This is a genomic window from Acinetobacter baretiae (genome assembly GCF_015627105.1).
Lineage (GTDB): Bacteria > Pseudomonadota > Gammaproteobacteria > Pseudomonadales > Moraxellaceae > Acinetobacter > Acinetobacter baretiae.
Genome location: NZ_VTDM01000007.1, coordinates 1 through 57671 on the forward strand (window position 1 = coordinate 1; position 57671 = coordinate 57671).

A 57671-nucleotide genomic window follows, 5' to 3' on the forward strand; every position below is an offset into this window, starting at 1 on the left:
GTAATGTCAGATGCAGCGGTAGTTCAGTTGGTTAGAATATCGGCCTGTCACGCCGAGGGTCGCGGGTTCGAGTCCCGTCCGCTGCGCCATTTTAGACTTACACTTTAAATCTTGTGATTTAAAGGGCGCTTAGCTCAGTTGGTAGAGCGTCTGCCTTACAAGCAGAATGTCGGCGGTTCGATCCCGTCAGCGCCCACCATATCTATTATAAAAACCAACTCTTGATCAGATCTATTTTTCCTCAAAATTAATCTTACTGATATTATCAAATCTAAATAATGACTCATTCTTCCTCCTAACAATATCACTGTTAATCTATTTTCGCTTATTTTGCTTAAAAAAATCTAAACATAATGCTGTGCAATACCCTGATTGTTTTTTCATTAAAATATTAGACATGTGTTGGGTGATATAAAAGCAAGTAATTCGATTGATCTATTTATTATTTTATAAAACGATTTAATTTGAATCTTATTTTATTTTTGAACCAATCTGTTTGCCATATCAGACAGTAAAGAAGAATACATTTTTGATAGACATATAAAAAATATGAGTTGATTTAAACTTTTTAAATAAAATTAGGGGGGGAAGTCAACCATAAGAACCGCTTTGTTTGGATCAGGAGTCTATAACAATGTGATTTTTTCTAATTAATATTTTTAATCAATAGTGGTTTAAATGCTGAATAAATGACAAGAAATGAGTGCTTATAAGATATTGTTACATAAAAACAAATGACATTATAAGTCAATGATTAATAGATTTTTTGAAATCAAAAAATAAAATAAAAAGAATTGTGTGATTATAAGATATTGTTTTTGTTTGTTATTATTTTAATTTATGCTTTTGTACAGTGATATGATTAAACCATGACTGGATTTTTATCGTGTTTGTTTTGTAGTTTTTTAGCGTCATACTATTGTTAAATTTAATTTTGCCTATAAAGTTAAATAGTTATCTTTAATCATTTTACATTGATGTAGGTGTGTTGAAGATGTTGTCTAATAAATACATGAGGAAGATCGTCACTAATATTTCGTATAGATTATAAAAGGATCATCGAGAGATGGTTATTTAATTCTACATTTTGTAGCTATTCAAGAATTTTTTTAATGAAATATGACTTGTAATAGTATTAATAAATTAATTACCTTTGGTGCAAGAGATGGATGTCAAGACAATCGTACGACAATTAGTCCCACTTATGGGAGGCAAGGATAATATTCATTCGGCAATCCATTGTGCAACCCGACTAAGAGTAGTACTTGAAGATGATACTCTATTAGATTTGAATGCGATTGATGAAATTAAAGGGGTTAAGGCAAGTTTTCGTAAATCGGGGCAGGTACAAGTTGCCTTTAGTAGCAGTATAATTAATGATGTATATGATGAATTTATTAACTATACGCAAATCAACGAAGTTTCCAATAAGCAATCAGCGTCAAGAGAATCAACAAAAAATTTGGGCTATTTTAAACGCATAGCCAATACCTTATCTAAAATATTTATTCCACTCATTCCAGCAATTATCGCATCTGGCCTGTTAATGGGGCTTTTGAGCTTGATAAAAAATTATGGTTGGCTAAGTACAAGCCATCCAATTTATATCTTGCTAGGAATGTTTAGTTCTGCTGCATTTATTATTTTACCTGTTTTAATTGGTTTTAATGCTGCGAAAGTATTTGGTGGTAATCCATATATTGGTGCAACTCTTGGTGGGATTTTAGTTCATCCAAGTTTAGCAAATATTTGGGGAGGGGTTGGCCACCATTATCAGACACTCGACTTATATGGCTTTCAAGTGGCCATGATTGGCTATCAAGGAACCGTTTTTCCAATTCTTCTGACTGTATGGTTCATGAGTTATTTGGAAAAATTTTTAAAGCGCATTGTACCAGAAATGGTAGAAGTCATTTTTGTACCTGTTATTACATTAATTATATCTGGTTTTGTTTCTATACTTTTAATTGGCCCTGCAGGTCGAATGTTAGGTGATGGAATTGCCTTTTCTTTAACTACCTTAATTGACCACACAGGTTGGTTTGCCGGAATGTTATTTGGCGGACTGTATTCAGTGATTGCAATGACTGGTATCCAAAATAGTTTCCATGCTATTGAAGCTGGGCTGTTAAGTAATCCACATATTGGTGTGAATTATTTACTGCCAATTTGGTCAATGGCAAATGTAGCACAAGGTGGTGCATGTTTAGCTGTTTGGTTTAGAACACGTAATCATAAAATAAGAAAAATCGCAATTCCTGCGACATTTTCAGCAATGATCGGCTCTGTAGAAGCTGCTGTATTTGGTGTGAATTTACGCTTTGTTAAACCTTTTGTTGCTGGTATGGCAGGTGGTGCAGCAGGTGGTGCATGGGTTGTATACAACAAAGTATATGCTACAGGGGTTGGCCTAACAGGAATACCCGGTCTAGCAATTATACAGGCTTCTTCTTTGGTGAATCAGTTGATTGGCTTAGCGATTTCATTCGGTATCGCATTTTTTATTTCTTTAGCATTTAAATACGATAAAGAGAGTTAATGATGAAAGAGACACAGCTTCTTAAGCAAACATTACATGCAGTAATGAATAATTACTCAAGTCATTCAAACGATAAATATCGCCCAACGTGGCATTTATCTCCTGTTGCAGGTTTGCTCAATGATCCTAATGGCTTTATTCAGTTTAAAGGTCAGTATCACTTATTTTATCAGTGGAACCCATTAGCTTGTGATCATAGTAATAAATTTTGGGGGCATTGGAGCTCAAAGGATTTGGTGAATTGGCAGCATGAACCTGTTGCTCTTTTGCCAACAGAAGAGTTTGATAAAGATGGCTGTTTTTCAGGGTCGGCTGTAAATGATGATGGACAACTGGTTTTAATTTATACAGGCAATGTCATGCTCGGTGAAACTGAAGCAGACAGAACAGCATGGCAATGTATTGCTAGACAAGACAGCCATGGAGAGTTTAAAAAGCAACCTGTTATTGGTCAGTTAGAGGGATACACAGGACATATTCGTGACCCGAAAGTGTGGAAAGAAAATGATTTGTGGTACATGGTGCTTGCTGCACAAGATTTGAAATTACAAGGGAAAGTTTTGCTTTTAGAGTCCCCAGATTTAGAAAACTGGACATTAAAAGGTGAAATAGCTGGCAGTGAGTTTAAGAAAACAGGACCATTTGGCTACATGTGGGAGTGTCCTGATTTATTTAGATTAGATGGTCATGATGTTTTAATCAGTTGCCCACAAGGTGTAACCGCGCAAGAGCGACGTTATTTAAACATGTATCAATGTGGATATTTACTTGGGCAACTTGACTATACCACTGGCGACTATCCACATAGTGCATTTTTAGAGCTTGATCATGGACATGAGTTTTATGCACCACAAACGACTTTGGCCGAAGATGGTCGTAGATTACTTGTAGGATGGATGGGGGTTCCAGATCAAGATGAGTTTTCGCAACCAACTCTAGCATCGGGGTGGATTCACATGATGAGTTGTCCACGTGAGTTGAGTATAAAAGAAGGAAAACTATATCAATTACCTGTGGCCGAGTTACAAGAGCTGAGATCTGAACATCAACATGTTAAAGGAGAGGCGAGTACGCTTCCGACATTTGATGTATCAAGTGCTGAGCTGATTGTTTCGACTCAGGGAAGTTTTGAGCTGAATATTTCAAATACACTTTGGTTAAACTGTGATGAACAAGGAATTACACTTACACGTAAGTCTTTGAGCGGTGAAGCGGATGAGGTGCGTTATTGGGATCAAACAGTAGAAAAACTACAAATTTTATTAGACCGATCAAGTGTTGAAATTTTTGTGAATGATGGTCTAGGGACGCTCACATCGCGTTATTTCCCGACAAGTGATCCTGTGTTGACATTTAGTGGTAATGCAAGTTTAGAGGTTGACTATTGGAAGCTCGAGCCAGCACCTGTCACTAAAATTTAAGTGAAATAAGACCTTTTTATTCAATGATAAAGCCTGTTCGTTTTCTTTTTTAAAGAAAGTGAACGGGCTTTTTTTATTCAGTATTAACTATTTGAACCGAATAGACTTAAGTATTGCTCTTTGTGATTTGTATAAGTGAATTTCACTGAGATGTCACTAAAGATTAAAAAATTTACTTCTGAGTACGGTTCAAGACAGTCACCATGACTCATTTTTATCTATGATTTAACACAGGTGTAAGCGGATTGCAGGTGATTGTAAACGTAGAATAAAGCCGAATAAGTGCTCGGCTTTATTCGATGCTAATTTAGTACACGTCTCTACGGTATCGGCCGTGTTCTCTTAATTCATCAAGAAGTGTCTCACCTAAAATCTCTTTGAGTGCTTGATCGACGCCTGTCGCCATGCCATGTACACTACCGCAAACGTAAATGACTGCACCTTGTTCAACCCATTTTTGTACAAGATCTGCTGAATGTATGAGCTGATCTTGCACATATTTACAGTCTGCCTGATCTCTTGAAAAAACTAAGTCTAGATGTGTAAGTAAACCTGATTTTTGCCAATTTTCAAGCTGTTGTTGGTAAAAGTGGTCACAAGTTTTTTGACGTTCACCCCAAATTAACCAATTTTCGGTGTAGCCTAAATCTTGGCGTTGCTGTAATAAACTCAGAAGTCCAGCAATCCCTGTACCATTACCAATCATTAAGACTGGACGGTTATCATCGATGAGATGAAAGGCTTCATTCGTGCGTATGCGTAATTCAATATGTTCATGTAGTTGAGCATATTGGCATAGCCATCCTGAGCCTAAGCCGTATTCGCCATTTTGAGCTTGAGCGAGTCGCACGACTAATTGTAAATGCTGCTGTTTAGGTATACTGGCAATAGAGTATTCTCTAGATGGTAAGGGTTTGAGTGCTGTAATTAACTGCTCAAAATCATTGTTCACTGGAGTGTTTGTGAGGTCTTTATTTTTTAAAGCCAATCTTTGTTCGGTGTTTAACGTACCTAGTTTATGTTGGTCTATAAACGCGGAAATGCGATGATCGCTATTCATGGGTTGAATTACAGCAATATCACCCGCTTGCCATGTAATGTCTGCCTGTGTTGTTAATTCTAGGTGATAGGCAGGCTGACCTAAACTCTTTGGATTTAATAACTTTCGTTGATTTAAGGTCCATAGGTCAAACGTTTTTTCTGTTAACTGAATACTTTGTAAATCAAATTGGGTTATTTTTGCCAATTGTTGATTCCACTTTTCGATATCTTCAAGACAACCATCATCGACTTCGATGGTCGAAAAAAGCTGTGTGGCTCCTGAGTGGTTGAGCCAATCAGCGATCTGATGGCCAAAACTACAATAAGTTTCAAAGTATTCTTTTGAACCTAAAGCAAGTATGGCAGATTTGACATGTGATAAATCGAGTGTTTGGCTCATGATTTTTTTACTAAATGAGACAGCAACATCCGGCGCATCTCCTGTACCGTAAGTACTGACAACATATAAAATTTGGTTATGATTTTTTAAATCATCAAGAGTGACATGTTGTATAGATTTGACATTTGTAGTCTGTTTCGCTTCTTGTAGGCTTGTTGCCGTACGCCATGCTAATTGTTCAGAAACGCCAGTTTGCGATGCGTAAATGATCAGCCATGCAGGAGTATTGTCTTGATTTGAAGGTATCATTGTTGAAGTATGTGTTTTTGCAAGTTGGGTCAATTTTTTTTGCTTTCTTCGTTTAAGATATAGCATTATCCCTGTAATGAAAAATAATGGCATCGCAAGGGAGGCAAGCATGGCAATAAATTGCCAAACAGGGCCAAAAAAGCTACCTCTGTGTACAGGTAACATGCTCGACATAATTTTGTCGTTCAGCTTTTTATCACTGTATAGCTTTAAATTGTCTATGCGATCGGTCGTATAATTGTAACTGGCACTATTTCGTGCTCTTTCATGCGGTATATCTGCATCTACAAAACTAAACTCTATTTTTCCATTATTGATTTTTGGCACATTGAAAGTAATGCTTGAGTAACCATTTTTATATTGTTGGTTAAATCCTTGCCATGTTTGTGAGAGTGCAGATTCAATTTGAGGAGCAGTCATAACTGCTTTATTCGCTGTTTGTTCAGGTTTTTCACCACGAGGTGTACGATTTTGGCCTTGTGTTTCATTGGCTTTTTCACCATTAAATGTGCGATTTTGGCCTTGTGCATTTTCAGGTTTTAAGCCAACTGCTGGTGCTTGCATTTGCTGTGGTCTTTCTACACCAAGTACTTTGAACATTCCATCACGCCACCAATCATAAGACCAATATAAGCCAGTCACAGCAAATACGAGATAAAATAAAACCACCCAAGTACCGACGACAGCGTGTAAGTCCCAAATAAAATTTCTTCCTTTTAATTTGGGTTTAATAGCAAACCATTGCTTTAACGAATGCTTTTTAGGCCATCTGAGATATAAGCCACTAAGTACAAAGTAAATGAGCATGAGGGTACATGCTGCTGTAATTTGTTTCCCGATTGGACCAAAGGTTAAGTTTCGGTGGAGTTGCTGTATAAATTGTAAAAACTCTCGACCTTTAATGCTCGGTAAAATGCTGGCATCGTAAGGATTGACCATTAAGTTTAGACCACGACGTTCTCCTTCTTTTTTTATATTGATAATCGAAGATGCATCTGCCTCATTTACTACAGTAATACTGTTAATTTCAAGTGAGGGGTCTTTACTGACTAATGTTTGATATAACTGACTTGGGGTAAGTTTTACTTGTTGTGCAGGTACTTGTACGGTATAGCTATCTTGATTGATCCATTTTAAAATTTGTTGATCATAAGAATAAATGGCACCTGTAACGCCCATTAAAGATAAAATGAGTCCAGCTGTGATTCCAAGAAACCAGTGGAGTTGGAAGAGAGTCTTTTTAAGCATGGTGATAAAACTAACAAAGGAACCAAAAAGTTAGCCGATTATATCTAATAATTGTTTTTAAATGTTATTATTTTACAAGTAATATTTATTATCATTTAGAATGGATATTGCTGTTTTGAAAGAGAACCCCTATTAAAGGGGCTCATAAAAGGACTATATTTTTTTTGCATCACCCACAGAAAGTTTGAGGTGTTTACGAATGGTTGCAAATGGGAAGTTTTTGCTGTCCATACGTTTTGGTAAAATATATGCCCCTTGTTGTCCTTTAACTTTAAAACTTAACAGTAAAAATTCAGCAGTATCGTACCATTCATACACGTCTTTCCATGCAATCGATGCAACACCTTCTTGTGCGCCTACTTTTTGGCGCATAACAAGCCCTGTCGGTTGAACTCCTAGACGAATGCCTTGAATATTTTCAGCAGGAACTTCATTCATTTTACGTTTAACGTACCATTCTAAGGCAAACTTGCGAATCAGTACATAGATTGCTACACAGGCTAAAGCCACCCAACAAAATATAGTTGAGTAATTTTTAATTAACACAATCCCTAAAATGGCAAGAAGCACGACTGCTCCCATAATAGCCCATGCTTTGGTACCGATGTTATTGGTACTACGCCAAATGGTGAGTTGTGCGTGGCGTTGTTCTGCTTCAGATACTTCATAACTTACAGGCTGTAAAGTATATGCATATACGTTTTTCGTGTTCATAGTTCAATAGTTATAAAGAGTTAATTTTCAAAAAGTGTATCATTAAACGGTGTGGTCGTGAGTATATTACAGCAATTTATTGATGTTTAGACAGGCTCAAAATGGTTACTTTCATCTTGTTGGTAACTCAAATTTTGTTTTAGTGTCCGAAGTTGATCTAAAAGACCAAACATGAGTGATAACTGCTGTAAAATAATGAGCGTTAAATCATCGTCATTTTGTTGTTTAAGCAAGCGATCTCGAATGTTTTGCAACATATTGTGTGCATTTAAGTCAGGTGCTTCATCATGTATTAGCACACCTTGTACATCATCTAAAGCACGATTGAGTAGCGCTAAAATATCTGGGTCTGTAATTTGAGCACGATGTGCCCCAAGTGCTGCAATATAGCTTAAAAAAGTATGATTTAAACACAGTAAATCAAAAGCAAGTTCTTTTTTTTGTGGATCGTAATCAGGTTCAGTGGCCAATGTTGAAATAACCGAGGCCAACTCTGCGTCATTATTGTGTGCGGCACGTCGAATGACTCTATAATCTAGATGGTCATTTTTACCTTCATGATACTGAGTGATAATTTCTGCTAAGTATTGGCACTGTGTGGTGAATGCTTTTTGAATATTTTGCGGAAGGTGTCTGAATTTCCAGTCGGGAAAAATAAATGACACGCCAAGCCAAGCAAAGAAACAACCAATGAGTGTGTCAAGTATGCGAGGCCAAGCAGCTTGGTATCCGAGGCCACTGTCTAAGTTAAAATTGATTAATGCCAAAATAGTAATAAAAGCTGTTGCCTGAGCGTATTGTTGGCTACGAAGTTCAAAAAATAAAATACCACTGATGACTAAAATAAGGAGTTGCCCTTCTGTACTCGGTACAAAGTATAAGATGGCTGAACCAACAATAACCCCAAATATTGTACCGCTAATGCGTAATCTCAACCTTCTTTTTGTTGCGTTAAAATTAGGTTGGCTGACAAATAAGGCGGTAAGGAGCACCCAAAACCCATAATGGATATTGGTGGCTTGAATAAATAGATAAGAGCAAAACAACACGAGCGATACACGTATGGCATGACGAAATAAAACAGACTCAGGAGTAAAATTTTGCTTCACTCTCGATAAAATATCAGACCATCCTTTTAGGTCGTCATCTTTTAATAGACTTTCTTTTTGCATTTCTTGAGTCGTGATTGATTGTTCTGTTTCTAAATTTCGAAGTTGACTATCAATCGATTTTAAATTTTTGTAAAGCGATTTAAAAGCATTAATCCAAATGGGGTCGTTGGGATAGTCGAGATGTAAGCGGTGCAAAGATGTATAAAGGTTTTCAAAAATAATTTTAAAACGAGTATCGTGTATGTATTGCGTATTTTTATGCAAATTTTGACTTAATTGATGACATGCAGTGGCTTGTAGGGCGAGTAAACGCTGAAAGCGAAAGACAATATCGCTGTGTTTAAAGTGTGTGGCGAGTAGCTGGTAATCGATATGGGCAGAGTCTGCACGTTCGTGAATATCTTGAGCAACAAAATAATATTGTAAACTACGCCGTGTACTTTTTCGTCCTCGATCACCTTTTAAACGGGTCAGTAAAGCCACTTTCATTTCATTAAATAATTGTATGAGTTGGCTATTTTTTTTAGATAAGATAATCCAGCTTTGTCTGTAGCTTTGAGCGGTCATATCTACATCAAATAGATTTGCTTTGGCTGACAAAAACTCACTGAGCGCGGTGTAGCACGAGGCCAAAGTATCTTGTACAGGCCGTATTGGAAAGAGTAAATAGATAATGGTGGAAATGAGTCCATACCACGCAGCACCTGCAACCAATAAAAGAGGCTGTATGTACCATGCATCAAACAAATGTACACCGAGCATACTGTATACAGATACCACCAAACAACCATAGGCAATGGTTGCATATCTACGGCCGAGTGAACCGAGTAGAATCCAGCCAATACATGCAAAGAGTAAGCTAATTGCGAAAATTACAGGGTAAGGAAATAACAGTTGTATGGCACTTGCAGCAATAAAAAAACCTAAATAAGTATAGAGTTGATTCATTAAGCGCACAGTAAAACGGTCATCGATATCACTTAGACCTGCGGCCACAACGCCTAAAGTTAGTGGAATAGTGGCCAGTTGAAAATGAAGAAAATACGGAATAAATGCTGTACCTAAAAAAGCAATCGCCATTCGAAAATTATAAATTAATGACGAATTGTAAGTAATTTGATGAATACGTCGTAATCCAAAATTCAACTGATAACTTCCTTTACCATGGCTTTAAGGTACATCCCCAAATCACATTTAGTTTAATCTAAAAATTGGCTAAATGTCGTGAGATTTTCACGTGGGGTTTGCAGTTGGTTCACAACAGCATCGGGGTCGGCATAGCCTAACGCCATTGCACAGACTAAGACTTCATTTTTAGGGGCATTGATCTCGTCTAAAACAAGAGTATGGAAGTGGTTCCATGCTGCTTGAGGGCAAGTATCTAAACCTCGTGCTTTACTTGCTAACATAATATTTTGCATCATCATGGCAATATCCATTTTTGCCCCAATGCCCATCACTTGATCTACAGTAAAAAATAGTCCAACAGGCGCATCAAAAAATTTAAAGTTGCGTAATTGTTGTGCTGCCATTTTTTCTTTTTCACCTTGTTGAATGTTTAGTGCACCATAAAGTGCCCAACCATTTTGTCTACGTCGATCTATGTATGGTGAAATCCATTGCTCTGGATAGTATTTAAAATTTTCTTGATAGGTTGAGGCATCGATATCGCCTTTATTTATGGCATGCTGTGCTTCACATACACGTTGTACAATACGTTCGCGAGCGTGTCCCGATACAACATATACTTTCCAAGGTTGTGTATTGGTACCTGATGGAGCACGACATGCAACAGATAAAATATCTTCAATGATGCAACGAGGAACATCACGATGTTTTAAAAATGCGCGTACAGAGTGTCTTGTAGTGATGGTGTGGTCAACAGCATGAACTAATGCGTCAGTGCCTAGATGGTCAGATGGTGTATTCATATAGTGCTCATAAGATGCTCATCAAGAAAGGTTAGCATACTGAGTTTATGATGAATATGTGAAGAGATTTATGTTGGAGCGGGTCAACTCTTTGGCATATTTGCCGAATTTTTAGGGTTGGTGATGGCTGTGGCCAAATAAAACTTGGTTTAAAGGTTTGAATGCGTATAATTGCCTGTTTTAAAATTTAAGCTATTTTTCAGTGCACAATGTAAAATGTATGGTTTTAAAATAGAGCACACAGGCTTTTATGCTACGTGCTGTAGTGCAATTGAGTATTTGAGATTCGCAGTATGTCTCATTATGGCGCAATAAAGGGATGTTTAAAAAGATTTCAGCTGTCGTTGGTATCGCCTTTGCGCACTTCGCATCACTTTTATACAAGGATAAATATCTGAATGAATCAGGAACTGAATAACTTGCTCATGGGGTGGATTACTCATTTAAATGATCCTTTATGGGACTTTTTAGTCATTTTTCTATTGGCTGTAGGAATTATTTATACACTGGTTACAGGTGGTGTACAGTTACGTATGTTTTTTGAAAGCATTCGTGTCATGAAAAGCTCTCGTCAACCACAGCAAGAGCATGGCCTGACTGCATTTCAAGCATTTGTAACAGGTTTAGCGAGTCGTGTAGGTGTGGGAAATATTGGTGGTGTGGCCATCGCAATTGCGATAGGGGGGCCAGGAGCAGTATTTTGGATGTGGGTTACAGCAATTGTTGGTATGAGTTCAGCATTTGTTGAATCTTCTTTAGCACAGCTATTTAAAATCCGTGATGCAAATAATCAGCGTTTTCGTGGTGGGCCTGCTTACTATATTACTTTGGGTTTAAAAAGTAAGACCTTTGGAGTGGTATTTGCACTGTCTTTAATTTTGGCTTACGGATTTGTATTTAACTCTGTACAAGCCAATGCGATGGCAAGTGCGTCATCACATGCATGGGGCTGGGATCAATATCAACTTCATGTACCTGTGATTGGGGTGAGTTTATCTTGGGTTGGATTGGCATTGGTCGCTTTAACAGGACTGGCTATTTTTGGTGGTATTCACCGTATTGCAAAGCTGGCTGAGGTTTTTGTTCCTGTAAAAGCAGGTTTATATTTAGCGGTTACACTGTATATTATTGTTATGAATTTAGATCAAGTACCCCATATTTTTGGTCTTATTTTTACAAAAGCATTTCAGTTTGATGCAGCGGCTGGGGGCTTCTTTGGCTCTATGGTTTCTATGGCACTCATGCAGGGTGTAAAACGTGGTTTATTTTCAAATGAAGCAGGCATGGGCTCTGCACCTAACGCAGCCGCCGCTTCAGATGTTAGCCATCCTGTAAACCAAGGTTTAGTTCAAATGCTGGGTGTATTTGTTGATACCTTTGTAATTTGTACGTGTACAGCGATGATTATATTAATTTCAGGTGCATATACAGAAACAGGGTATGTGGGTGTTGAATTAACTCAACGTGCACTTGAGCGTCAAATTGGCCCTTGGGGTGGTGATTTACTGGCCATATTACTATTTTTATTCTGTTATTCGTCTATTTTAGGTAATTATGCCTATGCTGAAAGTAATGTACAGTTTATTAAAAACAGTCCAAAAGTCATGTTTGTTTTTAGAATATTAGTGATGTTTATGGTCTATTTTGGCACTGTGACCAGTGTACCATTGGTGTGGAACATGGCTGATTTATCGATGGGAATTATGGCGACTTTAAATCTTGCTGCAATTTTATTACTCATGCCATTTTTACTAATTATTCTTAAAGATTATCGCAAACAGCAAAAAGCAGGCATTAAAGACCCAGTCTTTAAGCTAGATGATCATCCTGAATTAAAGAAAAAGATTAATACAGATATTTGGTAATGGTCTAAGTGTATGACGTGTACTATGCACGAATAAATAGTCGGTCAAATATATGAGGCAACAGTACATACTGTTGCCTTTTTTACTGTGCTATTAATGATGAGTATGGATGAATTTAAATCATAGCAAAGCGAACCACAGTAGCTAAACAGAAATTCTTGTTGTGGGTTATGAGTATAGGTATGTAATGATGAGTGAGTATACTGCCAGCACATGGTAGTTATGGGTAATATGTAACTTTGCGTACAAAGGTTTAAAAGGTCAGGTGTTTTGGGCTATTTTGTGAAAAAATGGCATGCCCCTTTGCCTTCAGAAACACTATACAATTTTTCAATCCTGTATTGTGTGGTAAAGGATCTTGTGCTCGCACAGTATACTCAATCAAGTTAAGCAGATGCTTAAGCTTCTTTTATATCATTAATGAGCTCAATGTTCCAATTGGTTGCTTGAATATGTATATTGAGATCTCTAATTTTGCTTGCAATGTCATCGCCTTGTTTTTGAAGATTTGAAACAATAACGGTTTTATTCCATTTAATTTCTCTTGAGCTGTAGCGATCAGGTTCTCTGTGAGCATGTTCTATTGTTGACATTAATACTTTATGGCGTTCAACAGCCGCATCTCGTTGCATAATCAATTCAAGCAGTGATGTGTTGTGTTCGACCATGGTATTGGCATTGGTGAGATTAATCTTATAAATTAATTTTTGTTGCTCTGAAATGAGGTTGAATAGTTCAATCAGTAATTGATGAGGATCTTCTGAAGGCTCGTTGCCTTCTTGTACCAATACATTATTATTGATTCGTTGTTTGAGTGAGGAAATCTTTTTTTGTTGATCGCTTCGAATTAATAATGCTTCTGCAAGTTTCATTGTGGTCTCTAAGGCTAACTTAAGTTGCCTTTCAAATTATCGTGCATGCGATATTTTGTCTCTTATTTTTTTGTATAAAAGGGTTACCTCTTTTTTGTATAAATATTCTTTTGGTTGATTGATTTTGGTTAACTGTATTTTTGACATACACAACATGGGTTTGACGACCTGTAACATATAACAAATCTTGATCGATATAAAATCAAAGATGATTTTATCGTAAGATTTACAGGCGCTATATTTTTCAACACTTCATGGGATAAAGATTAGAAAAATTGCCATGACATGACTATAATCATGCTCGAATTGGGGAAGGAAACAGACATGTCATCAGCAAGTCAACTGAACGAGAAACAGTTTGAAGCCATGAAGTATACGCAAGGGCCGTTATTGGTTTTGGCGGGTGCGGGCTCAGGCAAAACGTCAGTAATTACCCGAAAAATTGCACATTTAGTACAACAGTGTGGTATTCCTGCATATCGTATTACTGCCATGACTTTTACGAATAAAGCTGCACGAGAAATGAAAGAGCGTGTAGGCAAGTTATTGTCTAAAGAAGAGGCGAAAGGATTGTCGGTATCGACCTTTCATACGTTTGGATTGAATTTACTGCGTTTGGAAATAAAACACTTACCTCTGAAAAATAACTTTTCAATTTTAGATGCAGATGATTGTAAGCGTATTTTAATGGACTTGATGCATCAAGATAATTTATCGGGTGCTGAAAGCAAGGAGCTGATTGCTAAAGTCATCAAAAAAATCTCTGATTGGAAAAATGATCTGATTATTCCTGAACAAGCACATCAAACGTGTGAAACAGAAGAAGATGTTCGTTTTGCATACTTGTATCAACTTTATGAACGAAACTTACGTGCTTATAATGCAGTTGATTTTGATGATTTAATTGTATTGCCTACACGTTTATTACAAGAAAATGCTGAAGTGAGAGACAAGTGGCAAAATCGTGTACGCTACTTGTTGGTCGATGAATACCAAGACACCAATACAGCACAGTATATTTTGGTTAAATTATTGGTTGGCGTGATGGGGCAATTTACCGCCGTAGGCGATGATGACCAATCAATTTATGCGTGGCGTGGGGCAAAACCTGAAAATATGGGACTGCTCAAGCAAGATTTTCCCAACTTAAATGTAATTAAACTTGAACAAAATTATCGTTCAACCAGCCGTATTTTAAAAGCAGCCAATCATGTCATTGGTCATAATCCACATATTTTTGATAAAAAGCTGTGGAGTGACAAAGGACATGGCGACGAAATTCGTATTATTACGTGCCGTAATGATGATGATGAAGCAGAACGTGTAGCACAAGATATTATTACCCATAAATTAATGAATGGGAAAAATTGGAAAGATTATGCCGTCTTGTACCGTGGAAATTTTCAAGCACGTATTTTAGAAACGCAATTACGCCAATTGCAAATACCGTATAAACTCTCAGGGGGAACATCTTTTTTTGCACGTAGTGAAATTAAAGATATTATGAGTTATTTGCGATTAATCATTAATCCAGAAGATGACAGTGCATTTTTACGCATTATTAATACGCCAAAACGCTCAATTGGGCCTGTAACGTTAGAAAAATTAGGTCTGTTTGCGCAAGAAAATCATTTGTCATTGCTTGCAGCTGCAGGTGATCAACGTTTAACCATGGTATTGTCTAAGAAAATTTGCTCACATTTATTTGAGTTTTCTGACTTTATGCAAAAATATACCCGTGAATTGCTTGAAGACGATAACCCTGTACCCATTATTCGACAAATGATCACAGAAACAGGTTATATCGATTACATTCGAGAGCAAGCAGCAACGCCTGCACAAGAAAAAACTAAGCTCGATAATATTGAAACGCTCTATACGAGTATTCAAAGTTTGATAAATCGTGCTGAACATGTCGATGATAAGAACATTGAAAGTGTTATTCGTAAAATGGTGTTGCTTGACTTGTTAGAGCAACAACAAGAAGAAGAAGACACAGATAAAGTCAATTTATTGACCTTACATGCTGCAAAGGGTCTTGAATTTCCATATGTATATATGATTGGTCTAGAAGAAGAGCTATTGCCGCATAAAAATTCGATTGCAGCCGAAACCATTGAGGAAGAACGCCGTTTAATGTACGTGGGTATTACTCGTGCAAGACAAGGGTTGACGCTCACTTTGGCAGAACAGCGTAAAGCAGGTGGGCAAATGAAACAAATGACAGCGAGTCGCTTTTTAGATGAATTGCCACAAGACGATATTCATTGGTTGGGTCGTAAAAAGAAAATGAATCAGCATGTCGACCCTAAAGAACAGGCCAAAACATATTTAGACAACTTACGCAGTATGTTGAAGCATAAACATTAATGAGTACAAGGAAACATCAATGAAAGTTCAAGTAAAAGTTTTAGACCCTCGTTTGGGTGAAACTTGGCCATTGCCAAATTATGCAACACAAGGCTCTGCAGGGTTAGATTTACGTGCATGTATTGATGAAGCTATTACAATACATGCAGGTCAAACGGTTTTAATTAAAACGGGCTTGTCTATTTACATTGCAGATCCTCAATTTGCAGGATTAGTTTTGCCACGTTCAGGGTTGGGGCATAAACATGGCATTGTATTGGGCAATTTGGTGGGGCTGATTGATTCAGATTATCAAGGCGAATTAATGATTTCTGTATGGAATCGTGGTCAAACCACATTTACTTTAGAGCCAGGTGAGCGTTTAGCACAATATGTACTGGTACCTGTCGTTCAAGCAGAATTTGAGCAAGTGACTGAATTTGTGGCAACTGCACGTGGTACAGGTGGTTTTGGTCATACAGGTCAGCAGTAATAACAAACATCATCAGTGTATCGATGCACTGATGATGTATGAATGCATTTTTAATTTTGTGTAGAAAAATATTTACAATAGATACATAATTGATGACAATTTAGCATGATATTAAAATAGTTCAGCCAAAACATGCGGTTAACACAACCAGATTTTCCCACCCATATTTTTCGAGCCTATGACATCCGTGGGCGTTTGTCAGATCTACGTTTAAGCGTAGTTGTTGCCATTGCAAGAGCGTTTGCTATACAGCTTAAACAACAACAGATTGACCATATTGTTTTAGGGTATGATGCACGGCATGATGGAAAAACCTATGCTGTATATATCGAACATATTCTGACACAAGCATCGATTAAAGTAACCCAGTTGGGCTGTTGTTCTACACCCTATATGTACTTTATGGCACAGCAGTCTACGAAAATGTGTTCAGGGATCATGCTGACAGCAAGTCATAATCCTAAAACAGATCATGGCATTAAATGGTTAATCAATAAATCACCACCTACACCCACAGAAATACAACATATTGCTCAATTGGCAAAACAGCAGTATCTAAATCATCAATCACTCCCTACTGTTCAGTTAGATCGACCTGTTGAAATTCCATCAGCACAGACATATCTTGATCAATTACAAGGTGATATTCACCTGCAAAGAACACTAACAGTAGTAGTAGATGGCATGCATGGTGCAGCAGGACCATATGCCACAGCTATTCTTCACAGCTTAGGTTGTCAAGTGATCACTTTGCGTTGTGAGGCCAATGGTGACTTCCCAGATCATGCACCCGACCCATCTAAAAAACAGCATTTACAGCAATTGTGTGATGCAGTAAAAAAACACCACGCCGATCTTGGCTTAGCATTAGATGGAGATGGTGATCGTTTGGTTGTGATTGACGAAAATGCAACGATGATTAGCCCAGATCAATTGATGTGTGTATTTGCAGAAATGTGTTTAAAACAGCACCCTCAGCACGAAATTGTTTTTGATGTAAAGTGTGCCAATGTCATTGAACATGTGGCACACCACTATGGTGGAACTGCAACGATGCTTCGTACAGGCAGTACATTTTTACGCCGTTATCTTGCAGGTAATAAACATGCAGTATTTGGTGGTGAATATGCTGGGCATTATGTTTTTAATGATGGTCGAGGTTTAGGGTATGATGATGGGTTATACGCAGGATTGCGTTTAATGGAGTATCTGACGCAACAGCCTGATCATGCTTTATCGGCACTGTTTTTAGACTATCCGCAACGGTGTTTTACTGAAGATACTTATATTGCAACAACAGATACAACAGCAATCAAGCTACTTGAATTATTTAAGCGACGTTATAACAATACTGAGGCAAAGCTCACAGAGATTGATGGTATTCGATTAGATTTTAAACAAGGTTTTGGCGTGATCAGAGCATCAAACACAGGAGAGTTTCTCACGGTACGTTTTGATGCCATTAATCATGCGGTGTTAAAAGACATTAAAATTGCGTTTTCAACTGTATTTTTACCAGAGCACCCAAGTATTTCAACACAGATCTTAAATGCACACTAAAGCATCATTAAGAAAAAATGACAGTAAATCAAAGGACATACTATGGCACATCAACATATGGGTTTGGACAAAGCACACGTTTTAACAGAAGCTTTGCCATATATTCAACGTTTTGCAGGTAAAACATTGGTGGTTAAATATGGCGGTAATGCCATGACTGATCCTGCACTCGAAAGCTCATTTGCACGTGATATTGTATTGCTGAAAACTGTGGGATTGAACCCTATTGTTGTGCATGGCGGTGGACCGCAAGTCGATGCACTACTAAAAAAACTCGGACAAGAGTCTGACCGTATAGACGGTATGCGTGTGACCGACAAAGCGACTATGGATGTGGTTGAAATGGTGCTTGGTGGGAGTGTGAATAAATCTATTGTAAATTTAATTAACCAACATGGTGGCCGTGCAATTGGTTTAACAGGTAAAGATGGCAATTTGTTACATGCTCAAAAATTACTGATGGAAAAAAAAACCACAGATGGAAGCATAGAGAAAATTGATCTTGGTATGGTGGGGGAAGTGGTCGGGGTGAAAACAGATGTATTAGAAATGTTTACCCAAAGTGACTTTATTCCTGTCATTGCACCTTTAGGGGTGGATGAGCATGGCGATACTTATAATATTAATGCAGATCTTGTTGCAGGTAAGGTTGCCGAGGCTTTAGGTGCAGAAAAATTGATTTTACTCACCAATATTACAGGTGTATTAGATCAAAATAAAAATTTACTTACAGGCTTGACCACTCAAGAAGTCGATCGTTTAATTGAAACGGGCGTGATTTATGGCGGAATGATTCCTAAAGTAGGTTGTGCGTTAGATGCTGTTAAAGGTGGTGTCGTGAGTGCTCACATTGTCGATGGTCGAGTACCACATGCTACGTTGCTTGAGGTATTTACAGACCATGGTGTGGGTACTTTGATTTCGAATCGTTTAATACAAAAATAAATGGTGAAATCGAATGAATCATATGTGGGTAAATTTTACCCACATCCAATCGTGACTACAATTGCGTTTTAAGTCTCATTATTTTTAGAATGTGTAGATAAATCGTTTTTTTATTGGTCGTGCTATTTTCATCAAAAACTATATATCTATTTAATAATCAATGACTTTTTATAAATAAACATCCTTTATGAAAAAAATACATAAAGAACGATATAAAAACTAATTTACAAGATTAAGACGTTGGGCTAAATTATAACAGTGTTAAACAAATCAACGATGTAAGTAACGCCATGTGCCAACTCCTCGGAATTAATTGTGCTGAACCTACGGATGTGACCTTTTCTTTTAAAGGATTTTCACAGCGTGCAGGGATTACATCAGATCACTGCGACGGTTTTGGAATCGGTTTTTTTGAAGACCGAGCATGCCGTTTGTTTGTTGACAATAAGTCTGCGATGCAATCACCGATTGGTGAGTTAATTCGCAACTATCCCATTAAATCCAAAAATGTCATTGCACATATTCGTAAAGCGACTCGAGGGCAAGTGACCTTCCAAAATTCGCACCCTTTTGTGCGTGAACTGTGGGGGCGTCATTGGTTATTTGCTCACAATGGTGACTTGCATGACTTTGCACCTGAACTTAGCGGTCGTTTTACACCCATTGGTAACACAGACAGCGAATATGCATTTTGCTATTTGCTAGATCGTTTAGTTGAACATTTTGGTTATAAAGAACCTAAAGTGGAAGAAGTATTTGCTGTTTTAGAAGAAATTGCACCCGAAATTTCAGAATTCGGCACATTCAATTTTTGCTTATCCAATGGTGAGGCATTATTTAGTTATGCTGTCACTAAGCTCAGTTGGACGGTGCGAGGTTATCCATTTGGTTTAGCTCGTTTGGTTGATCTAGATGTGGAAATTGATTTTAGTACAGTGACAACGCCTCAAGATCGAGTGGCTGTAGTAACCACAGAGCCTTTGACAGATGAAGTGTGGACAGCATTTAAACCAGGTGAGCTTATTTTATTTCAAAATGGCGATTTGGTAAAAACTGCACAAACTTACATTGATCGATTAGCAAGGGAAGCCAAAGATCCATCGTTACGCCGTATTACTCAAGCAGATATTTACTAATCATCGATAAGGTGGCAAAAACATTGGCCACCTCCATCGGTTTACTTCAAGCACAGATACTTTAAGCCTGTGTAGATGCTAAAATAATTTTTGATTGAGTCTATGTATTTTTAGTGACTGATTTAAAATTTGTTATAGCATGTTCAACGCGTTTTTGATCGATTTTAACTTTCTCTTTTCTATGACTGTTGATACAGTAGCTTTGTACACCATACAAGAGATGACAACGTCATGTATTTTTGGAATACCAAAGCTTTAGCACAAGAGTTATCAGCCAATACGCTCAATAAAAAGCATTATAAAAACTATTACTTGATGACTGCATTACTCATCACTTTAGTGTACTACTACGGGATGTATTCTCCTTATAGTGAATTGAACATTATTGGTTTTGAAGGTGTATCTACGCTAACTATTATTTTTATTGGTATTCACTGTGCGTATAAAGCCAATGGTGGTGATGAAGGACAACATTTTTTAGAGCGGATGACAGCGTTATCTTTTCCCATTTTAGTGCAAAATACAACAGCAGGAGTTGCTTTCGGTTTTCTCATGGTTGGGCTGTATTTTGGATTGAATTTGGAAGGTACAGCATTTGATACGTGGTTTGAATGGAGTATTTCACTGTTCACTGTAATTTTACAAATCCTCTTTTTTACGCGTTTAAGGTTTTATATGAAAGCAGTGGCAATTGATCGTAGTTAAATCAACCACCAAAACACAATTTCTGAATATTGCCACTTACTCTATAAAGTAATGTGGTACAAAATGGGCATCATTTCCTATGATTGTGCATGCATCTTCACGAATAGACATTCCTTTGCACTGATGTCCAACCATCCATAGTCCGAGTGTGGGCAACATGCCTTGGTGTAAGGGGGTATCTACCCAACGTTGTGCCACATAGCCATGTTTATCGTAATCTTTAAAATAAAAACTACCCGATGCTTTTCCACGGTCAATACTATCTTGCAATATGTGAATATTTGCACCTTCACGTGCAAGTATTGGCTTACGTACCCATTTTCCAGCATAGCTGTGTTGAGGATGGTACGCATGTGTTTCTAACAGAAGTGGGTGATTGGGGAATCGTTGCCACAATGAAACCAATAGCGCTTTATTAGAAAGCAACATTTTCCAACACGGTTCAATCCACTGCATATGTGGTAGTTGAATGTATTTTGAAAAATTTTCCTCCCAAATCCACTCCCATGGATACAATTTAAATAAATGTTGAATAACTTGATGATTAAGGTCGACAAAATGTTGATGATTCCAACCAATATTATCCATAGATAATTCACTGACATTGAGCCCTGCTTGAAATGCAGTATCCATCAAATATTCTAAATTTCCCCAGTCTTCACGTCCTGCACTTTGGCACGCAGCAAAGTGAATGGTGGTATTCGGTGAATACAGTGTTTGCCAACGCTCAATAAGTGCTTCATGAATATGGTTGAATTGATCACGGTGAGGAATCGATGACACTTGTTCGAGCCAAAGCCACTGTGCAACAGATGCTTCGAGTAGACCCGTTGGTGTATCTGCATTGTATTCTAACATTTTGATATTGTGACCATCATATGCAACATCAAAACGCCCATATAGCATAGGTGCATTGGTTTTCCATGTGTGCTCAATACAAGAAATGGCCGCGTTGGGAAGTTGAAAATAAGCGGGGTAATTACCACGAGTAATCATATCTTGTACAAGATCAAGGCACATTTGATGCAATTCATTGGCTGCATCTTCAAGTTGTTCAATATGTGTTAAGTGAAACTCATAGGCAACCCCTTCTGACCAGTAGATTGATCCATCTTCTGAAGGAAGGTTAAAGTAATCAAAACCAATTTTTTGATGCTCTTTTTCCCACTGTGTGCGTTTTGGTAGGATAACTCTTTTCACGAACTAACCTCCACCTGAACTATTTGACTGTCCTGATCCACCAAAGCCACCCCGAATAGGGGTTGATTTAGCATCGGGGTTGATGTGTGTGGAGATGATTGGGGGGCCATTGCGTCGTCGCCCAGACGCTTTAACGACTTGACCTAAATAACGAACTTTACGGTTTGTTCGATAATATTGAGGCCCTAAATATCTTGTATAATCACTAGATAGGGTAGTTTGTTGTTCATCGCATAATTCGAGATGCCAATCTTGCTGACAGTCATACTGATGATTGTAAACATCTTGTTGTAATATATCATCGCTACATGCTGTGAGTAATAAGGGTACAACGACCAATGATAATTTTTTGGTTCGCATATGTACAAAACCTATGATGCTGTGTAATTTTTAAAAAAAGATGTCAACTGACGAAAGGTCTATCTTATGTATCCTTTTACATAAAGTATAGTGTTAAAAATAAAGGATATGAGATTTTTATGCCAAGTTTTATTTTAGCTAACCTCGGATATTTGTATTTGGCTTGTGTGATTATTATTGATATTTTAATGATGTTTTTCTTAACACAAGCACATGGTTTTTCAAACTATAAAGCCACCGTATTGAGTTTGGTGTGTTATGCCATTACTTTTGTTTTTGCAGGTTTGGCACTAAAACATTTACCCATGAGTGTTGTTTATGCGCTTTGGGGTGGATTGGGTGCAATGGGTTGTGCTGTGGTTGCACACTTTTTTATGGGGCAAAAACTCAATTTACCAGTGTATATTGGCATGGGATTGATTGTTGTGGGCGTTGTGATGGTTGAATTGTTTTCTGAAAGTTCAAGCTAAATACTATAGGGTTGAATGTTAAGAAGTATTTGATTTGATTAAATAATACTTGATTCTTTTACTCTACTTTATCAGTAACTATAACAAATTCAAACATTTATTAAACCACCTAAAATAGTCGGATTTTTTTATTATTTTTCAATAAGATAAAATTATATATCATATGATTTAGATCATAATATAAAGTAAAAATAAGGGGGAATAATGAAAATTTCTTGGAATGCAAATTTTGAAACAGGGATAGAAGTCATTGATGAGCAACACAAACGAATTTTGCATTATATTAATGATATAGATGAGGTGTGCTTTACACATGATCGTGAAAAAGTCAAAGAAATTTTAGATAATATTATTGATTACACACAATCTCATTTTACCTTTGAAGAAAGCTTGCAAGAAGAAGCAGGTTATCAATTTAGTGTTCCACATAAAAAAGTACATGATTTATTTATTAAAAAAATTGAAGACTATCGTTTACGCTTTTTAAAAGGTGAACCCATTGAAGATGATTTATATCAGGTTTTAACCAAATGGTTAATTAATCATATTAAGCATGATGATGCAGATTATGTGGGCGCGGTTAAAGAAAATATGAAGCAACTCATTCAAGAAAAACAAAAGAAAAAAGGATGGTTGGCTCGATTTTTTGCATAAGGTTGATAAAAACAACGTGAATGCAGTGATGAGTGAGCAACAACTTTTGATTTTCTGTGATCAGAAAGGCAAAATAGCGTATCATTTTTAAATAATTTAGATACAGGACAGACTCATGTCTCGATGGTTGTCACCGTTACTTGCATTTTGTATGTCATTGGTGCTCATTACAAGTTTGGCACCGATGTTGGGATTTCAAATTGATCGTCAATTTGACTTTTGGTTATTGTGGTTGTTGATCGTTTTGGTCGTATCGTTGCCATTGACCTATTTAGAATATGCATTAGTGAAACGTGCAAAAACAAGTATATTAAATGCGTTTATGATGCTGACAAGAGAGGCTGATGCCGCTTTTCAATGGAGAATAGTGGGGTGGTTATCTGTCATCTTTATTCCCTTTCTTGCAGGCGCACTGCTCAATAATAGTTATACACTCATTGGTCAGTTTGTACATCTACCAATACGTTCAGAGTTGGTTTTTTTAGTCTTAGCCATGTTTGCGATGTTACTTTCATTTGCTCCTCGATTGTGGTTGGCAGGTGTAAGTGTCGTGGCAGTATTGGTTTCATGGGCGACTAGCTATGTATTTGGCTATGCCCCTTTGGTGTGGCACACCACCAATATTGTGTTTTCTGAGTGGGGCAGTGCAACTGTACTTGCATTGATTGCCAGTGGTTTAGGCTTAGGAATTTATGCACAAACCAGTTTACATCAAATTTTAAATACAGAACGTTCAAGTCAATTGGTCATTCCTGTTTGGTTAGCACAAGTATTTGCAGTTGTTGTTTTTGGTTTTTTTACCATACGTGCTGATATTCCTGCTTTAACATTCCTTTTAGCGGTGGTTTTTGCAGCGGCGTGGCTTTTACAATTGGCGAGACAACAACTGATTGAGCGTAACATTAATGTCATTGCTGTCTATTTAATCATATTGGGTGCATTACTTATTTGGGTCATACCGCATGCACATCGCCTATTTAATCTTGTACTCATGCTTTGGGGGCTTGTGAGTTGCTTGTTGTATAGTTTGTTTGCAGGGTGGATGATGAAAATTAGTCATCTACGAAAAGTACTTAATTTTAGCAATGAGATTTATTATAATCTTTGGCGTATTGCGGTACGTATTGTTGCTCCTTTAAGTATCATTGTTGCAATCTGTGCTGTATTTGCAGGATATTTCTAAATGAATGATGTATGGGTGGCTTATGCATCTGAGTCTCAACAGTATTATATACATGTTGATTTTCACTCTGGCATGACGATTCAAGATGCCATTGATGCAAGTGATATTGTCAGCAAGGCGAACTTAGAACTTCCACTTTGTGTGGGGATTTTTGGAGAAAAAATGCTAAGTTTGGCACACACTTTACAAGAAGGTGATCGTGTAGAAATTTATAGGCCATTGATGATTAATCCAAAAGATATTCGTCGCAACCGTGCTCAACAAAAGCCCATGCAGACTAGAGCACAAAAAGAAAGCAATCGTTTTAAACGATAGTTCTAACCGAAAGAAAAACCCCCAGATTTGGGGGTTTTCTTTGACTAAGTCGGATGAAAGTTATTAAACTTAGCTCATATTTACAATGCTTCTTTTGCAGCAGGAAGCCCTGGTTGCGTATTTGGGATGCTGTCTAACCCTTCTATACGGCTGACGACACCCGAGTTGTCGAAGTAAATTTTAAGGTGTTGGCCTTTTGCTTCAGCAATTTTTGCCTTTTTTGCATATGTGCCAGGAATGTAATTGTAAATATAATCCCAACGCAGTGGGTTGAGTGGATCGGCAATTGTAGGACTGCCCAGTAAAAAACGTACCTGTTGGTAAGTCATACCAGGTTGAACTTGAGATGCCTGTGTTTTTATAAGCGGTGTTCCTTGCGGAATGTCAATTTTATAAACACAACCACCGAGCATTGAACTGACGAGTAAAGTCGTCAAAATAATTTTTTGCATTTTGCTACACTATCCAAATCAATTTTGATGCATTTCATTCAATCATAGATCATACTGCATCTAAACCCTATTGCATATTACTACTTAAAAATAGTTGAGAGACTCTGTATGGCCATTTCAAATCAAGACTTACGTAAAGCTGGATTGAAAGTAACCCTGCCAAGGATTAAAATCTTGGAATTACTTGAAACATCTAAGCCACATCACTTAAGTGCAGAAGATATTTATAAAACACTATTGGATCAAGGTGAAGATGTTGGCCTTGCAACAGTGTATCGTGTATTAACTCAATTTGAAGCAGTCGGTATTGTGCAACGTCTTAATTTTGAAAACAATCATTCTGTTTTTGAAATCATGCAAGACAGTCACCATGATCACTTGGTCTGCCAAAACTGTAATAAAGTGCTTGAATTTAGCAATGACTTAATTGAAAACGAACAGCATGAGGTTGCCAAAAAATTTGGTTTCACATTGACTGGCCACTCTTTAAACTTGTATGGGTTTTGTAGTGATCAAGAATGCCAAGACGCTTCACGTAAGAAGTAATGTGTACATAAAGACCACAAACATGATTGAAAGGGTTAATCAACCCTTTCAATTGTATGTCGGTAGGGTTAAGGATCAATAGACAACTGACGAGGTACGGTGTCATCTTTAGGTTGATCGCCAGACAGTTTAATTTTTAGTCTTAAATCGTTAGGTGCATCGGCATGTTTGAGTGCATCTTCATAAGAAATAGCACCTTCTTGATAAAGATCAAGTAACGACATATCAAATGTTTGCATGCCTAACTCTTTAGACTTGGTCATAATCTCTTTAATTTGATTAATTTGTCCTTTGCGAATGTATTCTGAAATCAGTGGACTATTAATCAAAATTTCAATTGCAGCACGGCGTGACTTTTTGTCTGGAGTTGGAATTAACTGTTGTGCCACAATGGCTTTTAGGTTTAAAGACAAATCCATTTGAATTTGATGATGCCGCTCACTGTCAAAGAAATTGACAATTCGATCAATGGCTTGGTTTGCATTGTTGGCATGCATTGTTGCTAATACTAAATGTCCTGTTTCGGCAAAGTTGAGTGCATAACTCATTACTTCAGTGGTTCTAATCTCACCAATCAAAATTACATCAGGCGCTTGTCTGAGGGTGTTTTTCAGGGCAACTTCAAAAGACTTGGTATCGATCCCCACTTCACGTTGCGTAATAATACATCCTGCATGTTGATGGATAAATTCGACAGGGTCTTCAATGGTAATAATGTGGCCATGACTACTACGATTACGATGCCCAATTAACGATGCCAACGACGTCGATTTACCTGTACCTGTACCGCCTACAAATAAAATAATCCCTCGTTTTTCCATGATTAATTTTTTGAGCACCGCAGGGAGTTTTAACTCTTCTGTGAGGGGAATCACGTTTTCAATACGGCGAATGACCATACCAGGCATATCGCGCTGGTAAAATGCACTGACTCGAAAACGACGTCCATCTGCACCACTAGTAATGGCAAAGTTACATTCTTTGGTGTCTTTAAATTCGGCACGTTGCTGTTCATTCATAATAGAATGAATCAGCTGACGAATTAACTCAGCACTCATTTTTGTGCGTGCAAGTGGTGTCAATTGCCCATTGATTTTCACAAGAGGCTCAAGATCTGCAGTAATAAATAAGTCTGAACCTTTTTTATCACTCATGACTTGAAGCAAGTCATTAAAATTCATTCCCATTCGTTGATTACCTACTGTTAATTGAATGAATCTGGTTGTTTGGCAGCGGTACGTGCAGCTTCTTTACTGATCATGTTTTTTTGTACCAAGCCTTTTAAGCTTTGGTCTAGTGTACACATGCCTATACCTGCATTGGTTTGAATGGCAGAGTACATTTGTGCAATTTTGTTTTCACGAATCAGGTTACGAATAGATGGGATTCCTAACATGATTTCATGTGCAGCAACACGACCCCCGCCATTTTTTTTCAGTAATGCCTGAGAAATGACAGCTTGTAATGATTCTGACAACATGGCACGAACCATACTTTTTTCTTCAGATGGGAAAACGTCTACAATACGGTCAATGGTTTTAGCCGCAGAGGTGGTGTGCAATGTACCAAAAACTAAATGTCCTGTTTCAGCCGCGCTTAACGCCAAACGAATAGTTTCTAAATCACGCATTTCTCCGACTAAAATAATGTCTGGATCTTCACGTAATGCAGAGCGAAGTGCATTATTAAAACTAAATGTATCTCGGTGTACTTCACGCTGATTAATCAGACATTTTTGAGGTTGATGTACAAATTCAATCGGATCTTCAATGGTCAGTATGTGATCAAAGCGAGTTTGATTGATATAGTCTAACATGGCTGCCAAAGTGGTTGATTTTCCTGATCCTGTCGGGCCTGTCACTAGCACTAAGCCACGAGGGAAATCACAAATTTGTTGAAAAATTGAGCCTAAACCCAGTTGATCTAAGGATAGAATTTTTGATGGAATCGTTCGAAATACAGCGCCTGCACCACGGTTTTGGTTAAATGCATTGACACGAAAACGTGCTAAATTTGGTACTTCAAAAGAAAAGTCAGTTTCCAAATTCTCTTCAAAGTCTTGGCGCTGTTTATCTGTCATAATGTCATATATAAGCTTATAAACTTCTTTATGACTTAAATCAGGTAAATTGATGCGTTTTACGTCACCGTCAACTCGAATCATCGGTGGTAAACCTGCCGATAAATGTAAATCAGATGCTTTATTTTTTACTGAAAATGCGAGTAGCTCAGTAATGTCCATATTTCCCCCAAGGCGATGTCTTTTGGAACATTATTTTTATAGAATAATAACGACTTTATTGATCTCAGACCAATGCTTTATTAAAAAAGCGTAAAAATACTCAGAGTTTTTATCATGCAAGATTTTTCTCAAGCCAGAAACCAAGTGTTACAGCAGATTCAACATGCATGTGATCTTGCACATCGCACAGATGTTGCAAAACTCCTTGCAGTATCCAAAACTCATGATGCTGATACTGTACGTGCCATGTATGATGTCGGTCAGCGGTCTTTTGGTGAAAATTATTTACAAGAAGCCTGTCATAAAATAGATGAGTTAAAAGATTTAGAGATACAATGGCATTTTATTGGACACGTACAACGTAATAAAACCAAATTGATTGCTGCTCATTTTTCGTGGGTTCATGGGGTAGATCGTTTGATCATTGCACAACGATTGTCTGAACAACGTGGCCACGAATTACCACCTTTGAATATATGCATACAAGTCAATATTGATGCTCAAGACAGTAAAGATGGTTGTGCACCAGAAGATGTCATAGCAATGGTTGAAAAGATACAACAATTACCACACATTCAGCTCAGAGGTTTAATGGTGATTCCTGCACCCAACCATACACAGGCTTTTTTTGATGCTCAAGCATTATTTAAAAAGGTCGCTTTGGCTTACCCAACACTACAATCATGGGATACGCTGAGTATGGGAATGTCGGGTGATTTATTACCAGCCATACAAGCAGGGTCCACATTAGTACGAATAGGTACCGCTTTATTTGGTGCTCGTGATTATAGTCAAGATAGGTGATTTTTTGGTGCAAGAGCAAAAAATAAAATATACGGCATTGTTGGTGGCATTGACATTTTTTATGGAAAATTTAGATGCCACTATTATTGTTACCGCCTTGCCCGCCATGGCAGATACATTTCGTGTTGCACCGATTAACTTAAATATCGGTTTAACGGTTTATTTGGTGGCAGTTGCAGTATTTATTCCAGTGAGTGGTTGGCTTGCAGAGCGTTATGGTGCACGCCGTATTTTTGTTACGGCCATTATTTTATTTGTTTTAGCATCGATTTTATGTGCCTTGAGTCAAACTAAATCGGTTTTTACTTTTGCAAGGGCATTGCAAGGCATTGGTGGGGCAATGATGGTGCCTGTGGGGCGATTGGTTGCGATGCGATTGGCACCAAAAGAGCATTTAGTGAAAGTGATTGCTTATATTACGTGGCCGGGGCTAATCGCGCCTGTAATAGCACCTGCCTTAGGTGGTTTAATCGTTACACAACTTTCATGGCAATGGATTTTTTATATTAATGTACCTTTAGGCATACTGGCAATTTGGGCAAGTTTAAAACTGTTAGATAATGATATTAATGAGGATATTGCACCATTTGATTGGATTGGTTTTGCATTACTGGCCTTGGCCTGTGCAAGCGTGGTCTATGGCATGGAGCGTATTGGCCAAGATATTAGTAATGCCGTCAGTTATTTGGGCTTGGTGATCTTTGGTGCTTTATTATTTACGATTTCTGTATTGTACATGCGCCGTTCAGATGCGCCTTTACTGAAATTTGATGCATTTAAACAAGAGACATTCTCTGCAAGTATTTTTGGTGGGTCAGTTGCACGCATTGCGATGAGTGCATTGCCGTTTTTATTGCCACTGATGTTTCAAGAGGTATTTGGGCTGTCTCCTTTAGACGCTGGATTATTACTTTTGGCGGTGTTTTTAGGGAACTTACTCATGAAACCTTTTACTACGTTTTTAATGCGTAGATTTGGTTTTCGTAAAATTTTACTGGTCAATGCCGTTGTGGGTGCGTGTAGTATTGCCATGTGTGCATGGTTTACAGTGAATACCCCCCATTGGGTGATGATGGCCTGTATGTTTTTAAGTGGTTTGAGTCGTTCTTTACAATTTACCTGCTATAACTCTTTAAGTTTTGCAGATGTTTTGCCACAAGATAAACGCTATGCAACCACACAGTTTAGTTTGTTTTTTCAAATTAGTTTGGCCATGGGTGTTGCGCTTGCTGCTTTAGTGTTACGTGGTTTTATGTTTGTTTTTGGTCATGATGAACCCACATTATCAGACTTTCATTGGGCATTTGTTATTATTGCCTTGTTTTCATTATTGTCTTTGATTGATACGTGGCGTTTAAGCCCCGATGCAGGTGATGAGGTCAGTGGTTATCGTAGTCGTAGTATACGTTACGACAACCTGCGATAGTTTTTTATCCGATAATATGAACTTGACTTGCGCCTGAACCCATGGCTTTGACTTGAATTTGTACAGGAATACGCTCATGCATTTCCTGTACGTGTGAAATTAAAACGACTTTCCGTCCCTGACTTTGTAAGCGATCAAGCGCATCCATAACAATATGTAATGAGCTTGGATCTAAAGTACCAAAACCTTCATCAATAAATAAAGATTCTAATTTCATTTCGCCTGATGCCATGTTGGCCAGCGCCAGTGCCAGTGCCAATGACACCAAAAAGGTTTCCCCACCAGATAAAGACAAAACGGGGCGTACTTCGCTGTTCATATCGTGATCTATAATGGCTAGCCCTAAACTGTTTTGAATACGTTGTAATTCATAGCGTTGAGAGAGAGGCGCTAATTGTTGATTGGCATATTCGACTAAAATGTCTAAATGATGTTCTTGGGCAATCCGTTGAAATTTAGTACCTTCTTTGCTTCCAATTAATTCAGAAATTTTCCCCCAACGGTTGACTTGATCTTGCAATTTTTTAATCTGTGTTAAGTAGGTGTGATGCTGTTGTTGTGCTTGTGTGTTGAGGAGCAGTCGAGAATGTATTTGATTTTTTTCTTCCTGAATGGATTTCAGAGTATTTAAGTGTTGGGCAGTCAGTGGGGCTAAATCTGCTTCGAGATATGCAGGTTGCTGTTGTAGATGCTGATCGAGTTGCGTTGTAACATGTTTAATTTGGGTCTCTAGAGTCATTTTATCTTGTTCAAACTGCTGTAGATCTTCACGTAATTGTTGAAGATCTGTTGATGTATAGCTTAGACATGTTTTGATTAAGGCAGTTGTAAAATGGGGGAATTGTTTTTGCCAATCCTCTTGCGCGATTTGATGTGTTTGTTCGTGTTGTTGCCACAGTTGTAGCTCTTGATTGATTGCGTCTAACTCACTTTTTTTTGTGTGATAGTGCTGTTGTTTTTCCGTTAACTGTTGCTGAGCGGTGTGAAATGTCTGTTTAGCATGATTAAGTTGTGTTTGTAACTGTTGGTGCCATTGCATTGTGGTTTTTAATTGATTTTCACCATGCTGAGCAAGAAGATTTTTTAAGGTCAAAGCAATTTCAACACCTTGTTCTTTTGTATGGTTTTTATCATGACACAGTTGTTCATATTGTTGTTGAGTGGTGTGTTGTTGTTGCGCTAGCAGAGTACATTTATGTTGTTGTTGATCTCGTTGAGTTTGCAGCTGTTGTTGTTGGTTTTTACTGTCGTTTAGCGTCTGAATGGCTTGTATTGTTTGTTGTATGGCTTGATTGGGCATGTCGTGCCATGCTTGTTGTTGTGATGAGCCGAGTAAGGTCAAAATATTTGTTTTTAATGTTTTGAATTGTTCAATAATGACAGCGGTTTGACGTTGCTCAGTGAGTTGTTGTTGTTTAATTTTCAGTTGTTCTTGTTGTTGCTTGAGTTTAGTTTGCTGTTGTGCAATAGATTGTTGTTGCGCCTCAAGTGTTTTGACATGTTGTTGACAATACGTTTTGAGTTGCGTTGTATTGTCTTTATCGGCGTGCGTATTGAGATTGAGATTGTGGAAATCACGTAATATTTGTGCTTTTAATTGCTGAATTAGGTGTTGATACTCGGTTTTTTGTGATTTTAAATGATTGATTTCAAGATGTCGTTGAGTATATTTTTTTTGGCTATTTTGCCATTGTTGTAAAGCATGTTCTTTCGCCACAATGTAGGTTTGCTCATGCTGTGTGTGTAATTGCGCAAGCGATTCTTCAAGTATGTGTTGATGTTGAATAAAAGGATGTTCGGTACTTCCACAGACCATGCAAGCCTGATCTGGTTTGAGTTTTGATCTGAGCTGTTTAATGTGGTCTGCATGTAAAAGCTGTTGTTCGGCTAGTCGTTGTTGTGTTTGTGTGAGTGCTTCTTCAGCATGTTGATATGCTGATTCATGTTGTTTTAAATCTTGTTCTAATTGTTCAAGGTCATGTTGGTATTGTGTACATGTGGTATTTATCTGGTCTAGTTTAAGTTCTTGTTCAAGTTGATGATCTATATTTTTGAGTAAATATTGAAGTTGTTGTTGTGTTTGTTGATGTTGGTATTGACGCTGTTGTTGTGAAACACTGTGTTCAGTGAGTGTATCTAGTGAACCGTGTTTATTAATCAGCTCTTCTACATGTTGTGCAAGTAACTGAGTACGTTGTTCAAAATCGTCTAGGTCGGTGCATTTAGCCTTTTGCAATCTTTGCCATAGTTGTTGCAATTGTTCGAGTTTGTCTAAATTTGCACGTGGTTCTTCGGCCAAGGCCAAGAAATCTTTGAGCTGTTGTTGTGTGTGATCAATATCATGCTGTTGTTGGGTTAGTTCATTGAGTTTTTCTTGTAGTAATTTATATTGTTGCTGTTCAGATTGTAATTGTTGTTCAAGTTTTTGCTGTTGCGTCTCTTGTTGTTGATAATGATTGAGAAGTTGCTGGCGTGTCGCATCAAGGGCAAAACCTTGTTCTAATACGGGTTGCAATTGACTCAGTCGTTGTTCTTGTTGTTGATATTGTTGTTCAGCGTCTGTGCAGAGTTGTAGTTGCTGTTGAACATCGTGTTCAATGTGTTTAAATGAGGTAAGATAATGCTCACGTTGTTGTTGTAATTGTTGTTGTTTCAATTGTGTCGTGTATATAGCTTCAATATGATGTTGTACTTGTGAAAATTGCTCTAACTCAAGCACACGTTGTCTTTTTTGCTCATAAGATGTCTGTTGTGTTTCGAGGGTCACATATTGTTGTTGCAAGGTGTATTGTTGTTTTTGAAGTTGATGGTGTTGCACATACCATTGTGTTGCATATTCTAATTGTTTGATCTGCTGCTGTTGCTCTTGGATCTGTTGTTGTTTCTTATGTTGAGTATCGGTTAAATGGTCGATTTCTTGGGTACTTAGCAATTCAATATGGCCAATGTAGTCTTGAAATTTGTCTAATTCCTGCTTGAATCCTTTGGTTTTTTCAAAAGCGCACTGGCTCACAACGCTAAAAATACTCGAGTTGGTGAGGTATTCGAGCAAGTCTGCACGCTCTTGGTCTTTGGCTTTTAAAAAAGCCCCAACATCTGATTGTGCTAATAAAATTGCACGTGTAAATTGTTCAAAACTCAAACCGATCAATTGCTGTATGCAGGGTGTACATTCAGTTATTTTTTGAGTCATGATACGCGCATCTTCAAGACATATCACAGAGCGATCAAGTTTAAATTTACCATCAACTTTTTTACGTGTACGACTTAATTCCCAACGGGCTTTGTAACGCTTTTGATCTAGTGCAACAAATTCGACTTCTGCAAAGCCTGTGACACAACCACGGCGTAAAATATGTTTAGAATTTTTTAGTTGTATTACTTCGCCATTGGGGTCACTTAAATGGCCACTTGCCCCTTGTAAACGTGGAATTTGATCAAATAAAGCCAAACACATGGCATCTAGCAATGTGGATTTGCCTGCACCTGTTTTGCCTGTGATCGCAATTAACCCTGCATTAGCCAAAGGTTCGGATTCAAAATCAATATATTGTTCACCTGCAAGTGAAGCGAGGTTGCTTAAACGTAGTGATAAAATTTTCATGAAGCCACCTTATGACGTAGTATTTTTTTGCTGTTGTTTTTCTTCTGCTTCTTGAAGCAACGTTAAAAAATCAGCATGTACTTCAGCATTGTTGTCGTAACCCATATTTTGCCAAAGGTGTGTAAATAATTGGGTTGGCGTAGGTGGTGCTAAATCTATTTTTGAATGTGCTTCACTGTCTTGATGAAGTGCGATTCGTTTACGACTTAAACGTACCAATCGATATTGTTGTTTTGGGAGAAGGTCTTCAATTTGTTGTCTTAAATTCAAAGGAGGAGGAGTATTGCTTTGATATTCAATATCGACATATTCGCGCTGTTCGATGTTTTCTATCACCTTGTCACTAGGTAGTGCTTTTAATTGTTGCATGACATCTTCAAGCTCACCTGTTAAACGATGCAGTGCAACAGTACGAGGAATATGAATGGCTGAGAATGAAAGACGTTGCTCAGGTACCGTATGCTCAGGATGAATATGAATATCAACAATTTGATGTTTATAATTTTTTTCACTAAAAGACAATGGAATTGGTGAGCCACTATAGCGAATAAATGGTTGTGATACTTGTTGTGGTTTGTGCAAATGGCCAAGGGCAACATAATCGACATCATGGTCAAATAATGTGGTTGAAAGTGCTTCTTGATGACCAATAATACAACGTTCAGAGTCAGATTCTTGACCACCTTGTATATGTGCATGTGACATAATGATTAGGGCTTGATCTGCTGTTTTACGTTTTTTAGCCTCTAAAATGAGTGTTTGATGTAAATATTCAATCGCAGATTGGCTGTCTTGCGTATGTTCATTAAATCCTGTAATTTCGGCATTACGCAAAAAAGGAAGAGCAATACACCATGCTACAATTTGCTGTTTGGGATTGTAAATGGGTAAAATCAGTCGATCTATATCTAAACGACGATTTGCATCCCAACGAACTAAACCCACCGTTTTAGCATTATATTTCTCAAGTAAGGGTTCAATTTGCTCAATACGATAACCTGAGTCGTGATTGCCTGCAATCATGAGCGTTTGCATGTGTGGTGCAACAGCATGGGCTTGAGCAAGAAATTGATATAATTGTTTTTGTGCGGCAGATGATGGATTAATCACATCATAAATATCACCTGATATCAGTAGAGCATGTGGTTGTTTTTGTTTAATTTGCTCAATGAGCCATGTTAGAAATTGTTCATGTTCAAAGTGGCGAGAGTAATTGTAAAACAGTTGCCCTAAATGCCAGTCTGAAGTATGAAAAAAATGCACAGCCATAAGATACTCATGTGTAGTGTTTGGTGGGTATAGATGTTAATTTAACAGTAGATTGAAACATAAAAAAGTGTAACCCATTTTATGTTTTAAACATCTGTCATTAAAGAGCCAAATTATGACCTTACATCGTTATGACGTCGATTTAGAGTGGTGCGGTAACCTAGGACACGGTACGACAAGCTATAAAAGTTATCAGCGTGATTTTAAAATTCAACATCCTTCAAAGCCATTTATTTTAGGTTCTGCTGACCCTGCATATTTAGGAAACCCACAGCGTTGGAATCCAGAAGATTTAATATTAGCTTCAGCATCTGCATGCCATCAATTGTGGTATTTGCACTTATGTGCGGTGCATGGCGTAGTGGTGTTGGCTTATACAGATCATGCCACTGCTTTCATGCAGGATCAAGATGTAGAGCGTAGAGGACATATTACAGAAATGACATTAAAGCCTGTGGTTACGGTGCAACAAGGTACAGATCTAGAGCAAGCACAAAAATTGCATATACAGGCACATCATGAATGTATGATTGCCAATTCGGTAAATTTTCCGATTTACTGTCATGCACAAATTATCGAACAAGTGCCATAAAAAAAGCATTATGTCTAAGAGGACATAATGCTTGTGTTTGAAAAACTATTGAATTACATTTTTGCGTCAGCTTTAGGTGCTGGTTTATGCTTAGGTGCATCGTGATGATGCCCTTTGTGCTCAGCGCCTTTTTTGTGTTCGTGTGCTTTCTTTTCTGCATTATCACGGTGTTTGTGCGTTTTTTCATGCATAGGTTTGGTTGGATCTGCTTTTGGCGGTACGTTTGCTTCTGGCGCTGCTGCAAAAGCAGACATCGTTACTGTTGAAGCCAATACGACAGTTGAAAGCGTTGCGAGAATCTTTTTCATGTGTTTAAACCTAGTTGGATCATTTGATATATTCATCATGCACAGATATTGTGAATTTTCAATGAAGGCTTTATTTTTCTATAGACTATGATTTGTGTAAGTCGGTTACATTGACCGGTTAATCTGTTACAGCCATGTAGATAAAGAAAAGCCAATGATTCGAGTGATGAGAAATCATTGGCTGAAATGTCAACTTTACAGTGGTAGACATAAAGTACAGTATTGTTGCGCTGCATAGATTCAGTACGTTTATCTATATACACAGGCCTTATGCTCACTATAACGATGTATAGTGCTAAAACGTTGACATAATGGTTTAAATATTTTTAATAAATTTTGATGAGGTGTGATTTGGGCGTATCACTGAAAAAGTATTATGCATGGTTTTTGTTGTGTTGCTTTGTCTTTAGTTGTATAGGCGGTATTTTTATGGTTTTACTGCCCAAAAGTTTGGCGATGATCTTTATGGTTATGCCATATTTATTGAGCATGATTTCAGTTTTATACATTTTTCTAAAGCAACAAAAGCGTGCACCAACACGTCAAGAGATGTTTCGGTTTGCGTGGGTTTTTAATCTTTTGTTTTGGGGGTTTAATTTAACAGGATTTCTATTAAGTTATATGTGGCAGGCGTGGAGTCATCCAGAAATAGATGTATGGCAATTTATACAACTTTATATGTTGCAACCACAGATTCTTTTGGTGGCGTTATTTATTGTGATCATGATTGGGTTGCCATTTTATTTGGTGACGTTGTGGTTTTTTGGCCCACAGGCTCGTCGTATGGCTCAGCATATGTTTAATCTTTGATGATCATATTGTGACAAGCATCACCATACCAATGATCTGATGATGCTTGTTTCTTTATTTTAATTTTAAGCCATGTTTTTTAGCTTACGTGCAGCTTCTTCAGCAAAATAAGTCCATATGCCATCTGCACCTGCACGGCGACAGCTCATCAGAGATTCCAAAATCACCTGTTCCGATAACCAACCATTTTGAATGGCGGCACTGAGCATGGCATATTCGCCACTGACTTGATAAATAAATGTTGGAATACCAAACGTGTCTTTGACTTCGCGTACAATATCTAAGTAGGGCATACCGGGTTTCACAATCACCATATCTGCACCCTCTTGAATGTCCAAAGCAATTTCATGAAGTGCTTCTGCACGATTCCCAAAGTCCATTTGGTAATTATATTTATTACCACCTTTTAAATTGCTTGCAGAACCTACGGCATCTCTAAATGGGCCATAAAAGCTAGAGGCATATTTGGCAGAGTAAGCCATAATGCTGGTGTAAATGTGCCCTTGTTGTTCAAGTGCCTGTCGAATTGCACCAATCCGTCCGTCCATCATGTCACTTGGTGCAATAATATCTGCTCCTGCTTCTGCATGACTTAAAGATTGTTTGATTAAGCATGCGACAGTTTCATCATTTAAAACATAGCCTGTATCGTCGATAATGCCATCTTGTCCGTGTGTTGTGTATGGGTCAAGTGCACCATCGGTGATGAGTACCATTTCTGGTAATTCTTTTTTGAGTAAGCGACATGTAGTTTGTACTAAACCATCTTCACGCCACGCAGCAGCGGCATCTAAGCTTTTATCCTCTTGAGGCGTAACAGGAAACAAAGCCAATTTTGAAACACCAAGTTCAAGTAATGTTTCTGCTTTTTTAAGCAGTAGATCTGCCGATAAGCGTTGAACATTGGGCATACTTGCAATATCTTGTGTTTGATTTTGACCCGGTAAAACAAAAACAGGATAAATAAGGTGGTCTGTAGTTAAGTGTGTTTCTCTGACCATGGCACGAAGTTGGTCATTTTTACGGATACGGCGCATGCGTGTTGCAGGAAAAGCGGGGCGATTGAAAGCGTAACTCATATTATTTTCTCTTGAATCTGTGGGTGTTGTAGACGCCGTGGTTTAATTTATGCTGATCATAAAGTAGTTTTACGATGATTTTAAAACGATAAAACTTATGCTATTTATCAGTTCTTTAAATGTCTATTCAACTGTTTTTATAGATGTTGGTTTCACTATACATCATTTAAGGTATTTGCTGTAAGATCAGCCTTTCAAAATCAAATCGTGTGCATTCACTTTGGCATGCTGATTTTTTGACATCACAAGATTAATCTATGTCAATTTTTAAATTATAGATGAAAAGTTTTGTCGACATAGTTTTGTAAAAATAACATGATAAAGCCGTAGGGTTAAGTATGAGTGAACAATCATCACATTCAGAACACGTTTCAACATCATCAACTCAATCTAATCCACAAAAACGTAAAAAATTACTGCTAATGATTGCGATAATTTTTATGATCAGTATTGTGATGTATGCCATATGGCTGGTATTTTTTAATGGTACTGAAGATACAGACAATGCTTATGTTGCAGCAGATACTGCACAAATCAGTGCAATGGTTGGGGGGCAGGTCTTACAAGTATTGACTCAAGATACAGCATATGTACATGCAGGTGATATTTTAGTCAAAATTGATGATCAAGATGCGCAGATTGCTGTTGCACAAGCACAGGCAGAATTAACAAAGGTGAAACGCCAATTTGGTCAAACACAAGCCAATAGTGGTGCATTAAATTCACAAATTCAAGCGACTGACGATGCCATTCAAAGCCAAAGGGCACAGGTTGAAAAAGCTCAAGCTGATCTTGCAAAAGTAAAGGCAGATTTTAAACGCCGTGAAGTATTAAATGCATCGGGGGCGATTTCTAAAGAAGAATATACTACTTCGCTTAACGCACTCAATACAGCAAAAGCGGGTTTAAGTGTAGCTGAAGCAAGTCTACAACAAGCACTTTCTAACCAAAAAGTAGCACAAAGTAACTTGGAAGCAAACAATGCACTGATTAAGGGAACAACACAAGAAACCACTCCAGATGTATTAGCGGCTCAATCAAAATTAGATCAAGCTAAGCTCAATCTTGAACGTACAATTGTACGAGCACCTGTTGATGGAATTGTGACGAATCGTAATGTTCAAATTGGTCAAGTCATTGCTGCGGGTCAAGCATTGATGATTGTTGTTCCTATTCATCAAATGTATGTCAATGCAAATTTTAAAGAGAGTCAATTGGCTCGTGTCAAAGTGGGTCAAAACGTCAAACTAACGTCAGATTTATATGGCAATGATGTGGTTTATCAGGGTAAAGTGGTTGGTTTTTCGGGAGGTACTGGTGCTGCTTTTGCTTTAATTCCTGCACAAAATGCCACAGGAAATTGGATTAAAGTGGTTCAAAGGCTTCCTGTACGTATTGCTTTAGATCCAAATGAGTTGAACAAGCACCCATTAAGAGTGGGTTTGTCTATGAATGTTAAAGTTGAATTAAAATAAATAAAAGTGATCAAATATGAGTAAATTTATCCCATTTGGTGACCTTACAGGCAAGAAATTACTCTTAGCAACCTTTATTCTTGCATTGGCAAATTTTATGGTTGTGGTGGATACCACCATTGCCAATGTTGCTGTGGCACACATTACAGGAAGCCTTGCTGTATCGACCACTCAAGGAACTTGGGTGATTACATCTTATGCAGTTGCCGAGGCGATTTGTGTACCCCTGACAGGCTGGTTGGCAGGACGTTTTGGTGCAGTACAGGTGTTTGCATTTTGTTTGGCAGGGTTCACTGTTTTTTCTATTTTTTGTGGCTTATCGAGTTCATTAGAAATGCTCGTGTTCTGCCGAATTGGTCAGGGGTTATTTGGTGGCCCTTTAATGCCATTGAGTCAAACACTCCTCATGAGAATTCATCCACCTGAAAAACATGCACAAGCTATGGGCTTGTGGGCAATGACAACGGTGGTCGGGCCAATTGTAGGGCCAATTATGGGGGGATGGATTTGCGATAATTTATCTTGGCATTGGATTTTCTTTATTAATTTACCTATTGGTATTATTTGTGTTTTGGGTGTACTTCGTTTACTTAAACCCGCAGAAACACCTACTGCTTTGGTGAAAATTGATGCTATAGGGTTGGCGTTACTTGTTATTGCAATCGGGTCACTTCAGATTATGTTAGATTTAGGACATGATTATGATTGGTTCTCAAGTCGTTTAATTTTGAGTTTGGCAATTATTTCTTTTGTTGCATTTATTATCTTTATGACTTGGGAAATGACAGAGACAAACCCCATTGTAAATATATCTGTTTTTCGACATAAGGGTTTCTCACTTGCTGTTTTAACAATGGGTTTTGGTTTTGGTGCATTTTTTGGCAGTATTGTGTTAATTCCGCAGTGGCTTCAAACCAATATGGGGTATACCGCAACATGGGCTGGATATTTAACCGCAACTATGGGTTTAGGCAGCGTGACCATGTCTCCTATTGTGGCCAAACTTTCAACGAAAATGGATCAGCGCGCTTTAGCGAGTTTTGGGCTGTTTATTTTAGCAGGCGTCACTTTTATGCGCTCTTTTTGGAATAACGAGGCAGACTTTATGGCATTGGCATGGCCTCAAATTCTACAAGGATTTGCCATTCCATTTTTCTTTATTCCATTAAGCAATATCGCTTTAGGGTCGGTTTTACCACGTGAAGTCGCATCAGCCGCGGGCTTAATGAGCTTCATTAGAACAATGGGTGGAGCAATTGGTGCATCACTTGCTGTTACATTGTGGGATGATCATGCCAGTATCTCTAGAAGTGAAATAGTGTCTAAATTAAATCCAAATCCAACATTGGATGGGCTTTTGGCTCAAGGGTTCAGTTATGAGTCTGCCATCGCTACAATTTCAAATATTGTGAATAAAGAAGCGCTCACACAGTCTGCTAATCATGTATTTTTAGTTTTTTCATTCATATTTGTAGCGGGTGCCTTGATCATATGGCTGTGCCCAAAACCAAGAAAAATTGATGCAGGGCCAAGCCATTAATATTTTAACTGATTGACTACAGTGAATATGAAAGAGTATCGATCATCAATTAAAACACAGGTAATTGATTATAGAGGTCATCAGAAACCTCTTCGCAAACATCAGTTGTTGTGTTTTCAGCAGGGACGGTGATAGCAACATGTGAAAGCCAAGTGTTTTTAGTTGCACCATGCCAGTGTTTAGTCCCTGCTTCTATATTAATTACATCACCTTCTTTGATATGTTTGGCAGGTTGGCCTTCTTCTTGGTGCCAACCTGAACCTCCTGTAATTAATAAAATTTCGCCGCTATGGTGATAGTGCCATTTTGTACGAGATGAAGGTGAAAAAGTAATATTTGAAATATCTATTTGGTGTGTAGATAGATCACTTCTATAACTTTTTCCACTAAAAAATGCTTCAAATTCAGGGCGATTTGTACCTTTTTCAAATACAGTATTTCCATCAAAATTATGATTTGGCATTTAATATATTCCTTGATGATGAATGTTATTTTCAAAATAAAAAATGACTCTAGCATGTAGAAGATGTGTTTTTGTTTTATTGTTATGAAGTATATGTTGGTGTTTTTTTACTCGAAACTTAAAGGTGAATTTCACTTTGATAAAGAATATGTTGGGGGATTATTTAAGATATGGTAAATTTTAAAAACTATGATATAATGGTCTCACATCATGGGGATGTTATTGGCTTCGACGCTGGTGATGAAACTTATAGATGCATGCCGAGAGCGCATTTTCTCTCGTAAATAAAATTTGCATTTTTTTAGTCGCAAACGACGAATCTTACGCTCTAGCTGCCTAAGGGCAGCTTGTCCGACCGTTAGTTTACTTGTGGTCTAACAGTCCGACCGAAGCGCACGCACACAAGTCCGTATAAAATCAAGCCTCGGGGTTTTATACTAAATTAAGAGGATCGTGCTTTTAATCCTGTTCGTCGGGTCTTTAAGCATTAAAACAATAGACGATATCTAAGCATGTAGTATTCTCGAGCGTAATGCTGGCGGACGCGGGTTCAACTCCCGCCATCTCCACCATATACTTAAACTTATATGCTCTAATATGAAAAATGTAAGTTATTAAAGCCTTGATTCTTAACGGATTGAGGCTTTTTTTACGTCTAAGTGTAAGTTGCCGATTTATTTTGCACTCTTTTACATTTCATTTTGCACTAGATTTTAATGGTTTATTTTGCACTAAACCAAGATAAAGGCCATATTCTAACGTATGGCCTTATTATTTCTAACTACGTACATAAATTGTATGTTTGCCATTCAAGCTACCCGCAGGGAAGTCAGTATCTTTAGATGATTTATTGACCTCATTACTGTAGTAAGCCACAGTATAAAGCAATGTTTCATTATTTGGTGTACTGATGGCTCTCATATCAAATGGAATACCTAAAACAATATCACCTTTACTATCCGTTGCAGCACGTACCACTTGAGTTGCGACAGCGCTGTAATCGCTGTTTGGTAAAGTGACTGTTTGTTTTCCAACTTCAACAACAGCCCATAGTTCTTTTGATTTTAAATTATATCTAATTGATAATTAAATATATTTTTACAGGCTGATCAAGTGTGGAAAGTTCACTGAGCTAGATATACTATAATAAAACTATTGAGATTCGATTAAATATTAAAGATGTATATTGTTCTTGTATACTCAAAACCACATACAAGTAAAAATTAAAAAATATGGCTACGCAAGGCTTTAGTACTAATTAGCTGTATGAATAATTAGATGGTTTCACTATACATGATAATAAAAAGAAAGTTTCTCAATCAGTAGAAACTGATATCTAGAAGCTTGTTTTTTTTATTAAATCTATGAAAAACAGTTCTATACGTTAAAATTTTTATGATGTAACAACGTATGTACAGTGTGAGGTAAAATGTAAAATGATTCTCATTATGTGAATTATTCAAATTGAATGTAAAAAGGGGAAATTGGCATACGACAATTCCCTCTTTTTTAATTCTTAAATTTTTACATATTAATATTTTAGTTAAATATTATGTCCATTGTGTCATATAGGTTGAGTGTAGAATAAATGAGTAGTTCACTTGATTAAACATATTGATGCATCTTTTATCTTTAAAAGATGCATGTATTTTAATATTTAAATTTTAAAGTAAAGTTAATTTGACGAGGGTTACCAAGAGCCATTACACGATTTTCATTATCTCTATTGGCAATATATCCTGCATAGTAGTTCTTATTAAACATGTTACGGATAGAAAGTTGAGCTCCCCAATTTTTAGCATCGTACCCAGCTTCTGTATCAAATAATGCATATGCTGGAACTTTAAATGAAGGGTCTCCTGTAATTGGTTTAGAACTTTCTCCTCTAACACCTGTGCCTAAATACCATCCATGAGAAAGATCACTCTGAGGGTAATAACGCATAGATAAACTATAAGTATTTTCTGGTGTATTTTCTAATCGCTGTCCAATATTTTTGAGATTGGTATCTTTACTAATTTTGGCATCATACATATGACTGAATGAAGCGTTTAATCTTAATTGATGTGAAAGATTTGCTGCAATTTCAGCCTCTATGCCTTGGGTTTTTTGTTGACCGTTTTGAATTTGAAAATTATTATTATTTGGGTCAGAAACGAGAACATTATTTAAACTTAGGTCGTACCATGCAAGACTTGCTTGTAGATCGCCAGATTGGTTTTGAAACTTAAAGCCAGCTTCTAATTGTTTACCTTTTTGTGGGTTAAATTGATTTCCACGAACATCTGTGCCGGATGTAGGGAAGAATGACGTTGAATAACTGGTATAAGGTGATATCCAATTGTTCAAATTATATAAAATAGATGCACTTCCAGTAAAGGCATTATGGTTTTGGCTTGTGTTTTTGCGAGTAATTAAATCTTCAGATGAAGTTTTTGCCCAATCTTGGCGTCCGGCAAGGCTAACGATCAAATTATCTTTAATAAAAATTTGATCTCTTAAATATATGCCTACATATTCAGTTTTAGAAATGGTGTTTAAAAGACCACTTTTATTTTTACAATCTATATTCGTATTATAGATGGGTTTGTAAAGATTAAAATTTCCAATGTTGCAATTAAAGTTATTTTGTTTTCTTTTTTCATGCATGGCATCAACGCCAATAAGTACATGATGACTCACATTTTCAAAATCAAAATGGTTTTTTAGTTGATTATCTACAGTAAAATTTAAATTATCATAATCTTGTGAAACAGCACGTCGACTGATTGTTGTGTAATTGCTATTTGGAATCCATCGAGTCATGGAGACAAATTTCCCATCCATTTCTCCCTTTCTGACCGCGAAATTCTGTTCAAAATTCCATCCGTTATCAAAATTATAATCAAATTTGTAGCCTAAACGATAAACATCACCTTTATATGGACCAAATGCAGGTTCTCCAAAATAAGTCGAACGATTTATGGGACCATTTGGATTTGGTTTTAATGTTCCAATAATAGGTAATCCTTGTAGTCGCATATATTCACGATGCTGATAACTTGCAATAACTGAAAGTCGAGCCTTTTCGGTGAGATCTATGGTATAAGAGGGGGAAATAAAGAAGTTTTTAAAGTAAACTTGATCAACTGGGTCATGTTGATCTGCGATACGACCTGATACCCTAAATGCACCATCTTTACTTTGATTAGGGCTATAATTTAAATCAAACTGTCCTTGTTTAAAGTTATAACTGCCATAGGTTAGATCTGCTTTTGCAAAACTATTTGCCTCTGGCCATTTCGAAACCAGATTGACTATTCCCCCAGGAAGCGCTTGACCAAAGTTAACAGATGCAGGACCTTTGATGACTTGTACTTGATCCATACCAGATAAATCTATGGCAACATCGGCAGCAGTACCTTGTCTTAAGCCATCGATAAAAATTTGATTAGATGCATTTTGACCACGAATAACAATGTCATCGAAACCTCTACGACTACGGTTTCCAGCAGAAACACCAGCAATGCCATTAATTGCATCAGATAAAGTGGATGCTTGTTTTTGTTCTAATTGCTGAGCGCCAATCACACTTACAGATTGTGCAGTTTTAAATAAAGGCGTTTCTGACTTAAGCCCTGATATTGCTACATTTGCAGCATATGTATTGGTTGAATCTGATGATGTTTTAATCGTCGGAAGTGCATGTGCTTCATCTGTAGTTACTTGTTGTGCATGTGTGATTTGTGCTGACCATAAAAATATTGAACAAATCGATAAATATAATTGTGTACGATGGATTGGTATCATAATTACTTCTTAATATTAATGAGAATTGTTAACATTAGGATTATATATTATATATTTAGTGAATATGTGAATTTCTATATATTAAAAATAGATTAACTTTGCTAGATATTTGTAAATGTCAAATTTGTCATCGTTAAAAAAAGTATATATTTAAAAATAATATGTGAATTAATTAATTTGTTTTTTGATACTGATGACTGATGACATTTAGATTTTAAGAAGTGATAGGAGTAATTGAATGAACATTAAATCAGTGCCTTTGGATAAATCTTATCGTTTATTAAATCATGGGCCGACAGTACTTGTATCATCAGAGCACAAAAATGTATCGAATGTCATGGCGGCATCATGGGCATGTGTTCTTGATTTTTATCCAGCTAAAGTGACTGTAGTATTAGATAAAGCCACATTCACACGTTCTTTGGTAGAGCGTAGTGGTTTATTTGCTTTACAGATCCCTGTTGTGGAACAAGTTGAAATGGTGATGAGTTTAGGCACGATAACGTTAAAAAATGACCCACAAAAATTAAAGGACTGTGAAACTCAACTATTTTATCAAAATGGTTTTTTAGTACCTTTGGTGAAGGGATGTGCAGCATGGTTAATCTGTAAATTGCTACCTGAAGAGCATAACCATCAAAATCATGATTTATTTATAGGGGAGGTGATTGGTGCTTGGGCAGATGATCGGTTATTTGAAAATGGTCGATGGAAGCTAGATGAAGTTCCAACGGAACTTAAAACGTTTCATTATATGGCTGGAGGACAATATTACGTCACAGGTCAAGGCTATCAAGTGAATAACGGGCCATAGTATTTTTACAATTCCTTCTTAATGAGAGCATGTCAATATGACCATACCATGTGAATGTATTGAATTTATAGGTGTTTAAAACCTAAAATAACCAGTAGAGCTATTTAATCCAAATCCTGCTTAATATTTTATTTTAAAATCATTGGCTTATGGTATTTTGATCAAATACTGAAATTATGTAGCATATACTTTTAGTCACTCAGAGCTGTTTTTGAAGGGAAATTGATCTATTCGTTAGACTAGACTGTAAAGAAAAGCATTTATTTTATATAAAAATATATAAAACAGTAGCTTATTTGAGTTTATTAAACAGGATTCGGGTTATTTAGAGACAATATAAAAAAGCAATTTATTTGTATGTTTGATAAAAATGTCATTGATATAAAGTGATGCGTTTTTATCGTTGCATATGATACTTAATCCAGTGATAGTCTAGGAGTCGGCACAATTTTATATGGAAGAAAATTCTTTTGACGTGGTTATATTGCGTTGGATCATACGTTTTTAAAAAGGCTTAGGCTTGCATTGTTGTAGTGATCATATTTTTATATGATCACTACATGAATGACTTATCAGGGTTGAAAATTCATGCATAAGTTAAATTAATCAACGATTTACCAACTTAAAGCACCGCCTGTTTGATAGTCTGTTACACGCGTTTCGAAGAAGTTCTTCTCTTTACGTAAGTCCATCATTTCTGACATCCATTGGAATGGATTATTTACACCTTTGTATTGCTCAGGCAAACCAAGCTGAGCTAAACGGCGGTTACAAATAAACTGTAGGTATTCTTCCATCATTGCAGCATTCATACCTAATACCCCTCGAGGCATCGTATCACGTGCATATTCTATTTCAAGCATTGTGCCTTCAAGAATCATTTGAATCACTTCTTCTTGGAACTGTGCAGTCCACAATTGTGGGTTTTCAATTTTAATTTGGTTGATCATATCAATACCAAAATTCACGTGCATCGATTCATCACGTAAAATATATTGAAATTGCTCAGCAACACCACCCATTTTATTACGGCGACCCATACTTAAGATTTGGCTAAATCCACAATAGAAGAAGATACCTTCAAGTACGCAATAAAATGCAATCATATTACGTAATAGGGTTTGATCTGTTTCAGTGGTACCTGTCACAAATGTTGGATCTCCCAACTCTTGTGTGTATTTAAGTCCCCAAGCTGCTTTTTTAGCAACACTTGGAATCTCACGGTACATATTAAAAATTTCACCTTCATCCATACTGAGTGATTCAACACAGTATTGATAAGCATGTGTATGAATCGCTTCTTCAAATGCTTGACGTAAAATGTACTGACGACATTCAGGATTGGTAATCAAACGATATAATGCAAGCACAAGATTGTTTGCAACCAATGAATCTGCTGTCGAGAAAAAACCAAGATTGCGTTTCACAATCATTCTTTCATCTTCAGTTAAACCATCTTCTGATTTCCATAACGCAATATCATGCGTCATGTTTACTTCTTGTGGCATCCAATGGTTCGCACAGCCATCAAGGTATTTTTGCCAAGCCCACTCGTATTTAAAGGGCACAAGTTGATTCAAATCTGCACGACAGTTAATCATTGATTTGTCATCGACTTCAACACGCCCAGCACCCATTTCTAGTTCTTCTAGGCCTGGTGCAACGTCTAGGTTTCTGAGGGACTCAGCTGCCCGAGCCATGGTATCGGTTTGATGGGTTGCTCGCTGATGTGTGTCTGTTCCATGATCTGTAGAATCGTCAGCGTTTTTCTGCGATGGCTTCGAGTCAGGTACCATCTTTTGTTCAGGCGCTTTTTGCGGTTGGACGGGCGTAGATTTGGACTCTGGAGTTTGTGTTTTCGAATCATCTTCAAAATCGTCCCAACTTAGGATAGACATAGTTAATCTCTCTTCGTGGTGTTTATCTTAGCATAAGTCATCTTTTGTATGCGGATGTCTTGGTGCAATATTGATTTGATACCAATGATGCAGGGAAGAAAGCCAGTGTTTCTTTCCCTACATCATGGATATGAATACTCACAGGTTACAAATTTTTCCTCTGTATGGAGGATATTGAAATGACATTAAATTTGTCATTTCAATAGTTTATTGGCATGCTTCACAGTCTGGGTTGTCAATTGAACAAGCCTGTGGCACAGGTGCGGCTTGAGTAAAGCCTTCTTCTGAACCTTTTGCACTTGTTGTCGTTGGGTTATTTACAGTCGTTGTTTTTACAGCATTGAGCGTACCCGTATTAATGGTTGATTTTTCAGTCGATGTTGCACCAAGTGCTCGTAGGTAGTATGTAGTTTTTAGACCACGTAACCATGCCATTTTGTAGGTTAAATCAAGCTTTTTACCATTTGCACCTGCAATATACAGATTCAGAGATTGTGCTTGATCGATCCATTTTTGACGGCGTGATGCTGCATCTACAATCCAACGTGGTTCAACTTCAAAAGCAGTGGCGAACAGTGCTTTAATATCGTCTGGAATACGAGCAATTTTTTCTACTGAACCTTCGTAATGTTTTAGGTCATTGACCATGACAACATCCCATAAACCACGTTCTTTAAGTGTACGAACAAGGTATGGGTTAATGATCGTAAATTCACCCGAGAGGTTTGATTTTACATACAAGTTTTGGAACGTTGGCTCAATTGATTGCGACACACCACAAATATTGGAAATGGTTGCTGTTGGTGCAATGGCCATGACATTTGAATTACGCATACCATTTTTTTGTACTGTTGTACGCAATGTATCCCAATCTAATCGCTGTGTACGATCTACTTCAAACATTTTTTCAGGGCGTGATTGTGCAACAAGATCTAAGGAGTCGATAGGCAAGATGCCTTGATCCCAAAGTGATCCTTTGAACGTTGAGTATGTACCACGTTCAACGGCTAAATCACTCGATGCTTGAATTGCATAGTAACTAATCACTTCCATCGATTCATCTGCAAAATTGACAGCAGCATTTGAACCATATGCAACGTTCATTTCATACAGTGCATCTTGAAAGCCCATGATTCCCATACCCACAGGGCGGTGTTTCATGTTTGAATTTTTGGCTTGTGGGACTGCGTAGTAGTTAATGTCAATGACGTTATCTAGCATACGTACAGCTGTTTTAATGGTACGTTCAAGCTTTGCTTCATTCAGCTTGCCTTGTTCAATATGGCGAACGAGGTTGATAGAACCAAGGTTACATACAGCAATTTCATCTTTACTTGTATTTAAAGTGATTTCAGTACATAGGTTAGAAGAATGAACGACACCTACATGTTGTTGTGGTGAACGTAAATTACATACATCTTTAAATGTAATCCACGGATGGCCTGTTTCAAACACCATAGACAGCATTTTACGCCATAAATCTTTTGCACGTATTTTTTTATGTAGCATATTGTTTGCTTTAGCAACGCTTTCATAGTGGTTGTAACGTTGCACAAATGCTTGACCTGTCAGATCATGTAAATCTGGTGTTTCTGATGGCGTAAAGAGTGTCCATTCACCATCTTCAATAACACGTTGCATAAACAAGTCTGGAATCCAGTTGGCTGTATTCATGTCATGTGTACGGCGACGATCATCACCTGTATTTTTACGGAGTTCTAAGAACTCTTCGATGTCTAAGTGCCATGTTTCTAAATAGGCACACACAGCTCCTTTACGTTTACCACCTTGGTTTACAGCAACTGCGGTATCGTTTGCTACTTTAAGAAATGGTACAACACCTTGTGATTTACCATTCGTGCCTTTGATATATGAGTTTAAAGCACGTACAGGTGTCCAGTCATTGCCTAAACCTCCTGCCCATTTTGATAGCATGGCATTGTCACGCATTGCACCATAAATGTCATAAAGGTCATCATCAATGGTTGTCAAATAGCAACTAGAAAGCTGTGGACGTAGCGTACCTGAGTTAAATAGTGTTGGCGTTGAAGCCATATAATCAAAACTAGACAACAGGTTGTAAAACTCAATTGCACGCGCTTCACGTTGCTCTTCATTCAAGCAAAGACCCATAGATACACGCATAAAGAACAGCTGTGGCAATTCAAAACGTATACCTTTGGAGTGAATAAAGTAGCGGTCAAATAATGTTTGTAAACCTAGATAGGTAAATTGATTTGAACGTTCTGGTTGAATTGCATCAGAGAGTTTTTTTAAATCAAATTCAAGGAGAACAGGTGACAGAAGTTCAAGTTCAACCCCTTTTTTAAGATATGCTTCAAGTGCATCTGCTTCTGATGTATTCGTATCTAGGCCTAAAAAAGCTAAACCTGTATGTACTAATTCATTACGCAATAAACGTGCAGTCACATAAGTGTAGTTTGGTTCATGTTCAATGCGTGTGCGAGTTGCCATGATCATTGTGGTGGCAATGTCACTGGCTTTTACACCGTTGTATAGGTTTTTTACTGTTTCATCTACAATAGTTTGTACGTCAATCCCTTCGAGGCCTTCAGCTGCTTTACTAATTTCAGCATTGAGTGCAGCAAGGTCTAGAGGCTGTAAGCTACCATCGTTGGCAGTGATTTGTAATGTTGGGTGATGATGCTCTGACACGTTTTGACGTGCATTTGTGCGTTTTTCACGATAAATCACATAACTACGTGCAACTTTTTGTTCTCCCTCGCGCATGAGTGCAAGTTCAACTTGGTCTTGAATTTCTTCAATATGAATAGTGCCACCAGAAGGTAGGCGACGTTTAAAAGTACTGCTCACCATATTGGTAAGTTCAGTAATACGATCATGGATACGGCTTGAGTCAACGCTTTGTTGTCCCTCTACAGCTAAAAATGCTTTGCCAATAGCTACAGATATTTTTTCAGCATCAAAAGGTGCAACGTCACCAGTACGTTTGATGACTTGAAGTTGCCCTGGGGTTGATGAGATGACGCTCATATCAGCTTCGCTCCATTGTATTGTTTACGATGTTTTGACCCATTTAGATATGTTTTGACTCATTTAGATATGTTTTTTTAACATATGTAGTAAAGATGAAAACACAATATTTGGTGTCTTATATTAAGTATGGGCACAAGATACGGTAATTTTTTTAAATTATCAATATTGACATTTTGTTATTTATTTTGTTGTGAAAGGTAGGGTGTTGTAAGTGATTGTTGTTTGTAAAATATGGCGATTACAGGATAACAAAAAATAAATAAATTGTATTTAGATTATTAAAATTAGCCTGTCTGTTTGTCTACAAAATATCAATTTTAGATTGAACCATTTGTATAGGGTGATTGAATGAAATATATTTCTTGAGAAAACCCTCTTATAAAAATTAATGACCATAAAGACGAATAAAAAAATCAAAAATAAGTTCAAATATTGACGTAAAAACTTATCATATGAATTTAGTAAGGGCTTTTTATTGTTCTAGATTTTGATGTTTCGTGAGCTGATTCTCTAAGTGATGCCAGTATAATATATTTTGTTGATCCCAAAATTTAGACGGATACAACATGAAATAACAATTGATATCATTGTTTATAAATGTTTCAAGATGATTGATGATTGATGATTGATGATTGATGATTGATGATTGATGATTGATGATTGATGATTGATGATTGATGATTGATGATTGAGTAAGTGGTTTAGATGAATAAATATGGTAGAGATAGATAATGGATAACCTAAAATTTATTCAAAATTAAATGAGAAAAAATTCTGGCACACTTATCATTTAAGCGATCTGCATCGCTTTTTTCTTGTGGGTTTAGTGTGTTTTGGGGCATGTACTTAATTTAAATAGATATTGAATAATACAGTCTAAATTTGAATAAATTAAAAAACAATTTCAGCAAGGTAGTTTATAAGTGATGAAGGATCGAAGCAGACTGTTTGTTTGAAGAATATTGGCGTTAATTTTAAAGCCTTATTTTAGTCGTTCTGGCATTTCTACATGATATATAATAGTGCATCTTTCTCTTATTTTTTTTATCATGATCTAATACATAGATCGTTTGAATAGTTTGAAAATTTATGGGGGCAGGCAGTCATTGTAAAAAAAAGCCCCTGAGAAGGGGCTTTATAGAGTTTAAGAGACTTTATCGCCAGGTTTTGCATCAGTTGCAGGTGAAATAATAATGCCATCTCCTGCACATAGCACCATGCCATTTGAAATACCAAAACGCATTTTTCTTGGTGCAAGGTTAGCCACCATGACAACCAATTTACCTTGTAAGTCTTCAGGTGAATATTGAGCGCGAATACCGCTAAATACATTGCGTGGTTCAGGTTCACCGACATCTAGAGTAAGTTGTAGGAGTTTATCTGAACCATCTACAGTATTTGCTTGTAGCACTTTTGCAACCCGCAAATCTACTTTGAAGAAGTCATCAATCTGAATCGTTTCATCTGTTATTGGTGTTGTTTTTACCGCAGGCTTAGCAGTCTTTTTTACAGCTTTTGTAGCAGGTGTTTCTGCAACAGTAAGTGATGACTTTGATGCATCAACCATCGCATCTACTGCTTTTTTATCGACCCGTTGCATAAGCGGTGTAAACGTATTAATTTCCCAATTTGTGAGTATGTTTTCTCGTGATGCAAAATGGAAATCTTCAAGTTTTAAAAATTGTTGTACTTCATGTGCAAGTGCAGGCAGTACAGGTTGCAGATAAATCATCAGTTGGCGGAATAAGTTAATCCCAACTGAGCAAATATCATGCACATGTTGTTCTTGATCTGACTGTTTAGCTAATGCCCACGGTTTTTTCTCATCAATATATTGGTTGGCTTTATCTGCTAAAGCCATAATTTGACGAATTGCAGTGCTAAACTCGCGTGATTCATAAGATTGCATGATCTGTTCACCTGCATCTATGAAGTGTTGTAGTAATTCAGGTTCAGCACATTGTTTTGAAAGTGTGTTGTTAAAATCCTTGTTAATGAATTTAGCACAACGGCTAGCAATATTAATGACTTTCCCAACAAGGTCTGAATTCACTTTCTGTATAAAGTCATCTAGATTTAAATCTGAATCTTCTACTTTATCTGAGAGTTTTGAGGCAAAGTAATAACGTAATTGCTCTGGATTAAGATGCTTATTGTAAGTTGCAGCTTTGATGAATGTACCACGTGATTTAGACATTTTTTGACCATTTACGGTTAAAAAGCCATTCACAAAAAGTGCGGTTGGGGTACGGTAGCCTGCACCTTCAAGCATGGCAGGCCAAAATAGTGCATGGAAATATACAATATCTTTACCAATAAAGTGGTAAAGCTCATTTTGACTGTCTTTATTCCAATAGTCATCAAAATTCAATTCAGGACGTTTGGTTTTAATGTAGTTTTCAAAACTTGCCATATAACCAATAGGCGCATCGACCCATACGTAAAAATATTTATTTGGTGCATTTGGAATTTCAAAACCAAAATAAGGTGCATCTCTTGAAATGTCCCAATCAGACAAACCTGCTTCAAACCATTCATCTAATTTATTTGCAATAGACACAGGCAAGCGACCTTGATCACGTGTCCATTGTTGTAGATAGTTTTTAAAATCTGGAAGTTTGAAAAAATAATGGTCTGATGATTTTTCAATAGGGGTAGCACCACTGAGTGTTGAGCGTGGGCTGAGCAATTCTGTGGCGTTATATGTGGTACCACACGATTCACACGCATCGCCGTATTGGTCTTCAGTGTGACATTTAGGACATGTTCCTTTAATAAAACGATCCGATAAAAACATTTGTTTTTCAGGGTCAAACAATTGCGTTACAGGTCTGACTGAAATATGGCCAGCTTGCTGGTTTTTTAAATAAATTTCTTCAACCCGTGTCTTGTTTTCACTGCTGTGAGTTGAATCGTAGTGATCAAAGCTAATATTAAATGCAGCAAAATCATTTTGATGCTCTTGTTGCATACTTTTAATATGTGCTTCAGCAGTGACACCATCTTTTTCTGCCCGTAACATAATTGCTGTACCATGAGCGTCATCTGCACAGACATACGTCACGTCATGTCCAAAAGAGCGCATCGCACGAACCCATATGTCAGCTTGGATATAGCCAAGCAGATGTCCCATATGAATTGGGCCATTTGCATAAGGTAAGGCATTGGTAACGAGTATTTTGCGCACGGACATAGTTCTCTCACGATGTTTACAAGTGAGTGATTTTACCTGACTTATATCTTTCTTGCATGATTGAATTTCGAAAATATGAGTAAAATTGTGATGACTGTGTGATCGTAAAGATGAAGTCAGGGTTTTATCATGGCTGATTTATCTCGTTTATGTATCGGCTTTGTATCAAAGTGCAGTGTTTAGTAAAAAAGCCAACAAAATATTGAGAGTTAGATTAATTTATTAAGGAAGTACTTCACTTACTTAAATAAATTTTTGAGTTTAAAAGGAAAAATAAAATGACAGACAGCAATAAAGTTGATGAATTGAAAAATAAAGCCTCTGATTTTTCTGATACAGCGAAAGAAAAAGCACATGACGCTCAAACTCAGGGTGAAAATGCTTTTGATCAATTCAAACAAAATGCCGAAGATGCGAAAGAGCAAGGGCAAGAAAAATTTGATGAGTTCAAGCATGATGCTGGAGATAAGTTTGACGAACTTAAGCAAAATGCTGAAGACAAAAAAGACTCTGCTCATTCTGCCGTAAATGAAAAAATGGATGAAGCGAAAGAAAAAGCTGGAGACTTTAAAGAAAGCGTTGAAGACAAAGTTGAAGAACTAAAAAATACAGTAAAAAATAAGTTTGACGAGTTTAAAAATAAATTCTAAGCTGTTTTTACTACAAGCCACCGCCTATAAACATGTAGCTCATTTCACTACACATTTATAGGCGGTTTTTTATGCTTTGATCAAACTGTGATTGAAGGTTAAGTTTTAGGAGTTATTATGTCTTGGCGCACGTTACTAAAATCTGCTTTATTGGAAAAAAACAATAATTATAAGGAAGAGATTGAGCGTGTGTTAGAGAATTTTCAGTTACCCTCGGGGAAGTTGCTATGTGATTGTCTTCAACAAATTCAATATGTCGAAGACCATTTGCAGCTGAAGTTGGATATTTCTAAGCAAGATGTTGCACAATTACAAGATTTTCGAGATACGTTGGCTCTCAAGCTAAAACCATACGCCATTCAAGATGTGAACTTACACATTGTTCAACAAAAAACAGCCACAACAGATGCTGTAAACCAAACCGCAAATACACCACCACAGCAACGTACATTATCTGCACATCCACGCATTAAACATGTGGTAGTGGTTGCATCAGGTAAAGGTGGTGTTGGAAAATCAACAACCACTGTAAATTTAGCATTAGCTTTGCAGTCTTTGGGATATAAAATTGGTATTTTAGATGCAGATATTTATGGCCCAAGTATTCCTACTATGTTAGATAGTGAGGGACAAATTCCTGTTATTGAAAATGAGCGTTTTATCCCGATCGATGCTTATGGCATGGCGGTATTATCAATTGGTCATTTGTTAGGAAAAGGCAATACTCCTGTGGCATGGAGAGGCCCTAAAGCTACAGGTGCACTGATGCAATTGTTTAATCAAACTTTATGGCCTCAATTGGATATTTTGCTGATTGATTTACCTCCTGGTACAGGGGATATTCAATTGACGTTAGCACAGCGTATTCCTGTGACAGGTGCAGTGGTTGTGACAACCCCACAAAATGTAGCATTACTTGATGCGGTGAAAGGGGTGGAGTTATTTAAACGCGTTTCAATTCCTGTACTTGGTGTGGTTGAAAATATGTCTATGCATATTTGTAGCCATTGTGGCCACGAAGATCATATTTTCGGTATGGGAGGCGGTCGCTGTTTATCTGAGCAATATGCAGTGCCTTTGTTGGGGCAATTACCTTTATTGCAGAGTATTCAAAAAAATGTTGATATAGGTAAACCTAGTGTTTTAGCCAAAGATGCGGCTGCACCATATTATCTTGAAATTGCTAAAAAGATGTTGGTTGAACTTAAAAAGATCCCTCAACGAGCTCGAGATACAAGTCGTATTTTTTAAAAACGCTTTGTATGCGTGAAATGAAGAATCACGTGTGAATTTATTTGGCCATTGAATGAATAAAATGTTGTGTTCATTTGGCTTTAGACCCAATGAACACAAAGGCGATATAAACCATAGATTGATCATGACAGGTTGATAAGATGTACTCGCTTGTCAAATCGAGTTGCTATCACACGCACGTGCTTTAATCTTGCAAATGCATGTTCTACTACATGCCTGAAGCGATATAAGTGTTGATCAAAATCAGAATTTGATTTCGTGCTATTTAACCCGAATCGCGGATAAGAAATACGATTAAGCGACTGTTTTATATATTCTTATCTCAATTACACTATTTTTCTTTACTATCATGTATTACAAATAAGCTAATTTCACCTTAAAATAAGCGTAAGGGATAGAAAATTGATGCTATATATGGAAAAAATATATAAATAATTGATTTTAAATAAAAGCTTATCCGTGATTGGGGTTATTTAATCTTAATGGAATAATTGCAAACTTCTTTCAATTTCTAGTAGGTGCTCTAATTTTCTCAGTATCACTCCCTTTATTTGCAATCAAATAACCATCAGAATCAACTCGATCTATGCGTTATTCTGAAGCTTTGCTGTCGCGGATGTCATCTCTAGTGATTTTAAAATCAATCGACTCTCCATAAATAAAGGTTGCAAGGTAAGTTTTTGTTGTGAATTTATCACGAGGCTTTCCAATTGCTCTTTTGGAATCATGCTATCGCTTGCATGTTAATGCACGCGTATATGGCTTTCGTCAATCAATAGAGATGCTTAATCTAAACTGCCTTGCCATAATCTTGGTTGTCCAACAATTATAAGCAGTTTTTCAAGGAAAAAACGCTTTTAAAATATCGCACCTATATGAATTTTCCATAGGGTCATTTTTATAATGCTACTGTTTAACGACTTTAACAACCATTGAGTTTCTCATGCCGTAAGTGTCCCATGTGACTCAAAGCATTTTTATGCGACAACTGGTTGTTTTTATCACTACAATAATAAAAACTCCCCATTGAACCTCTTGGTAGTCCAGTATCACCTTGTAAAACAATGATTTTGGTTGTAGTAGCACCCCCTTTCCATGTGAGTGTGCCATGATGAATCGAATTATGATGAAATGAAAGAACAGGATCTGTTGGGTCAACACGATGATTATAGTTTTGATCATGAATGGCCAAAATACCATGATTCCAGCTGTTGCTTTGATTACAGGTTTGCCCATTATTTGTTGAACACAAAATCACATTCTGTCTTTGAGTCACGGCATGTAGTTTATACCGTTGCAAAGTCGTGTTGAGGTAAGGATAAATATTTTTACTTTCTAGGCGTGCTTGTAGTTGTGCGAATGCAGGCAGAGCAAGCGTAGTCACAATGGCCAAAATGGCCAGTGTAATTATAAATTCAAGGACAGTAAATGCATGCAATTTAACGTTGTATTGGGCTATTTTTTCTCGTGTCATAGTGGTTTAACGTAGAAAATGATGTATTAAAAACATAGGTCATGATTTGATACACGCTTTGAACGTGGCTAGAGATAAACGAAAAGCCACTGAAAGTGCAATTATTGACTAAGTTCGAGTGCACGTTGGTAAGCAACTTTCTTTTTAATGTCGAATAAGTCAGCAGTAATTTGTGCGGCTGTTTTCACAGAAACATCTTGGAGTAAGCG

At 37.2% G+C, this 57671-nt stretch carries 45 protein-coding genes, 2 tRNA genes and 1 other RNA gene (1 of these 48 running past the window's edge); 26 read left to right on the plus strand and 22 right to left on the minus strand.

Features of this window, described 5'->3' with window-relative positions; translation table 11 throughout:
- Nucleotides 1-12: 12 nt before the first annotated feature.
- The 4 genes from I2F17_RS02940 to I2F17_RS02955 all read left to right on the plus strand — a co-directional run bounded on the left by I2F17_RS02940 (nt 13) and on the right by I2F17_RS02955 (nt 3960).
- A tRNA-Asp gene (locus I2F17_RS02940) sits at nt 13-89 on the plus strand.
- A gap of 34 nt (nt 90-123) precedes the next feature.
- Nucleotides 124-199, plus strand: a tRNA-Val gene (locus tag I2F17_RS02945).
- A gap of 966 nt (nt 200-1165) precedes the next feature.
- A complete protein-coding gene (locus I2F17_RS02950) occupies nt 1166-2539 on the plus strand; it encodes a PTS transporter subunit EIIC (protein ID WP_196423390.1) in 1374 nt (457 codons plus the stop codon).
- Nucleotides 2539-3960: a sucrose-6-phosphate hydrolase gene (locus tag I2F17_RS02955; RefSeq protein WP_211139057.1), complete on the plus strand. Its 1422-nt coding sequence runs from the start codon at nt 2539-2541 to the stop codon at nt 3958-3960. Before I2F17_RS02950 ends, I2F17_RS02955 begins: the two co-directional genes overlap by 1 nt.
- A 307-nt stretch (nt 3961-4267) precedes the next feature.
- On the opposite strand, the gene I2F17_RS02960 is transcribed toward I2F17_RS02955, so the two are convergent.
- The 4 genes from I2F17_RS02960 to I2F17_RS02975 all read right to left on the minus strand — a co-directional run bounded on the left by I2F17_RS02960 (nt 4268) and on the right by I2F17_RS02975 (nt 10655).
- Nucleotides 4268-6898 carry a PepSY domain-containing protein gene (locus I2F17_RS02960; protein ID WP_211139058.1) on the minus strand — a complete coding sequence of 877 codons (2631 nt, stop codon included), beginning with the start codon at nt 6896-6898 and terminating at the stop codon, nt 4268-4270.
- 153 nt (nt 6899-7051) lie between these two features.
- Complete coding sequence (locus I2F17_RS02965) at nt 7052-7612, minus strand: YcxB family protein (RefSeq protein WP_196423392.1); 561 nt, start codon at nt 7610-7612, stop codon at nt 7052-7054.
- Nucleotides 7613-7698: 86 nt separating this feature from the next.
- Nucleotides 7699-9870, minus strand: coding sequence for a YccS family putative transporter (gene yccS / locus I2F17_RS02970; RefSeq protein ID WP_211139059.1), 2172 nt, complete (start codon nt 9868-9870; stop codon nt 7699-7701).
- Nucleotides 9871-9923: 53 nt separating this feature from the next.
- Entirely contained in the window at nt 9924-10655 is a 732-nt protein-coding gene (locus I2F17_RS02975) for a nitroreductase (RefSeq protein ID WP_211139060.1), read from the minus strand.
- A 398-nt stretch (nt 10656-11053) separates the two neighbouring features.
- On the opposite strand from I2F17_RS02975, the gene I2F17_RS02980 reads away from it, so the two are divergent.
- Nucleotides 11054-12520 carry an alanine/glycine:cation symporter family protein gene (locus I2F17_RS02980; RefSeq protein ID WP_196423395.1) on the plus strand — a complete coding sequence of 489 codons (1467 nt, stop codon included), beginning with the start codon at nt 11054-11056 and terminating at the stop codon, nt 12518-12520.
- Nucleotides 12521-12918: 398 nt separating this feature from the next.
- Here I2F17_RS02980 and I2F17_RS02985 read toward each other — a convergent pair whose 3' ends face one another.
- Nucleotides 12919-13392 (minus strand): DIP1984 family protein, encoded by a 474-nt coding sequence (locus I2F17_RS02985; protein WP_211139061.1) that lies wholly within the window; start codon nt 13390-13392, stop codon nt 12919-12921.
- A 324-nt stretch (nt 13393-13716) separates the two neighbouring features.
- Between I2F17_RS02985 and rep the strand changes: the two genes are divergently transcribed.
- The 6 genes from rep to I2F17_RS03015 all read left to right on the plus strand — a co-directional run bounded on the left by rep (nt 13717) and on the right by I2F17_RS03015 (nt 20580).
- Nucleotides 13717-15762: a DNA helicase Rep gene (gene rep, locus I2F17_RS02990; protein WP_196423397.1), complete on the plus strand. Its 2046-nt coding sequence runs from the start codon at nt 13717-13719 to the stop codon at nt 15760-15762.
- A gap of 19 nt (nt 15763-15781) precedes the next feature.
- Nucleotides 15782-16234 carry a dUTP diphosphatase gene (gene dut / locus I2F17_RS02995; protein WP_196423398.1) on the plus strand — a complete coding sequence of 151 codons (453 nt, stop codon included), beginning with the start codon at nt 15782-15784 and terminating at the stop codon, nt 16232-16234.
- Nucleotides 16235-16366: 132 nt separating this feature from the next.
- Nucleotides 16367-17794: a phosphomannomutase/phosphoglucomutase gene (locus tag I2F17_RS03000; RefSeq protein WP_211139062.1), complete on the plus strand. Its 1428-nt coding sequence runs from the start codon at nt 16367-16369 to the stop codon at nt 17792-17794.
- Between the two features lie 42 nt (nt 17795-17836).
- Nucleotides 17837-18739: an acetylglutamate kinase gene (gene argB, locus I2F17_RS03005; RefSeq protein ID WP_196423400.1), complete on the plus strand. Its 903-nt coding sequence runs from the start codon at nt 17837-17839 to the stop codon at nt 18737-18739.
- A 290-nt stretch (nt 18740-19029) separates the two neighbouring features.
- Nucleotides 19030-19875 carry a class II glutamine amidotransferase gene (locus I2F17_RS03010; protein ID WP_211139063.1) on the plus strand — a complete coding sequence of 282 codons (846 nt, stop codon included), beginning with the start codon at nt 19030-19032 and terminating at the stop codon, nt 19873-19875.
- A 231-nt stretch (nt 19876-20106) separates the two neighbouring features.
- Complete coding sequence (locus I2F17_RS03015) at nt 20107-20580, plus strand: hypothetical protein (protein WP_196423402.1); 474 nt, start codon at nt 20107-20109, stop codon at nt 20578-20580.
- Between the two features lie 36 nt (nt 20581-20616).
- Here the strand turns inward: I2F17_RS03015 and I2F17_RS03020 are convergent, their stop codons facing one another.
- Together I2F17_RS03020 and I2F17_RS03025 are read right to left on the minus strand one after the other, a co-directional pair.
- Nucleotides 20617-21780 carry a glutathionylspermidine synthase family protein gene (locus tag I2F17_RS03020; RefSeq protein ID WP_211139064.1) on the minus strand — a complete coding sequence of 388 codons (1164 nt, stop codon included), beginning with the start codon at nt 21778-21780 and terminating at the stop codon, nt 20617-20619.
- Nucleotides 21781-21783: 3 nt separating this feature from the next.
- Nucleotides 21784-22140 carry a hypothetical protein gene (locus I2F17_RS03025; RefSeq protein ID WP_196423404.1) on the minus strand — a complete coding sequence of 119 codons (357 nt, stop codon included), beginning with the start codon at nt 22138-22140 and terminating at the stop codon, nt 21784-21786.
- A 119-nt stretch (nt 22141-22259) separates the two neighbouring features.
- On the opposite strand from I2F17_RS03025, the gene I2F17_RS03030 reads away from it, so the two are divergent.
- From I2F17_RS03030 to I2F17_RS03045, 4 genes are all read left to right on the plus strand, one after another.
- On the plus strand, nt 22260-22610 hold the full coding sequence (locus I2F17_RS03030; RefSeq protein ID WP_196423405.1) for a DMT family transporter: 351 nt from the start codon (nt 22260-22262) through the stop codon (nt 22608-22610).
- Between the two features lie 204 nt (nt 22611-22814).
- Nucleotides 22815-23264, plus strand: coding sequence for a bacteriohemerythrin (locus tag I2F17_RS03035; RefSeq protein ID WP_196423406.1), 450 nt, complete (start codon nt 22815-22817; stop codon nt 23262-23264).
- A 100-nt stretch (nt 23265-23364) separates the two neighbouring features.
- Nucleotides 23365-24447, plus strand: a complete 1083-nt coding sequence (locus I2F17_RS03040) for a hypothetical protein (RefSeq protein ID WP_196423426.1) — start codon at nt 23365-23367, stop codon at nt 24445-24447.
- A complete protein-coding gene (locus tag I2F17_RS03045; protein ID WP_196423407.1) occupies nt 24448-24762 on the plus strand; it encodes an RnfH family protein in 315 nt (104 codons plus the stop codon). It abuts the gene before it with no gap.
- A gap of 80 nt (nt 24763-24842) precedes the next feature.
- Here the strand turns inward: I2F17_RS03045 and I2F17_RS03050 are convergent, their stop codons facing one another.
- Nucleotides 24843-25214, minus strand: coding sequence for an outer membrane protein assembly factor BamE (locus tag I2F17_RS03050; RefSeq protein WP_196423408.1), 372 nt, complete (start codon nt 25212-25214; stop codon nt 24843-24845).
- A 108-nt stretch (nt 25215-25322) separates the two neighbouring features.
- Here I2F17_RS03050 and fur point away from each other — a divergent pair, with 108 nt between their 5' ends.
- A complete protein-coding gene (fur, locus tag I2F17_RS03055; protein ID WP_092747768.1) occupies nt 25323-25760 on the plus strand; it encodes a ferric iron uptake transcriptional regulator in 438 nt (145 codons plus the stop codon).
- A 68-nt stretch (nt 25761-25828) separates the two neighbouring features.
- Here fur and I2F17_RS03060 read toward each other — a convergent pair whose 3' ends face one another.
- Nucleotides 25829-26941: a PilT/PilU family type 4a pilus ATPase gene (locus I2F17_RS03060; RefSeq protein WP_196423427.1), complete on the minus strand. Its 1113-nt coding sequence runs from the start codon at nt 26939-26941 to the stop codon at nt 25829-25831.
- 23 nt (nt 26942-26964) lie between these two features.
- Complete coding sequence (locus I2F17_RS03065) at nt 26965-28002, minus strand: type IV pilus twitching motility protein PilT (protein ID WP_196423409.1); 1038 nt, start codon at nt 28000-28002, stop codon at nt 26965-26967.
- A 114-nt stretch (nt 28003-28116) separates the two neighbouring features.
- Here I2F17_RS03065 and I2F17_RS03070 point away from each other — a divergent pair, with 114 nt between their 5' ends.
- Together I2F17_RS03070 and I2F17_RS03075 are read left to right on the plus strand one after the other, a co-directional pair.
- Nucleotides 28117-28806 carry a YggS family pyridoxal phosphate-dependent enzyme gene (locus I2F17_RS03070; protein WP_196423410.1) on the plus strand — a complete coding sequence of 230 codons (690 nt, stop codon included), beginning with the start codon at nt 28117-28119 and terminating at the stop codon, nt 28804-28806.
- A 7-nt stretch (nt 28807-28813) separates the two neighbouring features.
- Nucleotides 28814-30232 carry an MFS transporter gene (locus I2F17_RS03075; protein ID WP_328705917.1) on the plus strand — a complete coding sequence of 473 codons (1419 nt, stop codon included), beginning with the start codon at nt 28814-28816 and terminating at the stop codon, nt 30230-30232.
- 4 nt (nt 30233-30236) lie between these two features.
- Here the strand turns inward: I2F17_RS03075 and I2F17_RS03080 are convergent, their stop codons facing one another.
- Nucleotides 30237-33836, minus strand: coding sequence for an AAA family ATPase (locus tag I2F17_RS03080; protein WP_211139065.1), 3600 nt, complete (start codon nt 33834-33836; stop codon nt 30237-30239).
- A gap of 9 nt (nt 33837-33845) precedes the next feature.
- On the minus strand, nt 33846-35105 hold the full coding sequence (locus tag I2F17_RS03085) for an exonuclease SbcCD subunit D (RefSeq protein WP_211139066.1): 1260 nt from the start codon (nt 35103-35105) through the stop codon (nt 33846-33848).
- Between the two features lie 115 nt (nt 35106-35220).
- On the opposite strand from I2F17_RS03085, the gene I2F17_RS03090 reads away from it, so the two are divergent.
- The gene (locus tag I2F17_RS03090; protein WP_211139067.1) at nt 35221-35697 is read left to right on the plus strand and encodes an OsmC family protein; all 477 of its coding nucleotides are present in this window, start codon (nt 35221-35223) and stop codon (nt 35695-35697) included.
- Between the two features lie 53 nt (nt 35698-35750).
- On the opposite strand, the gene I2F17_RS03095 is transcribed toward I2F17_RS03090, so the two are convergent.
- Nucleotides 35751-36005, minus strand: a complete 255-nt coding sequence (locus tag I2F17_RS03095) for a hypothetical protein (RefSeq protein ID WP_196423414.1) — start codon at nt 36003-36005, stop codon at nt 35751-35753.
- Between the two features lie 339 nt (nt 36006-36344).
- On the opposite strand from I2F17_RS03095, the gene I2F17_RS03100 reads away from it, so the two are divergent.
- On the plus strand, nt 36345-36815 hold the full coding sequence (locus tag I2F17_RS03100) for an ABZJ_00895 family protein (protein ID WP_235985127.1): 471 nt from the start codon (nt 36345-36347) through the stop codon (nt 36813-36815).
- Between the two features lie 65 nt (nt 36816-36880).
- Here I2F17_RS03100 and hemB read toward each other — a convergent pair whose 3' ends face one another.
- Nucleotides 36881-37894: a porphobilinogen synthase gene (gene hemB / locus I2F17_RS03105; RefSeq protein WP_196423416.1), complete on the minus strand. Its 1014-nt coding sequence runs from the start codon at nt 37892-37894 to the stop codon at nt 36881-36883.
- 338 nt (nt 37895-38232) lie between these two features.
- Between hemB and I2F17_RS03110 the strand changes: the two genes are divergently transcribed.
- Both I2F17_RS03110 and I2F17_RS03115 read left to right on the plus strand, forming a co-directional pair.
- Complete coding sequence (locus I2F17_RS03110) at nt 38233-39369, plus strand: HlyD family efflux transporter periplasmic adaptor subunit (RefSeq protein ID WP_211139069.1); 1137 nt, start codon at nt 38233-38235, stop codon at nt 39367-39369.
- 16 nt (nt 39370-39385) lie between these two features.
- Entirely contained in the window at nt 39386-40909 is a 1524-nt protein-coding gene (locus I2F17_RS03115) for a DHA2 family efflux MFS transporter permease subunit (protein WP_211139070.1), read from the plus strand.
- Nucleotides 40910-40958: 49 nt separating this feature from the next.
- Here I2F17_RS03115 and I2F17_RS03120 read toward each other — a convergent pair whose 3' ends face one another.
- A complete protein-coding gene (locus I2F17_RS03120) occupies nt 40959-41372 on the minus strand; it encodes a cupin domain-containing protein (RefSeq protein WP_196423419.1) in 414 nt (137 codons plus the stop codon).
- A 212-nt stretch (nt 41373-41584) separates the two neighbouring features.
- Between I2F17_RS03120 and ssrA the strand changes: the two genes are divergently transcribed.
- Nucleotides 41585-41944, plus strand: a transfer-messenger RNA (tmRNA) gene (gene ssrA / locus I2F17_RS03125).
- 205 nt (nt 41945-42149) lie between these two features.
- Here ssrA and I2F17_RS12565 read toward each other — a convergent pair.
- A complete protein-coding gene (locus I2F17_RS12565; RefSeq protein ID WP_235985907.1) occupies nt 42150-42350 on the minus strand; it encodes a hypothetical protein in 201 nt (66 codons plus the stop codon).
- Between the two features lie 672 nt (nt 42351-43022).
- Nucleotides 43023-45161 (minus strand): TonB-dependent siderophore receptor, encoded by a 2139-nt coding sequence (locus I2F17_RS03135; RefSeq protein WP_196423990.1) that lies wholly within the window; start codon nt 45159-45161, stop codon nt 43023-43025.
- Between the two features lie 238 nt (nt 45162-45399).
- Here I2F17_RS03135 and I2F17_RS03140 point away from each other — a divergent pair, with 238 nt between their 5' ends.
- The gene (locus tag I2F17_RS03140; RefSeq protein ID WP_211139071.1) at nt 45400-45975 is read left to right on the plus strand and encodes a flavin reductase family protein; all 576 of its coding nucleotides are present in this window, start codon (nt 45400-45402) and stop codon (nt 45973-45975) included.
- Between the two features lie 614 nt (nt 45976-46589).
- On the opposite strand, the gene I2F17_RS03145 is transcribed toward I2F17_RS03140, so the two are convergent.
- From I2F17_RS03145 to metG, 3 genes are all read right to left on the minus strand, one after another.
- Nucleotides 46590-47873, minus strand: a complete 1284-nt coding sequence (locus I2F17_RS03145; protein ID WP_196423972.1) for a ribonucleotide-diphosphate reductase subunit beta — start codon at nt 47871-47873, stop codon at nt 46590-46592.
- Nucleotides 47874-48080: 207 nt separating this feature from the next.
- Nucleotides 48081-50888: a ribonucleoside-diphosphate reductase subunit alpha gene (locus I2F17_RS03150; RefSeq protein WP_211139072.1), complete on the minus strand. Its 2808-nt coding sequence runs from the start codon at nt 50886-50888 to the stop codon at nt 48081-48083.
- A gap of 1147 nt (nt 50889-52035) precedes the next feature.
- Nucleotides 52036-54078 (minus strand): methionine--tRNA ligase, encoded by a 2043-nt coding sequence (gene metG / locus I2F17_RS03155; RefSeq protein ID WP_211139093.1) that lies wholly within the window; start codon nt 54076-54078, stop codon nt 52036-52038.
- A gap of 284 nt (nt 54079-54362) precedes the next feature.
- On the opposite strand from metG, the gene I2F17_RS03160 reads away from it, so the two are divergent.
- Both I2F17_RS03160 and apbC read left to right on the plus strand, forming a co-directional pair.
- Nucleotides 54363-54734 (plus strand): hypothetical protein, encoded by a 372-nt coding sequence (locus tag I2F17_RS03160; protein ID WP_196423974.1) that lies wholly within the window; start codon nt 54363-54365, stop codon nt 54732-54734.
- A 117-nt stretch (nt 54735-54851) separates the two neighbouring features.
- On the plus strand, nt 54852-55985 hold the full coding sequence (gene apbC, locus I2F17_RS03165; protein WP_211139073.1) for an iron-sulfur cluster carrier protein ApbC: 1134 nt from the start codon (nt 54852-54854) through the stop codon (nt 55983-55985).
- A gap of 925 nt (nt 55986-56910) precedes the next feature.
- Here the strand turns inward: apbC and I2F17_RS03170 are convergent.
- Both I2F17_RS03170 and rsmI read right to left on the minus strand, forming a co-directional pair.
- Nucleotides 56911-57462 carry a GspH/FimT family pseudopilin gene (locus tag I2F17_RS03170; protein WP_211139074.1) on the minus strand — a complete coding sequence of 184 codons (552 nt, stop codon included), beginning with the start codon at nt 57460-57462 and terminating at the stop codon, nt 56911-56913.
- 101 nt (nt 57463-57563) lie between these two features.
- A protein-coding gene (gene rsmI / locus I2F17_RS03175; protein ID WP_211139075.1) for a 16S rRNA (cytidine(1402)-2'-O)-methyltransferase crosses the window boundary here: on the minus strand, nt 57564-57671 show its final stretch. It continues 726 nt past the right edge of the window; 108 of the gene's 834 nt are visible here — the last part of the coding sequence; its start codon lies beyond the right edge, outside the window; it ends in the stop codon at nt 57564-57566.

Excerpts from the sequence above, each read along its gene's own strand:
- hemB (WP_196423416.1), bottom strand. The coding sequence starts at position 37,894 with ATGAGTTACGCTTTCAATCGCCCCGCTTTTCCTGCAACACGCATGCGC.
- I2F17_RS03000 (WP_211139062.1), top strand. The coding sequence starts at position 16,367 with ATGCGGTTAACACAACCAGATTTTCCCACCCATATTTTTCGAGCCTAT.
- I2F17_RS03025 (WP_196423404.1), bottom strand. The coding sequence starts at position 22,140 with ATGCGAACCAAAAAATTATCATTGGTCGTTGTACCCTTATTACTCACA.
- I2F17_RS03170 (WP_211139074.1), bottom strand. The coding sequence starts at position 57,462 with ATGACACGAGAAAAAATAGCCCAATACAACGTTAAATTGCATGCATTT.
- I2F17_RS02975 (WP_211139060.1), bottom strand. The coding sequence starts at position 10,655 with ATGAATACACCATCTGACCATCTAGGCACTGACGCATTAGTTCATGCT.
- I2F17_RS03085 (WP_211139066.1), bottom strand. The coding sequence starts at position 35,105 with ATGGCTGTGCATTTTTTTCATACTTCAGACTGGCATTTAGGGCAACTG.
- I2F17_RS03045 (WP_196423407.1), top strand. The coding sequence starts at position 24,448 with ATGAATGATGTATGGGTGGCTTATGCATCTGAGTCTCAACAGTATTAT.
- fur (WP_092747768.1), top strand. The coding sequence starts at position 25,323 with ATGGCCATTTCAAATCAAGACTTACGTAAAGCTGGATTGAAAGTAACC.
- I2F17_RS03135 (WP_196423990.1), bottom strand. The coding sequence starts at position 45,161 with ATGATACCAATCCATCGTACACAATTATATTTATCGATTTGTTCAATA.
- I2F17_RS02955 (WP_211139057.1), top strand. The coding sequence starts at position 2,539 with ATGATGAAAGAGACACAGCTTCTTAAGCAAACATTACATGCAGTAATG.
- I2F17_RS03160 (WP_196423974.1), top strand. The coding sequence starts at position 54,363 with ATGACAGACAGCAATAAAGTTGATGAATTGAAAAATAAAGCCTCTGAT.
- I2F17_RS02960 (WP_211139058.1), bottom strand. The coding sequence starts at position 6,898 with ATGCTTAAAAAGACTCTCTTCCAACTCCACTGGTTTCTTGGAATCACA.
- I2F17_RS03030 (WP_196423405.1), top strand. The coding sequence starts at position 22,260 with ATGCCAAGTTTTATTTTAGCTAACCTCGGATATTTGTATTTGGCTTGT.
- I2F17_RS03080 (WP_211139065.1), bottom strand. The coding sequence starts at position 33,836 with ATGAAAATTTTATCACTACGTTTAAGCAACCTCGCTTCACTTGCAGGT.
- I2F17_RS03115 (WP_211139070.1), top strand. The coding sequence starts at position 39,386 with ATGAGTAAATTTATCCCATTTGGTGACCTTACAGGCAAGAAATTACTC.
- I2F17_RS03140 (WP_211139071.1), top strand. The coding sequence starts at position 45,400 with ATGAACATTAAATCAGTGCCTTTGGATAAATCTTATCGTTTATTAAAT.
- I2F17_RS03090 (WP_211139067.1), top strand. The coding sequence starts at position 35,221 with ATGACCTTACATCGTTATGACGTCGATTTAGAGTGGTGCGGTAACCTA.
- I2F17_RS03110 (WP_211139069.1), top strand. The coding sequence starts at position 38,233 with ATGAGTGAACAATCATCACATTCAGAACACGTTTCAACATCATCAACT.
- I2F17_RS03015 (WP_196423402.1), top strand. The coding sequence starts at position 20,107 with ATGTATTTTTGGAATACCAAAGCTTTAGCACAAGAGTTATCAGCCAAT.
- I2F17_RS03095 (WP_196423414.1), bottom strand. The coding sequence starts at position 36,005 with ATGAAAAAGATTCTCGCAACGCTTTCAACTGTCGTATTGGCTTCAACA.
- I2F17_RS02950 (WP_196423390.1), top strand. The coding sequence starts at position 1,166 with ATGGATGTCAAGACAATCGTACGACAATTAGTCCCACTTATGGGAGGC.
- I2F17_RS03050 (WP_196423408.1), bottom strand. The coding sequence starts at position 25,214 with ATGCAAAAAATTATTTTGACGACTTTACTCGTCAGTTCAATGCTCGGT.
- I2F17_RS03145 (WP_196423972.1), bottom strand. The coding sequence starts at position 47,873 with ATGTCTATCCTAAGTTGGGACGATTTTGAAGATGATTCGAAAACACAA.
- I2F17_RS03070 (WP_196423410.1), top strand. The coding sequence starts at position 28,117 with ATGCAAGATTTTTCTCAAGCCAGAAACCAAGTGTTACAGCAGATTCAA.
- I2F17_RS02965 (WP_196423392.1), bottom strand. The coding sequence starts at position 7,612 with ATGAACACGAAAAACGTATATGCATATACTTTACAGCCTGTAAGTTAT.
- apbC (WP_211139073.1), top strand. The coding sequence starts at position 54,852 with ATGTCTTGGCGCACGTTACTAAAATCTGCTTTATTGGAAAAAAACAAT.
- I2F17_RS03120 (WP_196423419.1), bottom strand. The coding sequence starts at position 41,372 with ATGCCAAATCATAATTTTGATGGAAATACTGTATTTGAAAAAGGTACA.
- I2F17_RS03035 (WP_196423406.1), top strand. The coding sequence starts at position 22,815 with ATGAAAATTTCTTGGAATGCAAATTTTGAAACAGGGATAGAAGTCATT.
- I2F17_RS03060 (WP_196423427.1), bottom strand. The coding sequence starts at position 26,941 with ATGAATTTTAATGACTTGCTTCAAGTCATGAGTGATAAAAAAGGTTCA.
- argB (WP_196423400.1), top strand. The coding sequence starts at position 17,837 with ATGGCACATCAACATATGGGTTTGGACAAAGCACACGTTTTAACAGAA.
- rep (WP_196423397.1), top strand. The coding sequence starts at position 13,717 with ATGTCATCAGCAAGTCAACTGAACGAGAAACAGTTTGAAGCCATGAAG.
- I2F17_RS03010 (WP_211139063.1), top strand. The coding sequence starts at position 19,030 with ATGTGCCAACTCCTCGGAATTAATTGTGCTGAACCTACGGATGTGACC.
- I2F17_RS03150 (WP_211139072.1), bottom strand. The coding sequence starts at position 50,888 with ATGAGCGTCATCTCATCAACCCCAGGGCAACTTCAAGTCATCAAACGT.
- I2F17_RS02985 (WP_211139061.1), bottom strand. The coding sequence starts at position 13,392 with ATGAAACTTGCAGAAGCATTATTAATTCGAAGCGATCAACAAAAAAAG.
- I2F17_RS03100 (WP_235985127.1), top strand. The coding sequence starts at position 36,345 with ATGAGGTGTGATTTGGGCGTATCACTGAAAAAGTATTATGCATGGTTT.
- I2F17_RS03065 (WP_196423409.1), bottom strand. The coding sequence starts at position 28,002 with ATGGACATTACTGAGCTACTCGCATTTTCAGTAAAAAATAAAGCATCT.
- dut (WP_196423398.1), top strand. The coding sequence starts at position 15,782 with ATGAAAGTTCAAGTAAAAGTTTTAGACCCTCGTTTGGGTGAAACTTGG.
- I2F17_RS02980 (WP_196423395.1), top strand. The coding sequence starts at position 11,054 with ATGAATCAGGAACTGAATAACTTGCTCATGGGGTGGATTACTCATTTA.